The organism is Mesorhizobium sp. LSHC420B00, from assembly GCF_000503055.1.
Taxonomy (GTDB): domain Bacteria; phylum Pseudomonadota; class Alphaproteobacteria; order Rhizobiales; family Rhizobiaceae; genus Mesorhizobium.
The window spans coordinates 56,666-114,336 of record NZ_AYVY01000013.1; the positions used below are offsets into that span (position 1 = coordinate 56,666).

The 57,671-nt window shown below is 62.3% G+C and carries 46 protein-coding genes and 1 pseudogene (1 of these 47 cut by a window edge); 15 read left to right on the forward strand and 32 right to left on the reverse strand.

Annotated features, from left to right (window positions below; translation table 11 throughout):
* Positions 1-42 precede the first annotated feature (42 nt).
* Positions 43-885, reverse strand: a complete 843-nt coding sequence (locus X760_RS58440) for a helix-turn-helix transcriptional regulator (RefSeq protein WP_023719945.1) — start codon at positions 883-885, stop codon at positions 43-45.
* 228 nt (positions 886-1,113) lie between these two features.
* On the opposite strand from X760_RS58440, the gene X760_RS58445 reads away from it, so the two are divergent.
* Positions 1,114-2,124, forward strand: a complete 1,011-nt coding sequence (locus X760_RS58445; RefSeq protein WP_031194273.1) for a fatty acid desaturase — start codon at positions 1,114-1,116, stop codon at positions 2,122-2,124.
* An 83-nt stretch (positions 2,125-2,207) separates the two neighbouring features.
* Positions 2,208-3,008 (forward strand): PhnD/SsuA/transferrin family substrate-binding protein, encoded by an 801-nt coding sequence (locus X760_RS58450; protein WP_023719947.1) that lies wholly within the window; start codon positions 2,208-2,210, stop codon positions 3,006-3,008.
* 107 nt (positions 3,009-3,115) lie between these two features.
* Here the strand turns inward: X760_RS58450 and X760_RS58455 are convergent, their stop codons facing one another.
* The 5 genes and pseudogenes from X760_RS58455 to X760_RS58475 all read right to left on the reverse strand — a co-directional run bounded on the left by X760_RS58455 (position 3,116) and on the right by X760_RS58475 (position 10,899).
* Positions 3,116-4,429: a Xaa-Pro peptidase family protein gene (locus X760_RS58455; RefSeq protein ID WP_023719948.1), complete on the reverse strand. Its 1,314-nt coding sequence runs from the start codon at positions 4,427-4,429 to the stop codon at positions 3,116-3,118.
* 25 nt (positions 4,430-4,454) lie between these two features.
* The gene (locus tag X760_RS58460) at positions 4,455-6,026 is read right to left on the reverse strand and encodes a glycosyltransferase family 39 protein (RefSeq protein WP_156948096.1); all 1,572 of its coding nucleotides are present in this window, start codon (positions 6,024-6,026) and stop codon (positions 4,455-4,457) included.
* Positions 6,027-6,112: 86 nt separating this feature from the next.
* A pseudogene (locus X760_RS58465) lies at positions 6,113-8,709 on the reverse strand (FAD-dependent oxidoreductase).
* On the reverse strand, positions 8,706-9,167 hold the full coding sequence (locus tag X760_RS58470; RefSeq protein WP_051409687.1) for a DUF559 domain-containing protein: 462 nt from the start codon (positions 9,165-9,167) through the stop codon (positions 8,706-8,708). Before X760_RS58470 ends, X760_RS58465 begins: the two are co-directional and overlap by 4 nt.
* Positions 9,168-9,321: 154 nt before the next feature.
* Positions 9,322-10,899, reverse strand: a complete 1,578-nt coding sequence (locus tag X760_RS58475) for a trimethylamine methyltransferase family protein (RefSeq protein WP_023719951.1) — start codon at positions 10,897-10,899, stop codon at positions 9,322-9,324.
* Between the two features lie 1,444 nt (positions 10,900-12,343).
* On the opposite strand from X760_RS58475, the gene X760_RS58485 reads away from it, so the two are divergent.
* Both X760_RS58485 and X760_RS58490 read left to right on the forward strand, forming a co-directional pair.
* Complete coding sequence (locus tag X760_RS58485; RefSeq protein ID WP_023719953.1) at positions 12,344-14,413, forward strand: prolyl oligopeptidase family protein; 2,070 nt, start codon at positions 12,344-12,346, stop codon at positions 14,411-14,413.
* A gap of 240 nt (positions 14,414-14,653) precedes the next feature.
* Complete coding sequence (locus X760_RS58490; protein ID WP_023719955.1) at positions 14,654-16,033, forward strand: aspartate aminotransferase family protein; 1,380 nt, start codon at positions 14,654-14,656, stop codon at positions 16,031-16,033.
* A 111-nt stretch (positions 16,034-16,144) separates the two neighbouring features.
* On the opposite strand, the gene X760_RS58495 is transcribed toward X760_RS58490, so the two are convergent.
* The 4 genes from X760_RS58495 to X760_RS58510 form a co-directional block, all read right to left on the reverse strand.
* Positions 16,145-16,558, reverse strand: a complete 414-nt coding sequence (locus tag X760_RS58495; RefSeq protein WP_156948098.1) for a VOC family protein — start codon at positions 16,556-16,558, stop codon at positions 16,145-16,147.
* A gap of 486 nt (positions 16,559-17,044) precedes the next feature.
* On the reverse strand, positions 17,045-17,929 hold the full coding sequence (gene mmsB / locus X760_RS58500) for a 3-hydroxyisobutyrate dehydrogenase (protein ID WP_023719957.1): 885 nt from the start codon (positions 17,927-17,929) through the stop codon (positions 17,045-17,047).
* A 62-nt stretch (positions 17,930-17,991) separates the two neighbouring features.
* Positions 17,992-18,360: a four helix bundle protein gene (locus tag X760_RS58505; RefSeq protein WP_023719958.1), complete on the reverse strand. Its 369-nt coding sequence runs from the start codon at positions 18,358-18,360 to the stop codon at positions 17,992-17,994.
* Positions 18,361-18,432: 72 nt separating this feature from the next.
* Complete coding sequence (locus X760_RS58510) at positions 18,433-19,599, reverse strand: isobutyryl-CoA dehydrogenase (protein ID WP_023719959.1); 1,167 nt, start codon at positions 19,597-19,599, stop codon at positions 18,433-18,435.
* A gap of 137 nt (positions 19,600-19,736) precedes the next feature.
* On the opposite strand from X760_RS58510, the gene X760_RS58515 reads away from it, so the two are divergent.
* A complete protein-coding gene (locus tag X760_RS58515) occupies positions 19,737-20,351 on the forward strand; it encodes a dimethylsulfonioproprionate lyase family protein (RefSeq protein WP_023719960.1) in 615 nt (204 codons plus the stop codon).
* Between the two features lies 1 nt (position 20,352).
* Positions 20,353-21,771, forward strand: a complete 1,419-nt coding sequence (locus tag X760_RS58520; protein WP_023719961.1) for a cobyric acid synthase — start codon at positions 20,353-20,355, stop codon at positions 21,769-21,771.
* Here X760_RS58520 and X760_RS58525 read toward each other — a convergent pair.
* From X760_RS58525 to X760_RS74905, 3 genes are all read right to left on the reverse strand, one after another.
* The gene (locus X760_RS58525; protein WP_023719962.1) at positions 21,768-22,190 is read right to left on the reverse strand and encodes a VOC family protein; all 423 of its coding nucleotides are present in this window, start codon (positions 22,188-22,190) and stop codon (positions 21,768-21,770) included. The two genes, X760_RS58520 and X760_RS58525, sit on opposite strands and share 4 nt — an antisense overlap.
* Before the next feature lie 73 nt (positions 22,191-22,263).
* A complete protein-coding gene (locus X760_RS58530; protein ID WP_031194284.1) occupies positions 22,264-23,091 on the reverse strand; it encodes an AraC family transcriptional regulator in 828 nt (275 codons plus the stop codon).
* Positions 23,092-23,200: 109 nt separating this feature from the next.
* On the reverse strand, positions 23,201-23,371 hold the full coding sequence (locus tag X760_RS74905) for a hypothetical protein (RefSeq protein ID WP_023676480.1): 171 nt from the start codon (positions 23,369-23,371) through the stop codon (positions 23,201-23,203).
* Positions 23,372-23,883: 512 nt separating this feature from the next.
* Here X760_RS74905 and X760_RS58535 point away from each other — a divergent pair.
* Positions 23,884-24,315: a TerB family tellurite resistance protein gene (locus X760_RS58535; protein ID WP_023719964.1), complete on the forward strand. Its 432-nt coding sequence runs from the start codon at positions 23,884-23,886 to the stop codon at positions 24,313-24,315.
* Positions 24,316-25,137: 822 nt separating this feature from the next.
* Here the strand turns inward: X760_RS58535 and X760_RS58540 are convergent.
* From X760_RS58540 to X760_RS58565, 6 genes are all read right to left on the reverse strand, one after another.
* The gene (locus X760_RS58540) at positions 25,138-25,953 is read right to left on the reverse strand and encodes a CPBP family intramembrane glutamic endopeptidase (RefSeq protein WP_023719966.1); all 816 of its coding nucleotides are present in this window, start codon (positions 25,951-25,953) and stop codon (positions 25,138-25,140) included.
* 52 nt (positions 25,954-26,005) lie between these two features.
* On the reverse strand, positions 26,006-27,628 hold the full coding sequence (locus X760_RS58545; RefSeq protein ID WP_023719967.1) for a dipeptide ABC transporter ATP-binding protein: 1,623 nt from the start codon (positions 27,626-27,628) through the stop codon (positions 26,006-26,008).
* Positions 27,625-28,494 (reverse strand): ABC transporter permease, encoded by an 870-nt coding sequence (locus X760_RS58550; RefSeq protein WP_023719968.1) that lies wholly within the window; start codon positions 28,492-28,494, stop codon positions 27,625-27,627. Before X760_RS58550 ends, X760_RS58545 begins: the two co-directional genes overlap by 4 nt.
* On the reverse strand, positions 28,491-29,438 hold the full coding sequence (locus X760_RS58555; RefSeq protein WP_023719969.1) for an ABC transporter permease: 948 nt from the start codon (positions 29,436-29,438) through the stop codon (positions 28,491-28,493). The genes X760_RS58550 and X760_RS58555 overlap by 4 nt, the downstream gene beginning before the upstream one ends.
* Before the next feature lie 255 nt (positions 29,439-29,693).
* The gene (locus X760_RS58560; RefSeq protein WP_023719970.1) at positions 29,694-31,172 is read right to left on the reverse strand and encodes an ABC transporter substrate-binding protein; all 1,479 of its coding nucleotides are present in this window, start codon (positions 31,170-31,172) and stop codon (positions 29,694-29,696) included.
* 130 nt (positions 31,173-31,302) lie between these two features.
* Positions 31,303-32,592: an acetylornithine deacetylase/succinyl-diaminopimelate desuccinylase family protein gene (locus X760_RS58565; RefSeq protein ID WP_023719971.1), complete on the reverse strand. Its 1,290-nt coding sequence runs from the start codon at positions 32,590-32,592 to the stop codon at positions 31,303-31,305.
* Positions 32,593-32,814: 222 nt separating this feature from the next.
* Between X760_RS58565 and X760_RS58570 the strand changes: the two genes are divergently transcribed.
* A complete protein-coding gene (locus X760_RS58570; protein ID WP_023719972.1) occupies positions 32,815-33,243 on the forward strand; it encodes a L,D-transpeptidase in 429 nt (142 codons plus the stop codon).
* Between the two features lie 147 nt (positions 33,244-33,390).
* Here X760_RS58570 and X760_RS58575 read toward each other — a convergent pair whose 3' ends face one another.
* The 5 genes from X760_RS58575 to X760_RS58595 all read right to left on the reverse strand — a co-directional run bounded on the left by X760_RS58575 (position 33,391) and on the right by X760_RS58595 (position 38,355).
* Entirely contained in the window at positions 33,391-34,383 is a 993-nt protein-coding gene (locus X760_RS58575; protein ID WP_031194290.1) for a lipid A biosynthesis lauroyl acyltransferase, read from the reverse strand.
* 2 nt (positions 34,384-34,385) lie between these two features.
* On the reverse strand, positions 34,386-35,414 hold the full coding sequence (locus tag X760_RS58580) for a zinc-binding dehydrogenase (RefSeq protein ID WP_023719974.1): 1,029 nt from the start codon (positions 35,412-35,414) through the stop codon (positions 34,386-34,388).
* An 84-nt stretch (positions 35,415-35,498) separates the two neighbouring features.
* A complete protein-coding gene (locus X760_RS58585) occupies positions 35,499-36,770 on the reverse strand; it encodes a beta-ketoacyl-ACP synthase (RefSeq protein WP_023719975.1) in 1,272 nt (423 codons plus the stop codon).
* 74 nt (positions 36,771-36,844) lie between these two features.
* On the reverse strand, positions 36,845-38,032 hold the full coding sequence (locus tag X760_RS58590) for a beta-ketoacyl-ACP synthase (protein ID WP_023719976.1): 1,188 nt from the start codon (positions 38,030-38,032) through the stop codon (positions 36,845-36,847).
* Positions 38,033-38,070: 38 nt separating this feature from the next.
* A complete protein-coding gene (locus X760_RS58595) occupies positions 38,071-38,355 on the reverse strand; it encodes an acyl carrier protein (RefSeq protein ID WP_023719977.1) in 285 nt (94 codons plus the stop codon).
* Positions 38,356-39,066: 711 nt separating this feature from the next.
* Between X760_RS58595 and X760_RS58600 the strand changes: the two genes are divergently transcribed.
* Positions 39,067-40,227: an epoxide hydrolase family protein gene (locus X760_RS58600; protein ID WP_036245003.1), complete on the forward strand. Its 1,161-nt coding sequence runs from the start codon at positions 39,067-39,069 to the stop codon at positions 40,225-40,227.
* Between the two features lie 216 nt (positions 40,228-40,443).
* Here the strand turns inward: X760_RS58600 and X760_RS58605 are convergent, their stop codons facing one another.
* Together X760_RS58605 and X760_RS58610 are read right to left on the reverse strand one after the other, a co-directional pair.
* A complete protein-coding gene (locus X760_RS58605) occupies positions 40,444-40,992 on the reverse strand; it encodes a histidine phosphatase family protein (RefSeq protein ID WP_023719979.1) in 549 nt (182 codons plus the stop codon).
* A gap of 105 nt (positions 40,993-41,097) precedes the next feature.
* Positions 41,098-44,109, reverse strand: a complete 3,012-nt coding sequence (locus tag X760_RS58610) for a caspase domain-containing protein (protein ID WP_023719980.1) — start codon at positions 44,107-44,109, stop codon at positions 41,098-41,100.
* A gap of 149 nt (positions 44,110-44,258) precedes the next feature.
* Here X760_RS58610 and X760_RS58615 point away from each other — a divergent pair, with 149 nt between their 5' ends.
* The 5 genes from X760_RS58615 (at position 44,259) to X760_RS58635 (ending at position 50,802) form a co-directional block, all read left to right on the forward strand.
* Positions 44,259-45,209 carry an AEC family transporter gene (locus X760_RS58615; protein ID WP_023719981.1) on the forward strand — a complete coding sequence of 317 codons (951 nt, stop codon included), beginning with the start codon at positions 44,259-44,261 and terminating at the stop codon, positions 45,207-45,209.
* Positions 45,210-45,379: 170 nt separating this feature from the next.
* Positions 45,380-46,837 carry an NAD-dependent succinate-semialdehyde dehydrogenase gene (locus tag X760_RS58620; protein WP_023719982.1) on the forward strand — a complete coding sequence of 486 codons (1,458 nt, stop codon included), beginning with the start codon at positions 45,380-45,382 and terminating at the stop codon, positions 46,835-46,837.
* Between the two features lie 85 nt (positions 46,838-46,922).
* Entirely contained in the window at positions 46,923-47,948 is a 1,026-nt protein-coding gene (locus X760_RS58625) for an aldose epimerase family protein (protein WP_023719983.1), read from the forward strand.
* Between the two features lie 447 nt (positions 47,949-48,395).
* Entirely contained in the window at positions 48,396-50,132 is a 1,737-nt protein-coding gene (locus tag X760_RS58630) for an adenylate/guanylate cyclase domain-containing protein (RefSeq protein WP_023719984.1), read from the forward strand.
* A 187-nt stretch (positions 50,133-50,319) separates the two neighbouring features.
* Positions 50,320-50,802: a GNAT family N-acetyltransferase gene (locus X760_RS58635; RefSeq protein WP_245278622.1), complete on the forward strand. Its 483-nt coding sequence runs from the start codon at positions 50,320-50,322 to the stop codon at positions 50,800-50,802.
* Positions 50,803-51,301: 499 nt separating this feature from the next.
* Here X760_RS58635 and X760_RS58640 read toward each other — a convergent pair whose 3' ends face one another.
* The 5 genes from X760_RS58640 to X760_RS58660 form a co-directional block, all read right to left on the reverse strand.
* Positions 51,302-52,222 carry a 5'-methylthioadenosine phosphorylase gene (locus tag X760_RS58640; RefSeq protein ID WP_023719986.1) on the reverse strand — a complete coding sequence of 307 codons (921 nt, stop codon included), beginning with the start codon at positions 52,220-52,222 and terminating at the stop codon, positions 51,302-51,304.
* A 14-nt stretch (positions 52,223-52,236) separates the two neighbouring features.
* Entirely contained in the window at positions 52,237-53,028 is a 792-nt protein-coding gene (locus X760_RS58645) for an ABC transporter permease (RefSeq protein WP_023719987.1), read from the reverse strand.
* A complete protein-coding gene (locus tag X760_RS58650; RefSeq protein ID WP_023719988.1) occupies positions 53,021-53,908 on the reverse strand; it encodes an ABC transporter permease in 888 nt (295 codons plus the stop codon). The genes X760_RS58645 and X760_RS58650 overlap by 8 nt, the downstream gene beginning before the upstream one ends.
* Entirely contained in the window at positions 53,905-54,942 is a 1,038-nt protein-coding gene (locus X760_RS58655) for an ABC transporter ATP-binding protein (protein WP_023719989.1), read from the reverse strand. The genes X760_RS58650 and X760_RS58655 overlap by 4 nt, the downstream gene beginning before the upstream one ends.
* 131 nt (positions 54,943-55,073) lie before the next feature.
* Positions 55,074-56,114, reverse strand: a complete 1,041-nt coding sequence (locus X760_RS58660) for an ABC transporter substrate-binding protein (protein ID WP_023719990.1) — start codon at positions 56,112-56,114, stop codon at positions 55,074-55,076.
* A 197-nt stretch (positions 56,115-56,311) separates the two neighbouring features.
* Here X760_RS58660 and X760_RS58665 point away from each other — a divergent pair, with 197 nt between their 5' ends.
* Positions 56,312-57,310, forward strand: a complete 999-nt coding sequence (locus tag X760_RS58665; protein ID WP_023719991.1) for a LacI family DNA-binding transcriptional regulator — start codon at positions 56,312-56,314, stop codon at positions 57,308-57,310.
* A 12-nt stretch (positions 57,311-57,322) separates the two neighbouring features.
* Here X760_RS58665 and X760_RS58670 read toward each other — a convergent pair whose 3' ends face one another.
* Positions 57,323-57,671, reverse strand: the 3' portion of a protein-coding gene (locus X760_RS58670) for a TetR/AcrR family transcriptional regulator (RefSeq protein ID WP_023719992.1). Its footprint extends 236 nt past the window's final position; the window shows 349 of its 585 coding nt (coding positions 237-585); its start codon lies beyond the right edge, outside the window; it ends in the stop codon at positions 57,323-57,325.

Below are 57,671 nucleotides of genomic sequence, written 5' to 3' on the forward strand. Positions count from 1 at the left end.
AATTCTTTATGTGCCGTCAATGTCGACACGGAGAGCAACCGGTCAAAATCGCATCTCCGCCAGCTTTCGTGTGAAGCTGGCCGCTTCATGCGCGTTGACGTCCGCGGCACGGATCAGATTGTCGAAATGGCTGGTCAGGATGCGGATCGGCTGCGTGGCGTTCAGCACCAGATACATGTCGCCGACGTAAATGGCTGCGCGATAGGGCCCGAAGATGGTGTACGGGATCGAATAGCGCATCCGCCCGTCATAGAGAAACAGGCGGAAGGTGGGATAGAGGTCGTCGAGTAGCGTCGCCATGTGCAGGAGCTGCTGGTGGCGGTCGGCCTCCGGAAAGCGGTCCCACACGCCCAGCCCGCGCGCGAAGATCTCCAGCGTGTGGCGCGGCATACAGACTTCCATGTCGGTTTCGGGCCGTCGGTTGTAGTCGATGCGGTACTGCGTTTCGCCGGCCTGTGCCTCGCGGCTCTTGTTGGCGATGACGGCTTCATAGTCGACAAGCGCCTCGGTGCGCAGAAGATCGGGAATGCCGGCCGGGACGTAGCGGATTTTAGTTCCCGCCGCCTCGGCATGCCAGCGAGCCAGCAGCGTGCGGTCGAAGCCGTCCGGCGCCTCCTCGATCTCAAGGCTCTCGCGGATTTCACCGGTGACGCCCTCGTCCTGGCTGAGGCCGAGCAGCCAGTCGAGCGAGACTTTGAATTCGGCGGCGATGTTGAGCAGCGTTTCGGCGCGGGGAAGGCGGGTCGAGGCGCCGGAGAGCAGCTGCGACAGCGCCGAACGGTCGATGCCAACCGCGGCGGCGAAGGCCGACTGGTTCAGATCGGACCTTGTCAAGAGCATTTTCAGGCGCTCGCGAAAGATCGTCGACAGGTCGCGCTTGTCCAAATCGCCACCCCACCCGATAGGAGGAAAAATTTGCGCTGAAGCCGCGAACGCGGAGCTTCAGGCGTAAATGAATCCGGTGCGTTGTTTACAATGCATAACATATGCAGCTGAAAATGCGCAATCGCAACAGTTTGTGCGCTTTATCGCGTTGCAGCAATGCAACGCTCCTGACACAATGCTGTCAGGAATCAAACGGGTTCCGGCGACTGGAAGGCAGTGGTCGATAGCATGACGAGCATGGGCAACAGGCGACATGGCGCGGCGACCATCGAATGGCCGACGGTGTTTCTCGCACTTTTCTGCTACGGCGGCTGGCTCGCTACCGGCTTTCTGCTCTGGCCATCCTACCCGCTGTTGGCGCTCGCCCTTCTGGCCCTGATTGCGGCGCTGCAATCCTCGCTGATGCACGAGGCCCTGCACGGCCACCCAACCCGGAACGCGCGGCTCAACGAAGCCGTTGTGTTCCTGCCGATTGGCCTTGTCTGGCCGTTTCGCCGGTTCAAGACCATTCATCTGCGCCACCATGCAGACGAGCGCCTGACCGATCCGCTCGACGATCCCGAAAGCTATTACAAGGCGCTCTGGCAGCACGAAGAGCTGCCGTCGGCTATGAAGTTCCTGCTGAAGGTCAACAACACGATGCTCGGGCGTTTGGTGCTCGGTCCGTGGCTCTCCTGCATCGGCTTCTTCATCGACGACGCCAGGCAGGTTGCCGCGGGCGACAATTCCATCTGCAAGGCATGGCTGCTGCATGCGATCGGCCTCGCCGTAGTGTTGCCTGTCGTGCAGTTCGGCTTCGGCATGCCGTTGTGGCTCTACATACTGGTGCCGGTGTGGCTTGGGCAGTCGCTGATTTCGATCCGCACCTACGCCGAGCATCAATGGTCTGAACATCCGGAAGGCCGCACGATCATCGTCGAGCGCTCGCCGCTGTCCTTCCTGTTCCTCAACAACAATCTGCATTTCGTCCATCACAAGAGCCCGACGGTGGCCTGGTACAGGCTGCCGAAGCTGTTTCGCGACCGCCGCGACGAGTGGCTGCGGATGAACAATGGCTACGCCTATCCGAACTATTTCGCGCTGCTCAAGGCCTATGCCTTCAAGGCGAAGGAACCGATCGTCCATCCCGTGCTGCGGCGCATGCCGGAACCAGGACGCGCGTTCAAGCCGCGCGTCAGGGCACGCAGCCTCAATGGGCTTGGCAGCGCACCGGTACCCGCCGAGCCGCCGAAGGAATGATCCTCGCGGCATTGCAGGCGCTGCCGCGCGGGCAACGCTTTCCTGACCTTGTCAATTTCCCTGCATAACGGTCAAATCCCGGCATGAGCGAATTCATTGCGGCTTTGCCGATGTACGACTGGCCGGAAGCGCGGGACGAGGTCGACGCAGAATGGGCGCGGCTGCGCGATGCTTTCAGACAAAAAGGCATCGATGCGCCGGAGACGATTATCCGCCGCAATGGCGATTTGCCCCCGGTGCCTGGCGGTATTCGCGACGATAAGGGAAAACTCATCGCGCCCGATCCGGCGACATTGCCGCTGGACGAACTGGATTTTCACCGGCTCTGGCTGCACCCGGCGCTGCTCTTTGCGCAAACCTGCTGGGGACCGATGGAACTCGGCCTGTCGCAGCGTGTCCACCTCGTCGGCCAGCCGCGCTACGACGCCTTTGAGGGCGGACAGGGCGAACTCTATTCGAGCGCCATCGTCATGAGGGCGGGCGAGGCACCGCCGGCAAGGTCGCCGGCCGACGGCGGCGCCGTCATTCCGCTCGATCAGCTTCGCGGCAAACGTTTCACCTTCAACAGCCTCGATTCCATGTCGGGCATCATCGCGCCGACACGCGACCTGCAAGCACTGGGCGAGAGTTTGGATATCTTTTCCGCGCTGAGCGAAAGCTGGGGGCACCGCGCTTCGATTGTTGCTGTTGCCGAGGGCAGGGCCGACGTCGCGGCGATCGACTGCGAGAGCTGGGCGCTGGCGCAGCGTTTCGAGCCTGCAGCGCAGAAGATGACGGTCGTCGGCTGGACAAGGCGGCGCAAAGGATTGCCGTTCATCACGGCCAGCAGGACGCCGGAAACGATCGTCGCCATGATGCGCGAGGCGATCGAGGCGCTCACATAAAGCGCGTCGCGTCCGGTCGGCCTCATGCGACGCTTTAAATTCTTGTTTTACGCATGTCGTTATCGCAAAACCGCTGCACACTTTTGCGCGACATGCATTAGGTTCGCTCAGCCCCCAAGCAGCCGATTGTCGAGCGGATAGGTCGAAAGCTTCTCGTTGCCGGTGTCGGTGATCAGGATCTGTTCCTCGATCTTGACGCCTTCGTAGGCGCCAAGCCTGCCGATGTAGCTCTCGACGCACAGCACCATGCCTGACACAAGCACGCCGTCCGGCGTGTCGTCGGTCCAGTCGCCGGCATGCGGCAATGTCGGGTATTCGTCGGCCAGGCCGACGCCGTGATAGAGCACCCCGTAGCGCGCCGGGAAGCAGTCTCCCGGCGGCACCGACGAGCCCTCGACGAGATCGCGGAAGGATATGCCCGGCCGCATCAGTTCGGTGTTGTGGGCGATCTGGTCGGCAGCGATCTGAAACAGGTCACGCTGTTCCTGCGACGGCGGCGCGTCACCGCAAAGCCAGGTGCGCGACAGGTCGGCGCAGAAGCCGTAAGGACCGATCAGGTCGGTGTCGAAGGCGACGAGATCGCCGGCCTCGATCGTCCGCGACGAACACTCCTGGAACCACGGATTGGTGCGCGGACCCGACGACAGGAGCCGGGTTTCGATCCATTCGCCGCCGCGCGCGATGTTGCCGCGATGGAGTTCGGCCCACAATTCGTTCTCGGAAATACCAGGTCTCAGCGCCTGCTCCATCTCGCCCATCGCCGCCTCGCAAGCGACGATCGCCCGGCGCATGGCAAGGATCTCGTCGGGCGATTTGATCAGCCGCGCATTTTCCATCACCGCCTCGCCATTGCCGGTCGAAATGCCGAGACGGGCGAGTTCCTCGATGCCCTCGGGATTGATGTGATCGACCGCGATACGGCGATTGCCGCCGCCATGTTCCAGTACCAGCTCGGCGATGCCGGCTGCCCAGCGGCGGACTTTTTGCCCGGTCAACTCGCCGCTGTAGAGATACGCCCACGACACCGCCGGCCGCACCTCGTCGACGACGCCGGAATGGTCGGAAAGGTGCTCACAGGAAAAATAGTCGAACAGTACCACCGGCCCATCGGTGGCGACGAAACAATGCCTGGTCGGATTGTGCGCGACCCAGAGCTGCATGTTGGTCGCATCGGTCGCGTAGCGGATGTTGACCGGATCGTAGAGCAGGGCTCCCGCATAGTCGCGGCGCTTCAGCTCGGCGCGGATGCGCTCGAGCCGGTATCGGCGCATGGCGGGCAAGTCAGGAGCGTCAATACCCGCCGCCTGCCACTCGGCTTCCGCCAGCGCACCATAGCCCAGCAGATGCTGGTTGAGTTCAGCGGCCTTCAGGCGCGATTTTTTGCGCAGCGCATCGATCGAGTCCTCCGGCTCGAACGGCATGATCTTGCGATGATGACGGGGCCGGTCAGTCGGATTCCTGTCCACCCTCGACTCCTTCGCCAGCGCCTTCCTTGGGCGCCATGGCTCCTTCCATTCTCTTCAGTCGGACGAATGCGCCGGGCCGGGCGGACTTGTCGGTGCCACGCAACAGCGGAACCATGATTTGCCGCGGTTGGCCGTCCGGCTCATAGCCGGCCGCTTTGAGCTGGTCCAAAATGACCGGCCGCGGATCGTCGTGATCAAGCCAGACGAGTACGGCCTGCCCCCGCATCAGCGTTTCGAAATTAGGCACTTCCTGGTCAAGTGCGACCAGTTTTTCGTCGACCAGCCGCAGGTTGCCGACCCATGCACCGTCGGATATTGCAGTTTTCACCGGTCCGTCCGCGGTCAGTTGGCGATAGAGGGCCGGGTAATCCAAGCGGATCATGCGGGAGAGGCCACTGGTCCCGTTTATCTGGACGTACCAAGTGGCGGGCGCGAGCAACACGGCGATGATCGCTCCAGCCGCGATCACCAGGAGCTGCGCATTCCTGCCGCGCGGCGCCAGCCGTTCCATAGTGGCGACGATGGCCAGCGGCAACATGAACAGGACCGGCAGCAGCCAGCGGTCCTTGACAACCGTCACGCCGGTGGCCAGCACAAGTATTGCCAGCATAGCCAAGCCGAGCGCCAAGCTACGCCACAACAGAATTTCCCTGGCCGGACGTTTCGGGTGCCGCTCGGAGAAACGGAACTTCGCCACCCCGAAGGCCAGCGCGGAAACGAGCACCGGCAAGACCGCGAAATTGAAGGTCCCCATGACAAACTTGCCGGCGCCGACAAAGGCCGCCGCGATGCGCCCTTGTTGCGGGTCTATTCCGAACTTCTCGCCTCTCGACAATAAATCGGCGGGATGCATGAGGCTCCAATAGGTGGTTGGTGCCAGCACCAATATCGCGACCGCTATGCTGATTGCGAACTTTGGATCAAGGATGGCGCTGCGCAATTCGCGCAGCGACAGCGCTGCCGCAACAAGGGCCACCACGAGGAAGACATCGTTATACTTGGCAAGAATTGCCGCCGCCGTGGCCAGGCCAAACGCCGCATAGGCAATCATGCTACGCCGCTCGAGAAGATAGGCCATGGTGAGCAGGAGCAGCGAGCAGAAGCCGACGACGGCGACGGAATGCGACAAAGCGCGCTGCGATTCCCAGACGACCTGCGGGATCGTAAACAGGCCGAACATGGCCGCCGCCGCTGTCGCCTTGGTGTAGCCGAACCGCCGCATGGCGGCGAACACGCTGCAGGCGGCGAGGAACAGCACTGAGTATTTGACGAGCTTCAGCGTGAAGATACTGGTGCCGAAAACATGCGCGGCCAGCCAATTGATCCAGGTGTAGAGAGGTGGTTGCGAGCCGCCATATCCAGCCCAGAGATACGGTACATAGATCAGCTGCTCCGCATCGTCGATGCCGACGCCGGTTCCCGCCCAAGAGCTCAACAGGGACAGTATGATGGTCTGCAAGGCAAAATAAGCCGCGACCATGACGATCGCCGCCGGGAAGGGGCCGATCCGTCCCTCGGCCAGCCACTCGGCCCATTTCATGTCGTACTTCAAGGAAGTCTCATCGCCCCTGCCGGCACAGTTGCCGGCTGGGCTAGCATGAAGAGCGTGCTCCGCACAATGCGACCGGCTGGCTGCACCTACGTTCGCATCTTTTCGCCACTCGGATCGAAGGGCGGCTCGACGTTGATGCGCGCCGACCGCCGGTGTCCAAGGATCTCGATCTCGAACAGCCCGGCGCTCTCGTTTTCGGCAAGCACTGCCGGTACGTAGCCTTGCGCCATCGACTTCTCGACATAATGCGCATAGCCGCCGGAGGTGACCCAGCCGACCACGCGCCAGTTGCCGTCGACAATACCGCGCACGGCAGACGCGCCTTCAGCGGCGTTCGAGCCGCGCACTTCCTTGCCGCCCGCGTCGAAGCGCGGCGCGCCATAGCCATGCGGCTTTTCTACCGTGCCGAAATCCTTGTCGCCGACCTTGGCCCAGATCGGCTCGTCGCCCATGACGTCGGCATCCGCAGCATCGACGATAAAGGAAACGCGGCGCAGCTTCGGCCCTGCCGCCTGTTCCTTGGCCGCTGCCTCGCGGCCGATGAAATCGTTCTTCTCCAGCTTGATAAAGCGGTCCATCGAACCTTCGAACGGTCCGTAGATCGGACGTAGCTCGCGGAACCAGGTCGGAAAGTTCTTTTCAAGCCGCATCGAGAGCAGGGCGCGCATGCCGAAATCAACAAGTCCGAACTCTTCGCCGGCCTCCTTGATCGCCTTGTAGACCAGACGCTGATAGGCCGGCGCCATCCAGATCTCATAGCCGAGATCGCCGGTGTAGGTGATGCGGTTGACCATGCAGGGCGCGCCGCCGACCGCCATCTCGCGGAAATCCATGAAGCGGAAGGCCTTGGTCGAGATGTCGACGTCGACCAGTTTCTGCAGCAGGTCGCGCGATTTCGGCCCGGCGATGGAGAGGCCAACCAGCGTCTGGTCGAAGCGGTGGATGCGCACCTCCGACGCCCTTGGACCGTCCTTCGGCAGATGCTTCTCGAACCAGCGCATGTGATATTTTTGCGCGGCCGAAGAACCCCAGATCATGAAGCGTTCTTCGCCCGCCTTGGCGATGGTGAAGTCGCCGATCAGTCTGCCGAACTCGTTCAGCATCGGCGTCAGCACGATGCGGCCGGTCTTCGGCATGCGGTTGGTCATCAGCCGGTTGAGGAAATCCTCGGCCCCAGGTCCGGAGACTTCGTATTTGGCGAAGTTGGCGATCTCGGTGACGCCGACCCTCTCGCGGGTGGCGCACACTTCCTCGCCGATCGCGCCGAAATCATTCGAGCGGTGGAAGGACACGATGTCCTTCGGCTCCGAGCCTTTCGGCGCGAACCAGAGCGGGGTTTCGAGACCCCAGCTGTCGCCCATGACGGCGTTGTTGGCGAGCATGGTGTCGTAAAGCGGGGTCGTCTGCGCCGGTCTTGCCGCCGGCAATTCCTCGTTGGGAAAGCGGATGGAGAAACGGCGCGAATAATTTTCGCGCACCTTTGCGTTGGTATAGCGCAGCGTTGCCCATTCGCCGAAGCGCGCAACGTCCATGCCCCAGACGTCGAAGCCGGGGTCGCCATGGACCATCCAGTTCGACAGCGCCAAGCCGACGCCGCCGCCTTGGCTGAAGCCGGCCATGACGGCGCAGGCGCACCAGAAATTGGTCAGGCCCTGCACAGGGCCAACGAGCGGGTTGCCGTCGAGCGCGAAGGTGAAGGGGCCGTTGATGATCTGCTTGATGCCGGCTTTCTCGATGCCGGGAAAATGCTTGAAGCCGATCTCGAGCGACGGCGCGATGCGGTCGATGTCGGGCTGCAGCAGCTCGTGGCCGAAATCCCATGGCGTGTTGACCGGCGACCACGGCTTGCAGGCTTTTTCATAGGTGCCGAGCAGGATGCCGTNAGGATGCCGTTGCGTTCCTGGCGGGTGTAGATCTCGCCCTTGAAATCCAGCACGCCGATCATCTCGCGCCCAGTCGACTTGTTGAATTCCTCGACTTCCGGCATCGGCTCGGTCAGGAGATACATGTGCTCCATCGCCAGCACCGGCAGCTCGACGCCGACCATGCGACCGATCTCGCGCGCCCACAGGCCGCCGCAGTTGACGACATGCTCGGCTTTGATCGTGCCTTGCTCGGTGACGACGTTCCAGGTGCCGTCGACCTCCTGCGTCAGTTCGACGACGCGGTTGCGCAGCACGATCTCGGCGCCGAGCTTCCGGGCGGCTTTGGCATAGGCGTGGGTGGTGCCGGAAGGGTCGAGGTGGCCCTCGACTGGGTCCCACATAGCGCCGACGAAATTCGTCTCGTCCATCAGCGGGAACATCGCCTTGGCTTCGGACGGCGTGATCAGTTCGGTGTCCATGCCGAGATAGCGGCCCTTGGCATGGGCGAGGCGAAGGAAGTCCATGCGCTCGGGCGTGTCGGCCATCATGACGCCGCCGGTCAGGTGCAGCGAGCAGGATTGGCCGGAAATCTCCTCGATCTCCTTGTAAAGCTGCACCGTATAGGCCTGCAGCTTGGCGACATTGGGATCGCCGTTCAGCGTATGAAAGCCGCCCGCCGCATGCCAGGACGAGCCGGAGGTGAGCTCCGAACGCTCGATCAGCATGATGTCGGTCCAGCCGGCCTTGGCCAGATGATAGAGCACCGAGCAGCCAACGACGCCGCCGCCGATAACAACCGCTTTTGCATGAGATTTCATGAAGATAGTTCCGTTTTTGAAGAGATTGAATCGAGTGAGCGGGGCGCGAAAACAAAGCGGAGATCGAATACAGCGATGTTTTCGGCCAGCCTGCCATCAAGCGCGGCAAGAATGGTTTCACAGACGGAAGTACGATGTTTCAGGACGTCATGGCTCCAAAGACGCAGGATCGAGTAGTCTTGGGCGCGCATGAAATCATCGCGGCGGCGGTCATATGAACTGCCGGCGTGCTGTTGTCCGTCGACTTCAACAACAAGCCATTTTTCGCGGCAGACAAAGTCTGCAAAAAAGGCGCCGATGGAGAACTGACGCGTAAAGCGATAGCCGCCAAGCTTGCGCGCCTTTAGTTCAGGCCAAAGCAGTGCTTCGGCCTGATTGCCTGCTTGCCGCAGGCTACGCGCTCGCTGGGTTGTGCCTGTTTTGCGGCGGCTGCGCGTTTCATGAACGGCTTCCCCCACTCCGTCGCCGCTTCGGGGCGCCACCTCTCCCCCCTCCGGGGGGAAAGGAAGGGCGCCAACTGGAATCGTTTCGCGCCCTTCCTCTACCCCGTCGATCGGGGGAGAGGTGTCGAGCGAAGCTCGACGGAGTGGGGGTCGACTACTCATCAGATGATCAGAAATCGGTCGGGGCGCCGCCTTCGGCCCGGCGCTTGTCGACGAAAGCATTGAGCTCCTCGCGGATCGCCGGGTCCATATAAGGCTCTTCATAGGAGGCCAGCCGCTCCTTCCAGACGCGATTGGCTTTTTCGAGCGCCGTCGGCGACCCGGCCTCCGCCCAACTCTCGAAATTGCGCCAGTCCGAAATGATAGGCGCATAGAAGGCGGTCTTGTAGCGGTCCTGCGTGTGCTGGGTGCCGAAGAAATGGCCGCCGGGGCCGACCGACTGGATGGCGTCGAAACCGAGCGCCTCGTCGGAAAGATCGAGCGGCGTCAGGAACTCGGCGACCATCTGCAACAGGTCTATATCGAGGATGGTCTTTTCGTAGGAGCAGCGCAGGCCGCCTTCGAGCCAGCCGGCGGCATGCATCATCAGATTGCCGCCGCCCTGGATGGCACCCCACAGCGAGAACACGCTTTCATAGGCAGCTTGCGCGTCGATCGTGTTGGCGGCGCAGGTGTTGGAGGTGCGGTAGGGGATGTTGTAGCGGCGGGCGAGCTGCCCGCCGACCAGCTGCGCCTTCATATATTCCGGCGTCCCGAAGGCCGGCGCGCCGGACTTCATGTCGACATTCGAGGTGAAGCCGCCGTAGCCGACAGGAGCGCCCTTGCGCACCATCTGCGCGAAGGCGATGCCGGACAGCGCCTCGGCATTCTGTTGCACCAGCGCGCCGGCAATCGTCACCGGTGCCATGGCGCCGGACAGGGTGAACGGCGTCACGACGACCACCTGACCCTTGCTCGACATCTGGATGATGCCTTCCATCATCGGCACGTCGAGCTTGAGCGGCGAATTGGTGTTGATGATGGTGAATACCGACGGCTCTGCGAGCAGTTGCTCGTGGCTAATGCCACGTGCGATCCTGGTGATCTCGATGCCGTCGACGTTGCGCTCCTTGCCGAGCGAATAGATGTGGAACATTTTGTCGGTCAGCGTGGCGAGGTCACGGATGCATTCGAGGTGTCGCACGGACGGATGGATGTCGATCGGCTCGACCGGATAACCGCCCGTGCAATTCAATATGTTGTGCATCTGCGCAAGCTTGAGAAAGTTGCGGTAGTCCTGCTGGTTGCCCGGCCGGCGGCCGCGGTCGACGTCGGAGCAATTGGGTGCCGACGCCATCATCGAGATGATCAGATTATCGCCACCGAAGCGCACATTATGCGCCGGGTTGCGGGCGTGGATGGTGAATTCCGGCGGGCAGTGCGCAACCAGTTCCAGGATCATGTCGCTGTCGAAGCGCACCCGCTCGCTGCCTTCGCGGACATCGGCGCCATGCGCCTTCATGATGCGCCGGGCTTCGTCATGCAGCACGTCGACGCCGATTTCCCGCAGCACCCGCAGAGAGGCGAGGTGGATGGATTCCAGCTCGTCGTCGGAAACCAGCCGGGTCGGCGTCAGCGGGTTCTTCAACTGGCGAAACGGCGGCTGCTCGAACACCGCCGATCCGCCGGCACGCTTCCCCGCGCGGCCGCCGCGACGGGCGCGGTCGTTTGCCAGTGCCGGTTCGGCGGGCTGAAGGGCGGCGGTCATGATAGTCCTCGTACGCTGCGGCAATGCGGCGGCATAATGGACTGCCGGCCGTCCGGCCATTGCGGAGGCGGCGACCACTAGGACGAGGGAAGCGACATGCCCTGGGGGCAGCCGGCGGGATCGTCAGCCTCTTGATCGCGTTCCGGCTGGCGCAAGCGGTTTTCGGTGCCGGTGCTTACTGCGACGGAACCGAAACGCTAATCCTGCATCATGGACCGGGCGGAACAGAACAGCGGCGAGGCAGTGCAATGGGCGGCGATCACCGGCGTGATCGCGACTGTCTCGGTGTTCGCCATTGCGCAAGGGCTGAGCTACCCGCTGTTGAGCTTCATCCTGCAGCGCCAGGGCGTCTCGCCGGCCATGATCGGCCTGTCGGCGGCAATGACGCCGATCGGCTTCATCGTCTCCTCGCCGTTGGTTCCAGCGCTGGCGCGCCGTTTCGGGGCCGGGCGCACCACGCTTACTTGCGCGGCACTTTCCGCGCTGGTGCTGGCGCTGATCGGCTGGACGCAAAATGTCTATCTGTGGTTTCCGCTGCGCTTTTTGATCGGTGGGGTCACCAACCCGCTCTACGTGCTGAGCGAAGTCTGGGTCATTGCACTGGCGCCGCCAGCACGCCGCGGCCGCGTCATGGGCATCTATTCGACGATCATTTCGGCGGGCTTTGCGGCGGGGCCGCTGTGCCTGCTTGCGGTCGGCACCGTGGGATGGCCGCCGTTTCTGGTCGGCATCGGCGCATTCCTGTTTTGCGGCGCCTGCCTTGCCTCGGTGCTGGCACGGCTGCCGAGGGTCGACGAGAGCGGGCACCGGGTTTCGGTGCTGGGATTCGTGCCGCAGGCGTGGCTGCTGTTGTCGGCGGTCGTGGTGGCCGCCGGTTTCGAACAGGCAGTGCTCGCCTTGCTGCCGGTCTACGGAACGCATTACGGCATCGCCGAAGCGCGCATGTCGGCGCTGCTGTCGGTGATGATCGCCGGCAACATCGCTATGCAGGTGCCGCTCGGCCTGTTGGCGGAACGACTGACGGCGCGGCTGGTGCGGTTCATCTGTGTGGCGGTGACGGTGCTCGGATGCGTGCTGTTGCCGGTTCTCATCGAGACGCCGCTCATATGGCCATGCGTCAGATCGGAAGAGCGTCGTGTAGGGANCGAGCTCGGCGAGCGGTTCACCGGCTCGGCGCTGGTCGCCGGCAACGCCGCCTTTTCGCTGATGTGGGGCGTCGGCGGCATCGCCGTGCCGCCGCTGGCGGGCGGCGCCATGGATGTTGTTGGCGCAGGCGGCCTGCCGCTCACGCTTGGCGCCATTTGCCTGGCGCTGGGGCTTGTAACGGTCATTCGAAGGCGGATGGTGTGAATGCCTGAAGTCGCCGTTCTGACGCAATGACTTGAATATTAGCGGCCCCGTGTCGATCTTGGCGATGCCGACGCCCGACTCAACCGGAGACCTCATGACCAAATTGAACAGCCAGGCCCAACCGGATCCGGCGGCCGAAGATCCCTTCCTCTGGCTGGAGGGCAGGACTGACCAGCGAGCGCTCGACTGGGTTCATCGCCAGAATGAAATCACTGTCGCCGAATTGCAGGGTGACCCGTCCTACCAGGCAACGTTCCAGACCGCGCTCGACCTGATGACGGCCGAGGATAACATCGCCGTCGGGGCCGCTATCAACGGCCATGTCTATAATTTCTGGCAGGACCGCACGAACGTACTCGGCCTCTGGCGGCGCACCACCGTCGCGTCCTACAAGACCGACAAGCCGGATTGGCAGACGATCATTGACTTCGACAGTCTGGCGGCGGAAGAGGGGGTGAAATGGGTGTTCAGCGGCGCCAGCCGGCTTTACCCCGATTTCAGCCGCTGCCTGCTCAGCCTGTCGCCGGATGGCGGCGATGCCAGCGAGATGCGCGAATTCGATATCGAAAGCAGGTCCTTCGTCGAGGGTGGCTTTCGTGCTCCCGCCTCGAAATCGAACTTCAGCTGGCTGGACGAGGACACGGTCATCGTTTCCGCCGCCTTCGAGGAGGACGACAAGACCCAGTCCGGCTATCCGCGCGTGGTCAAGCTCTGGCGGCGCGGCACGCCACTGGAAGCGGCGATGCCGATCTTCGAGGCGCTGAAGCAGGATCTCGCCGCCGGCGGATCCGTCGAATTCGACGGTGACAGGCGCCACGTCTTCTTGGCCCGGACGCTCGACTTCTTCGCCTCGCACAGTTTCCTGCGGCTGCCTTCTGGCGAGAACCGGCGCATCCCGTTGCCGGACGACGTCACCGATACGGCGCTGTTCAAGGGCCAGCTTGTCTTCGGCGTGCGTACCCCGTGGACGGCGCCGGACGGCACGCTGTGCAAGCCCGACGGGCTCTATTCACTCGATTTCGAGCGCTGGATCGAAACCGGTCTGTTCGGATCCATCGATATCGTGCTCGAGCCGGCGCACCGTGTCTCGATCGCCGGCATCGCCCGCACGCAGGCCCGGCTGTTCATCAATTTGATGCACAATGTGCGCGGCAAGGTCATCGCCGGCGAGCGCAGCGACAGCGGCTGGGAGTTCAAGCCCGTTGCATTGCCCGAAAACGGCAATGTCGGCATCAGCCATGCCGAGCATTTCGGCTCCAGCGTCTCCTTCTCCTTCACCGATTTCCTGACGCCGAGCTCGATCATCTGGTCGGACGATAATGCCGCGGCGCTGGCAACGGTGAAGTCGCAGCCGGCGCGCTTCGATGCGTCGTCCCTGGTCTCCGAACAGTTCGAGGCGCGCTCGAAGGACGGCACGATGATCCCGTACTTCGTCGTCAGGCGGCGCGACCAGGACGGGCCGGTGCCGACATTGCTTTACGGCTATGGCGGCTTCGAAGTGCCGCTGCTGCCCGGCTATGCCGGCGTGCGCGGCAGGCTGTGGCTGGAGAAGGGCAATGCCTATGTGCAGGCCAACATCCGCGGCGGCGGCGAGTTCGGCCCGAACTGGCACCAGGCGGCGCTCAAGGCCAATCGCCAGAATGCATTCGACGATTTCGCAGCGGTGGCGCAAGATCTGGTCAAACGCGGCATCGCCACACCGGCCACGCTGGGCATCCAGGGCGGTTCGAACGGGGGCTTGCTGACTGGCGTCTCGCTGACGCAACGCCCGGAATTGTTCGGCGCGGTGATCATCGACGTGCCGCTGCTCGACATGCTGCGTTACACCGAGCTGCCGCCCGGCGCGTCATGGATGGCCGAGTATGGCGATCCGGCGAAGCCGGAAGAGGCAGCCTGGCTCGCCTCCTATTCGCCCTACCAGCATGTAGACACGGATGCAGCCTATCCGCCGGTACTGCTGACGACCTCGACTGCCGACGACCGCGTCCATCCCGGCCATGCCCGCAAGATGGCGGCGCGGCTGCAGGCGGCGGGCCATGGCAAGACGCTGTTCTTCGAAGAGACCGAGGGCGGGCATGGCGGGCGCGGCGATCGGCGGCCGCAGGCCGCACAGGCGGCGATGAAGTACGTCTTCCTGCAGCGGGCCCTGACTGGCACCAATTGACCGACATCGCTTGACCGGTACGGCTTGAACTGAGGGCTGGAGGCAGCCTAAGGTACATGCATGGCTAGGCTGGCGAAATCGGGGTGCGCATTTGGGGTGGCGGTGACGCCGTCGCCGCGCACGCTTCGCGCCGAGCTGTTGCGGCTGTGCGCCCGTATCGGCTATTCGCCGCCCGCTGTCCTCTAACGAATCCGCCCCGGCGCGAAAGCTGCCGGATTGGTTCAAGAGGAAAGACCAGACATGACCTACCAGAATTATTCGCTGAAGCAGCTTCAGCAGATTGATGCCGCGCATCACCTTCATCCGTTCACCGACCACAAGGAGATGCGCGAGACCGGCTCGCGCATTATCACCCACGCCAACGGGCCGTTCATCTACGATTCCGAAGGGATGGAAATCCTCGACGGCATGGCCGGGCTGTGGTGTGTCAATGTCGGCTATGGCCGCGACGAGCTGGCCGACGCCGCCTACGCCCAGATGAAGGAATTGCCCTACTACAACTCCTTCTTCAAATGCTCGACGCCGACGCCGATTCTACTCGCCAAGAAGCTGGCGGAGATCGCGCCGAAGCATATCAACCAGATGTTCTATGGCTCATCCGGTTCGGAGGCCAACGACACGGCGCTGCGTGTTGTTCGCCACTACTGGGTGCTGGAAGGCCGGCCCGAGAAGAACCGCATCATCTCGCGCAAGATGGGCTACCACGGCTCGACCATCGCCGGCGCCTCGCTCGGCGGCATGGATCTCATGCACAAGCAGCTCGGCGGCGCCGTGCCCAACATCGTCCACGTGATGATGCCCTATGCGTACGAGCTCGCACTGCCCGGCGAAAGCGACCATGATTTCGGCCTGCGCGCGGCAAAAGCGGTCGAGGACGCGATCCTCGAAGCTGGCGCCGATAAGGTCGCCGCCTTCATCGGCGAGCCGGTGATGGGGGCAGGCGGGGTGAAGATCCCGCCGATGAGCTACTGGCCGGAGGTGCAGCGCATTTGCCGCAAATACGATGTCCTGCTGATGCTGGACGAGGTTATCACCGGCTATGGCCGCACCGGCGAGTGGTTCGCCGCACAAGCCTTCGATGTCGAGCCCGACACCATCACCACGGCCAAGGCGCTGACCTCCGGCTATCAGCCGCTGTCGGCGCTGCTTGTCGGCGACCGCATCGCGGCGACGCTGGTCGAAAAGGGCGGCGAATTCTATCACGGCTACACCTATGCCGGGCATCCGGTGGCCTGCGCGGTGGCACTGAAGAACCTCGAGATCATCGAGCGCGAGGGCCTGGTCGAGCGCGTCAGGAACGACACCGGGCCTTACTTCGCCAGGGCGCTGCAGGAACGTTTCGGTGGGCATGATCTGGTTGGCGAGGTGCGCTCGTTCGGGCTGATGGGGGCGATCGAGATCGTCAAGGACAAGGTGACCAAGGAGCGCTTCCTGCCGGCCGGCAGCGCGGCGGTGATGGTTCGCGACCACGCCCTTGCCCAAGGCATGATGCTGCGCGCCACCGGCGACACGATGATCCTGTCGCCGCCGCTGATCTGGACGCGCGAGACGATCGACATGGCCTGCGACCGCATCGCCAGGGCGCTCGACCTGGCCGAAGCAGATTTGCGCAAGCGGTAAGATGGAACGATCGCCGGGCGTCCGGTAATCGGGCGCCCGGAGTTTGAATGCCGCTTTATGGCGAAGAGTTCGCCAGGCGAGGCTGTTGGCAGTATCGACGACCACGCGTGATCACTGGCCCGCCTTGACACCGATGACGTGCCCCTTCGCGTCAGTGACCAACATCCCTTTCGATTGGTCCAAGATCACAACAATGTTGCCGAAAGGATCGCGGACACGGGCGCACCGCCCGACCGCGATCTCGAATGGCGGTTGCACAGCCTCACCGCCGGCGGCCAAGAATTCCTCAAACGCGTCGTCCACGTTATCGACCAGGATGTCGGTCTCGGGACCGATATGAAGATGGACAACCAGCTCCGCATCGGTTTCAGGCAGCGCAAAGCCGGCGGCTTCATCGTCCCGCCAAACGAGCGCATGACCGAGACGATCCCCATAGAACGATACGGCTGCATCGAGGTCGCTCACCCGCAATAGATGATTATCGAGCTTGCGGAATAATGGTCTTTTTCGAGGCTCGTGCGCCATTGCGGGACCTCAATATGTGAAGAGATTCGTGCGGCCGTATAGCCTCTAATGAAATAGTCTTCGCGACTATGTCTGCAACTGGGTTGCCTTCAAGCTTTCGAGCCCGCTCGGTGGAAATGGTAGCGAGCCGAAATTCATGTGGGGGTCGTGAGCGGAAATTCAAACTGAGACAGCACCGAAGGGCCGCATCAGCGACGCGGCAATCGGAATATAGCTCCGACGACATGGCGAAAACGCAAAAACCGCGCTCCATCGGAACGCGGCTTTGCCAGATACGCATGGTGCTTCGCCAACAATACACTTGCGAAACTTACGGCGAAACTTACGGGCTCCGGTACGCGAGACCTGATCCGGAGCGCCGGGCGGATGTCCGCCTCGCAATCCGTTTTAAACGCACATCGTTACTGCAGGGTTAGCAAGAGCTTAAGCAAACCTAAATTTGCCGACTTTCCGCTTTGGGCAGATCGAAAACTATGAAATTTGACCTTACGCAGGGTCACCGCGCAGGAAATTGATGATGCCGGAAAAATCCGCGCCGGCATCGCCTTGTGCGTTGAACAGCGCATAAAGCTGGGCTGCCTCGGCGCCGAGCGGCGTTGCCGCACCGACGCTCTGTGCGGCCTCCTGCGACAGTTTCAGGTCCTTCAGCATCAGTGCCGCTGCAAACCCGGGCTTATAGCCATTGTTGGCGGGCGATGTCGGCACAGGGCCGGGCACCGGGCAGTAAGTGGTCAGCGACCAGCACTGGCCGGACGAGGTCGAGGCGACGTCGAACAGCGCCTGGTGCGACAGGCCGAGCTTTTCCGCCAGCACGAAGGCCTCGGCAACGCCGATCATCGAAATGCCCAAAATCATGTTGTTGCAGATCTTCGCCGCCTGCCCGGCGCCGTCGTCGCCGCAATGAACGATGCGGCCGGCCATTGGCTTGAGGATCGGTTCGGCCTTGGCGAAGGCGTCCTTCGAACCGCCGGCCATGAAGGTCAGCGTGCCGGCCGCCGCACCGCCCGTCCCGCCGGAGACCGGCGCGTCGATCGTCAGCAATCCGTGCTTGGCCGCGGTGGCATGGGCCTTTCGCGCCGACTCGACGTCGATGGTCGAGGAATCGATGAACAACGCGCCTTTTTTCGCCTTGGCCGCGATGTCTGCGTAAACCGACAGCACATGCTTGCCGGCCGGCAGCATGGTGATGACCGCATCGGCATCCTTTACCGCCGCAACGGCATTGGCCATGATGACGACGCCGTGCTCCCTGGCGATGACGAGGTTTTCCGGCACCAGGTCGAAGCCGTGCACGGCATACCCGGCCTTGACCAGGTTGGCGGCCATCGGATTTCCCATATTGCCGAGGCCGATGAAGGCGATGGTGGTCATAATGGCACTCCGCGGTTTGGGTAAGGCAGGCAGTAGGCAGTAGGCAGTAGGCAGTAGGCGACCTATTCGGGCGCAAGTTTGCTAATAAGTTGGCGAAGCATTTTTCCGATGCCCTCGGTCGCTAACAGTACGTGATAAGCTTGGTCATGCGTGGCAAGGCCAATGCGTTCAGCGATCTGAAGGTGTGTCTCGAACTCCTTCAACGATCCTTGGGCTATCCTGAGAAATTGCTGATAGGAGCCTCTGTTGTCTCGACCATAACCTTCCGCGATGTTTGCAGGAATAGAGGTTGCTGAGCGGCGAATTTGGCTGGTCAACCCATACAATTCTTCTTTTGGCCATGCCTTGGTCAAGGAGTAGGTGGTGACGGCCAGATCCATCGCCTGCTGCCATACGATAAGATCCTTGTACGAATTGATCTTGCCGGTCATCTTCCTGCCTACTGCCTACTGCCTACTGCCTACTGCCTACTGCCTACTGCCTACTGCCTACTGCCTACTGCCTTACCGTCCGATCAGCGCGCGAGCGATGATGACGCGCATGATCTCGTTGGTGCCTTCGAGGATCTGGTGGACGCGCAGGTCCCGTACCAGCTTCTCGATGCCGTAATCGTGCAGATAGCCATAGCCGCCATGCAGCTGCAGGGCGTCATTGGCGACGTTGAAGCCGGTGTCGGTGACGAAGCGCTTGGCCATCGCCGACCATTTTCCGGCATCCGGCGCCTTGCGGTCGAGCTTCGAGGCGGCGGTGTAGAGGAAGATGCGTGCTGCCTGCAATTCGGTCTCCATGTCGGCGAGCTTGAACTGCAGCGCCTGGAACTGGTTGATCTTCGAGCCGAAGGCCTTGCGCTCGGCGGTGTAGGCGAGAGCCTTGTCGAGTGCCGATTGCGCGCCGCCGAGCGAACAGGCGGCGATGTTCAAGCGGCCGCCGTCGAGCCCGGCCATGGCGATGCCGAAGCCGGCGCCTTCTGCCGACAAAAGGTTTTCCGCCGGCACCTTGCAGTCCTCGAAGACGACCTGGCGGGTCGACTGCATGTGCCAGCCCATCTTGTGTTCGTTGGCGCCGAAGGAAAGGCCGGGCGCATCGTTCGACACGACGAAGGTGGAAATGCCTTTCGGCCCGTCGGCGCCGGTGCGCGCCATGACGACATAGAGGTCGCTGTCGCCGGCACCGGAGATGAACTGCTTGGCGCCGTTCAGCACATAGTCACTGCCGCTTTTGACCGCGCGCGTCTTCAGCGCCGCCGCATCCGAGCCCGAGCCCGGCTCGGTCAGGCAGTAGCTTGCCAGCCATTCCATCGAGGTCAGTTTGGGCAGGAAGCGCCGGCGCTGCTCGTCGCTGCCGAAGCGGTCGATCATCGATGCTGCCATGTTGTGGATCGAGATGAAGGCGGAAAACGCCGGATCGGCACGCGAAAGCGCCTCGAAGATCAGCACGGCGTCGAGCCGGCCGAGCCCCGAGCCGCCGACATCGTCGCGGACATAGATGCCGCCAAGGCCGAGCGGGCCGGTCTCGCGGATCACGTCGGCGGGGAAATATTTGTTGCGATCCCAGTCGAGTGCGTTCGGCGCCACACGATCGGCGGCGAAGGCCTCGGCCATCTCTTGGATGGCGCGCTGGTCCTCGTTGAGTTCGAACTGGCTGGTGCCCGCATCGACAGCGGCGTCCATGGCGTGCTCCCTGATGTTTCCGGCCTGCTGGCCTGTCGTTTTTGGCTTTGCGCGCCGTCCAATCTAGACCAATGATGCCGCCGCGCAACCCGACCGTCTGCGCAGCCGCTGTGTGCGAATGCGCTTTGGAGCAAAGTGTGACGACAAATTTCGACGAACTGCTTGGACGCTTCCATGCCTATCTCCAGACGTTCGATGATGCGCTGGTGCGCGACGCCGTGGCCCGAATCGGCTGGGACATGCCAAGCCGGCCGCTCGAACCGCATGCACTGCCTTGTCTCGTCCTGCTCGACCGTATCGTCGAACTCGCTCCCGCTGCGGCCAAGCCGCTGGTTCGGCTGGTTGCGGAGCGTCGCGGCGATCTGCACTGGGGCCAGACCTACAGCGAGGCGGATTTCGGCAAGACATTCATCGACAACTACGGCTGGCTGGAGGTATTCGGCACGCGCGGTCATTTCGTCAATGAAGAGGTCGCGGCCGGCCTGCTGATCCTTGGGCCCGACATCGTCTACCCCGATCACCACCATGTCGCGGAGGAGATCTACGTCCCGCTTACCGGCGGCACCGAATGGCGCATGGGCGATGGCGGTTTTCGCCTTCGAGCGGCGGGCGAGGTGATCCACCATGCCTCTGACGTCAGCCACGCCATGCGCACCGGCAAGGAGCCACTGATGGCGCTCTATCTCTGGCGCGGCGGGCCACTGGCAGCCAAGTCGACGATCACCGGAACCGTTGCGCAGGGCAGGGACTGATATGGCCAAGGCGATCATGCTGCAGGGCACGGGTTCGGATGTCGGCAAGACGNGGCCGTTCAAGCCGCAGAACATGTCGAACAACGCGGCTGTCGCCGATATTCCAGGCGTTTCAGGTGGCGGTGAGATCGGCCGCGCCCAATGGCTGCAGGCGATCGCCTGCGGCGTGCCGCCCACCATCCACATGAACCCGGTGCTGCTCAAGCCGCAGACCGATGTCGGCGCTCAAGTCGTCGTGCAGGGCAAGGTGTTCGGCGAGGCGCGGGCGCGCGACTACCAGGCGCTGAAGGGCCGGCTTATGGATGCGGTGCTGGACTCTTGGGCAAAGGTCGGCGAGGGCGCCGATCTGGTCATTGTCGAGGGCGCCGGCTCGCCGGCCGAGATCAATCTCAGGAGCCGTGACATTGCCAATATGGGCTTTGCGACGCGCGCCGGCGTGCCGGTGATCCTGGTCGGCGATATCGATCGCGGCGGCGTCATCGCCTCGATCGCCGGCACCCATCTGATCCTGCCGGACGAGGATCGGCGAATGATCGTCGGCTATCTCATCAATAAGTTCCGTGGCGATGTCTCGCTGTTCGATGACGGCATCGAGGCGATCGAAAAGTTCACCGGCTGGCGCTGTTTTGGCGTCGTGCCGTGGCTGAAGGCGGCGGCGCGGCTGCCGTCGGAGGATTCCGTCGTGCTCGATCGGCTGGCGTCCGGCGAGAAGCGCGCGCTGAAGATCGCCGTGCCGATGCTCTCGCGCATCGCCAATTTCGACGACCTCGACCCGCTCAAGGCCGAACCGCAGGTCGAGGTGGTGTTCGTGCCGCCTGGCCAGCGCTGGCCGCAGGATGCGGGTCTGGTGGTCATTCCCGGCTCGAAGTCGACGATCGGCGATCTCGTGAAATTCCGCGAGAACGGCTGGGACCGCGACCTTGCCGCGCACAGGAAACGCGGTGGCCACATCGTCGGCATTTGCGGCGGCTTCCAGATGCTCGGCCATAGCGTGCGCGATCCAGACGGCATCGAGGGCAGCGTTACCGAGACGCAAGGCCTCGGCCTGCTCAACGTCGAAACGGTGATGGAGCCGGAAAAGACAGTGCGCAATGTCAGCGCGCGCTCGGTGCCGTTCGATCTGCCGCTCGAGGGCTATGAAATCCATCTCGGCCGCACCACCGGTCCGGACACGCTGCGGCCATCCGCCGTTATCAACGGCGTCGATGACGGCGCCATCTCCGCCGACGGCAAGGTGTCAGGCACCTACATGCACGGGCTGTTTTCCGCCGACGCCTTCCGGGCGAAATTCCTCGAAAGCCTCGGCGTCAAGGGCGGCGGCATCGACTACCGCGCCGAGGTCGAACGGGCACTGGACGAGATCGCAGCCGAACTGGAAACCCACCTCGACTGCGACGCGATTTTCGGGCTGGCGCGTTAGCTGGCGGCTTCGTCAGCCTTCGGCCAGTAGGTGCCGAACGACCAGACATTGCCTTCCGGATCGCGGCAGATGAATTCGCGGCTGCCATAGTCGCGATCGGTGAGCTCTTCCAGAATCTCGGCGCCGGCGGTTTTTGCCCGAGCGTATGCCGCGTCGGCGTCAGCGACCGCGACATAGATCGACTTGCCGCCGCCCGAGCCGGGCGCGCCGACCATCTTTCCATAGGCATCGTCGCGGGCCGTGCCGAGCATGATGATCGAGGAGCCGAATGCGAGTTCGGCATGGTGCACCACGTCGCCTTCGCCATAGCGGGTGCGGACGCTGAAGCCGAAGGCCTCGCACAACCAGTCGATCATTTTGCCGGCATTTCTGTAGCGCAGCGCCGGGTAAAGCCGCGGTGCTTCGGTGGTGTTCGGCATGGCTGATCTCCTTCGCTGTGTTGGTCGATCAACCCAGTCTGGGCGAAGGCCGGTCGCGCGTCTTGAAGAAATGTTACCTCACGGCGACAGTCGTCGGCGTGACGCCTGCGAGGTCGCGAAACTCGCGCACCAGATGCGCCTGGTCGGCATAGCCGCAGTCGGCGGCGATGTCGGCCCAATCGCTGTTGGCCTTTCTCGACAGGCAAAGCGCGTGGTTGAAGCGGACGATGCGCGAGAGCGTCTTGGGTCCAACGCCGACCGCGTCCGAAAATTTTCCGGCGAGATGCTTGCGGCTCCAGCCAAGCTTTTCGGCCAGCGTCGAGATGCGGGTCCGACCACTCGTCGAGACGATCGTCTCATAGGCCCAGACAATTTCGGCTTGAGTGCCGTCTGTGGTTGCCAACCGGTCGGCGACGAAGGCCTCGGCGATGGCAAAGCGTGAGCTCCAATCCGGCGCATTGCCAAGCCTTTCGCGAAGCGCGACGCCTCCAACGCCGAGCACGTCATCCAGGCCGACCATGCGATCGGTCAGTTCGCTCATCGGCCGGCCGAAGAAGCGACGAGCGCCGAGCGGGGTGAAATTGATCTGCACACAACAGGCGCCGCCGAAGGATTCGATCACCACCGGCCCGGCGTAGAGGCCGGCGGCAAAACTGGCGAAGCGGTCATTGTCGCCGGGGTCCCTGCCGAGCCCGATGGCAAAGGGTTCGGCAAAGCTGATGACCAGCGGCACGGTCAGCGAGGCATATTCGATGACGCGGAAATGGCCTGGCATGGTTTCGCGAAAGCCGCACATGTCGGTGACGGCGCCTTGAAGCCGATGACTGGGCGCGCGCCGCACCATCTCGAACCGATCGAGCCCTGGGCCGTCGTGGCGGCTGCCGTCTTCGCTGGCGGGCATGTGCTTCCCTCGTCCAGGAATTCTAACAGACCATCCTGCAGAATCAAAAGCGCCCGGCTTTTGGCCGGGCGCTCCGAGTTGCCTGAGATTCTGAATTGTCTGGACGTGTTTAAGCGCCGCGCATCAGGCAGCCGGCGGCCAGCACGATGTAGGCGATGACGACAATCCACGCGGCATTCAAAGGGATAAACGCAAGAACGCCAAGCGCGGCGAGAACGCCGATGATGGCGATGACAAGGGATATGATGAAAATAAGCTGGGTAGGCGCACTGAGATTCATGTCCGGTCCCTCCTCAACATGATTCGTACAACGGCATACTATCAGTCGCGCGGTCACACACCAATGCGCGCGCAGCGGGGCTTGCCGGATCGGCCAGCAGTTTTATGGGAGTGGCCAGAACGGTGCCGCGAGTTCGATCACGAAGGGCAATCGCTTCAGACGAATGACAGTTTCCAAATTGTGGCGGAGACCACCAATTGTCGATGTCGCCGCCGCCCCTCATTGCCCTGCCGGGCATTTCTCCCCGTATAGTGACGGGGAGAAAGGGCTGGTCGCAACGTCGGCGCCTTTTCTTGCAGCGTCTGCGATTGGCGAAACCGGTGACGAGAGCGCCCTCTCCCCGTCACTAAACGGGGAGAGGATGCCGGCAGGCAGGTGAGGGGCAGCGCCAACGCCCTAAAGGGGTGAGGAGACGAATTCAAAACCTGAAGCGATTGCCCAGTTCCACCCTTCGCACCCCGTTTGCGCAAAGCCGATTCCGCGCTACCTTCCCGACGAATCGGAAGGGGCTGATGGCGATGGGATTGCTGGACCAGATACGCTCGATCTTCGACGGCGATCCCGGCGTGCGCAAGGTCGCAGACGATCCGGTGCTGTCGGCGGAACTGCTGATGCTGTTCCGCATGATCCTGGCCGACGGATCGGTCAGCGAAAGCGAAATGACAGCCTTCAGGCGTATCTGCCGGGAAGCCTTCGGCATTCCCGAAACCAGCATCGACAGCGTTATCGAATATCTCAACGAGTTCGGCTACGAGACCAACAGCTCGCAGGCCATCGCTCAGTTTCGCGACCTCGACATCGAACGGCGCAAGCTGCTCGCCCGCCATATGGCCGAGATCGCCAAGGCCGATTCGCAACTTGCCGGGAGCGAGATGCAGCTGTTACGCCGCACCCTCGACCTGCTCGAAATCAGCCCTGCCGATGTGGTAAAGCCGCAAGGCTGAGGCATCGGCTGACTACGATTGCTGACGTTCTGAGCGTCATTTTGTCTGAGCCGATGGTTGCATCCTGCTGCCCACTCGCAGCATCGACGCCTATCTCCGTTTCAAGATTACCGGAAGGGACTGTCAGGAGTCTGTGCGCGGGGCCGGTTTCATCATTGGTTGACGAACCCTTCGCCGAAGAGGACAGTGAACAGGATAAAAGTGCACTGTCACTGCTATTCCGCTACTCCGTCATAGATATAGGACGAGGTGCCGAGGTCAGGATCGGGGCCGACAGCCGGTATGCGCCCGCAATCTTTTGTTTTAAGTTAAACTATCCACTATTCTGACACCGTCGGCGCCAATTAGTTAATCACCTTATTCTATAGCATTGTCTACTATGATTATGTTGTCCGCGCCATCATAGACAAAGCTCTCCGGAGAAGGGCCGTGCTCAACTACTCTTGATATGCGAATCTCAGATCTGTCAGAGAATATAATGGAAACCCACTGGGAGTCGGTGACAACGTCAATAATATTGATAGACTCCATGTATGCTCGGATAGAGCATGAAATTTTGGTGTTTACTGCGATGGGAACCTCTCTCAAATGCGATCATGATACTGCCGTTTTGGTACTTAATGGATCGAAATTCTTTTCCAATGAGATTTTCCTTTAGGTAGTCCATATGACGTTTATCCTATCGCGTTCAGTTTGGAATATGTGCGAATTGATGTTCCCTTGAACTCGCCCCCCGGGAGATACCAAAAGTTGGCCCCGGTGTAAGGGTTCGAGATTGTCTGGCAGGACTTGAATTGCCCGGGTTTGTCGCGTTCATCATTCTCAGATTCGTCGTTTCCTTGGTCCGGCAGCTTTGCTCCGCGTTGCGTCAAGCGCTTCACTTCGTGCGGCATTCATGCAAGCCCGAATGCCAGGACAAGGAAGCCCATCGCTCCGAACCCCGGCGTGGATGACGATCCCGGCCCATGTGCTGCGACGCCGCTGGACGATGTAGGGCAGCAGCAACGTGATCGGCACAAGGGTCGACAGGACTTGCCAGGGGAAGGCAGCGTGGAACAGCAACCACATTATCCCGTTGACCAGCCACGCCCACCCCCCGAAGGCAACCTCTTGCCGCGGCAGTGCGACACCCCGCCAGACAAACTCTTCCCCAGCGATGTTCAGTGCAAAAAACGGCAGCCACGCGCCGAGAATCCAGTACCGCCCAGGACCTAGTGGCTCGAAAGCCATGAACGAGGGATGAAGAGTCTTCCCGTCTTGCAGCATCCGGAGCGCGGCGCTGATGCCGCCGGTCAGCACGCTGACAGCCGCCAGCCCTCCAACAGCCCATAGCCAGTCGCCGCCATTCATAGTGCGAAGCCACAGCCGCGCGCCCCACGGCACCAGCCTTCCTTGACGCCGCTCTCGATGCAATAGCAGGGCAGCCGTGAGAATCAGGGGGCCAAAAAGGATGATGCTTGCGGCCAAGAACCACATCACCACAGTCTCAGCCCCGCTAGCGGAGACAAACGCTGGGACGGCTACCCGCGTGACCAGGAACAGCAGCAGAGCACCCGCCCCGAACAGCGCAGCAGAGCCGCCCAGGCCCAGTGGAGGAGGCTCAGGCCCTTCGCGCGTTTCAGAACTGTTGGCTGTCAATAGCCGTTCTCCCGCCCGTGCGCCCAACGAATTAGCCGTGCCACGAAGCTGCTCACCCCTGTTCTTGCAGCCGTTTCGCAATTGCCCGATGCAAATCGGGAGCGGCGGCGACCAACGCCTTGGCGGCTTCGGATTGCGGGTGGTCGAGCACTTCGCTCGTCCTGCCGCGCTCGACGATCTTGCCGTCATGCATGACCATCACTTCGTCGGTGATGGCGCGGGCGACGGTCAGATCATGGGTGATGAACAGATAGGCGATGCCGAGCTTCTGGTTGAGCTCGGCGAACAGATCGAGGATCTGGGCGCGGATCGAGACATCGAGCGCCGAGACCGGCTCGTCGGCGACGACCAGCTTCGGTCGCGTGATGATGGCGCGGGCGATCGACAGGCGCTGACGCTGGCCGCCCGAAAACTCGTGCGGATATTTGTCCATGTCTTTAGGCGACAGGCCGACCTCGTGCAGCGCATGCGCCACCATCTCGCGCCGCGCGGCGGGCGCCGGCTTCTTCTCCAGCACATGCAGCGGCTCGGCCACCAATCTCTCGACCTTCTGGCGTGGGTCGAACGAACCATACGGGTCCTGGAACACGACCTGCATGTCGCGCCGCGCCGGCTTCAGCTCCGCCTCGCTCTTGCCGGTGAGGGTGTCGCCACGGAAGCGGATCGTACCGGCCGTCGGCTTGTCCAGCGCCAGGACCATGCGGGCGAGCGTCGACTTGCCGCAGCCGGAGCGCCCCACGAGCGCCACCGACTGGCCGGGCGCCATCGAGAAGGAGACATCGTCGACGGCGCGGATGGGAGCTGCCGGTTTCAACAGCGATATGCGCCGTCCGGGATAGTCCCGCGTTACGTTCGCTACCTGAAGCAGCGGTTTGGCTGATCCGCTGTCATGCGTGCGGGCTCGCGCCGGCAAATGCATCGAGGCCTGCGCCAGTTGGCGCGTGTAGGGGTGAAGCTGTTCGGATAGCGTGCGCGCGGTATCGCCGGCCTCCATCACCTCGCCATGGCGCAGGATGGTGATGCGGTCCGCCATCTCGGTCACCACTGCGAGGTCGTGCGAGATGAGCAGAAGACCCATGCGGTTTTCCGCTACGAGGTCGCGCAGCAGGTCGAGGATCTGCGCCTGCAGCACCACGTCGAGTGCGGTCGTCGGTTCGTCGGCGATCAGCAGCTTGGGCTTCAGCGCGCAGGCGATGGCGATGACGACGCGCTGGCGCTGGCCTCCGGACAGCTCATGCGGATAACGCGACAGCGGGAACTGCGCCGCCGGCAAGCCGACCCGGTCGAGCATTTTTCGCGCCCGTTGCTCGGCGTCCGCGCGGCTCGCCCTGGTGTGCCAGCGAATACCTTCGGCGACCTGCTCGCCGATGGTCTTGACCGGATTGAGCGCCGTCATCGGCTCCTGGAACACCATGCCGATGTCGTCGCCGCGCAGCGCGCACATCTGGTCCTCGCTCGCCGCCAGAATATCGATGCCGTCGAAGGTAACGCGTCCCGTGGCGCGTGCCGCCCAGGGCAAGAGCTGCATCACGGTGAGCGCCGTCATCGACTTGCCGGAGCCGGATTCGCCGACCAGCCCCATGACTTCGCCGGGCGCGACGGATAGCTCGACGTCCCTGAGGATGGGCGTGCCGCCGATGGTCAGCGACAGCTTCTCGATTTCGAGCAGGCTCATCGCTGCCGCCGCGACTTCGGGTCGAGAATGTCGGCAATGCCGTCGCCAAGCAGGTTCAGGCCAAGCACGGTGATGACGATCGCCATGCCCGGAAAGATCGCCATCCACGGCGCCACCACCATGCGGGTCTGGGCGTCGAACAGCATGCGGCCCCAGCTCGGCATCGGCGGCTGGGTGCCCAGCCCGACGTAGGAAAGCCCGGCTTCGGCCAGTATGCCCAGCGCGAACTGGATGGTGCCTTGCACCAGCAGCAGCGTGGCGATGTTGGGCAGCACATGTTCGATGCTGATCAGCGTCCTGCTTTTGCCGGCGGCGCGGGCGGCGAGGATGAATTCGCGCGGCCAGATCGCCAGGGCGCCGGCCCGGGCGACGCGCGCGAACACCGGGACGTTGAAGATGCCGATGGCGATGATGGCGTTGAACGCGCCCGGCCCGAAGATGGCGGTGATCATGATTGCCGAAAGCAGCGCCGGAAAGGCGAAGACCAGGTCGTTCAGCCGCATCAGCACGTCGTCGGCGATGCCGCCGCGCGCCGCGGCAAAGGCGCCGAGCGGCACGCCGATGCCCATGCCGATGCCGACCGCCACCAGCGCCACGGCGATCGAGTTGCGGGCGCCGACCATGATCATCGACAGGATGTCGCGACCGAAATGGTCGGTGCCGAACCAGTGCGCCAGCGATGGCGCCTGGGTCTTGTCGGAAATGACCAGCCTGGTGACATCGTAAGGCGTCCAGAAGAAGGAGAGGATCGCGACCGCAGCCACCAGCGCGGTGATGACGAAGCCGGCGAGGAACGAACGGTTTCGAAACGCCCTGGCCAGGATGCCGGCAAGGTTCTCGTCGGGGATGTCGATATGCAGCGTCATTGCCGGCCTCTCAGGCGCGGATCGACCACCGCATAGGAGAGATCGACAACGAAATTGACGACGATGACAGCGGCGACCAGCAGCATGACGACGCTCTCGACCACGATCAGGTCACGCTGGTTGATCGCCTGGAACACCAGCCGCCCGAGGCCGGGCAAATAGAAGACGTTTTCGATGATGATGGTGCCGGCAAGCAGGAAGGCGAATTGCAGGCCTAAAATGGTGACCACCGGGATCATGGCGTTGCGCAGCGCATGCCGCCACAAGACAAGGCGATAGGGCAGGCCCTTAGCGCGGGCGGTTCGGATGTAGTCCTCGTTCAGCACTTCGATCAGCGCCGAGCGGGTGACCCGGGCAAGGATAGCCGCCTGCGGCAGAGCGAGGGCGACCGCCGGCAGGAGCAGCGATTTCAGCGCCGGCCAGACGCCGGCGCTCCAGCCGGGAAAACCGCCGCCAGGCACCAGCCGCAGCCAGACGGCGAACAGATAGATCAGCATCAGCGCAAACCAGAAATTGGGCACGGCAACGCCAAGCTGGGCGGCGCCCATCGCGATCGTGTCGCCGGCCCGGCCGCGCCGGCTGGCGGAGAACAGCCCGACCGGGATGGCAATGACGGTGGACAGCGCCAGCGCCATCAGCGCCAGCGGCAGCGAGACGACGAGGCGCTCGCGGACCAGATCGATGACCGGCACCGAATAGGTGTAGGAACGGCCGAAATCGAGGCTCAGCAAGCCGCCGGCCCAATGCAGATAGCGCAGCACGACGGGAGCGTTGAGGCCCATCTGACTGCGCAGCAATTCGATCTGGTCGGCGCTGGCGTTCAGGCCAAGCATCAGCCGTGCCGGGTCGCCGGGAATGATCTCCAGCACGGCAAAGACCACCATCGAGGCCAGAACCAGCGTGACGACGGCGATGGCGAGGCGCTTGAGGAGGTAGGCGGTCATGGACGTTGAGGAACCGCTGTGTTGCCGGACGCAAAAACCGGGCGAAGCTTGCGTTCCCGCCCACCCCCCTCTGTCCTGCCGGACATCTCCCCCTCAAGGGGGGAGATTGGCAGTTTCCACGCTGACACTGTCCTTGCAACGCTAGTGGTTAGCGAAAGCGGCGATGAGGGCTCGATCTCCCCCCTTGAGGGGGAGATGTCCGGCAGGACAGAGGGGGGTGTGACGGAGTGCAACTTTCGCCCTTCTGTCAGCGGCTCAATCCGTCCACTTCACCTTGGTCAGGTCGTTGGCCTGGATGGGGGCGTTTTCCCATAGGCCCTGCAGTTTGGCGTCCCAGACGCCGACCTTCGGCAATTCGTAGAGGAAGCCGACCACGGCGTCATCGGCCAGAACCTTCTGCGCCTCGCCGAGCAGCGTCATGCGCTTGGCCTCGTCGGAGGTAAGGTTCAGCTCGTCGATGATCTTGTCGAAGGCCGGATTGTCGTAGTTGAAGTAATAGTCCTTGCGCGAATAGATATCGATGTCGTTGGGCTCGGTGTGGGAAACGATGGTCAGGTCGTAATCCTTCTTGGTGAAGACCTGATCAAGCCACTGCGCCCATTCGACAGGGATGATCTCGAGGTCGATGCCGATTTCGCGAAGCTCGGAGGCGATGATCTCGCCACCAAGCCGCGCATAGGAGGGCGGCGGCAGCTTCAGCGTCGCCTTGAAGCCATTCTCCAGGCCGGCTTCCTTCAGCAACTCCTTGGCCTTGTCCACATTGTGCGGATAGAGGCCGGTGAGGTCGACATAGGCCTTGCTGGCGGGCGACATGTGCGAGCCGATCGGCACGCCGAGGCCGGCCGAGGCGCCGTCGATGATCGCCTTGCGATCGAGCGCAAAGGAAATCGCCTGCCTGACCTGCAGCTTGTCGAAGGGCGGCTTCTTGTTGTTGATCGACAGGATGGTTTCGCCCTCGGTCGAGCCGATCACCACCTTGAAGCGCGGGTCGTCCTTGACCTGGGCGACACTGTCAGGATCGAAGAACGGAAAGGCCTGGATGTCGCCGGAAAGCAGCGCCGGAACGGCGGCGGCGGCGTCCGGAACGATGCGGAACTCGGCCTTGTCGAGGAACACCGGGGCGCCCCAGTAATTGTCCGACTTGACCAGCGTGATCGATGAGCCCTTGGCCCAGTTCTGGAACTTGAACGGGCCGGTGCCGATCGGTTTTTCCTTGTTGGTGTCGGCTGTCTCAGGCGCGACGATCACCGCGTCGCCCCAGCCCATATTGTAAAGGAACGAGCCTTGCGGGTTCTTCAGCGTGACCGTCACCGTCGCGGGATCGACGACCTCGACCTTGCCGATGGCGGCGAACAGGCCCTTTTGCGCGTTGACGGAATTGTCGGCGCGGGCACGATCGAGCGAGAATTTCACGTCGTCGGCGTTGAAGTCGCTGCCGTCATGGAATTTCACGCCTGTATGCAGCTTGAAAGTGTAGACCTTGCCGTCGTCGGAAATGCTCCAGCCTTCGGCGAGATCGGGCAGCACTTCGCCGTTCGGTCCGATGCGGGTCAGGCCCTCGAAGACATTGGCGTAGAGCACCTCGTCGATCGCAGCCGCGGCACCCGCGGTCGGATCGAGATGCGGGGGTTCGAGCGGAATGCCGATGACCAGGTCAGTTCGCGCGGCCATCGCCGAGGTTCCGGCGGCCAACGCCAGCGCCGCTGCGGCCAGAATGGTTTTCCACAATTTCATCGTGCAACTCCCCATATGCTAAAACACGTGCTGAAACCCGGCGGATAGAAGCGTGAATTCGCCGCCGAGTAAATTGCGTTTCGTACCGTCCGCCGCCGCCGGGAGGAATGTTTTTCCGCCCATGGCCGGATCATTGCGGGCCGGCCCCCCTCAGCAGAACGCCGAGGCCGATGGCCATCACCTTTGCCGAGTCCAACATATCGGCAATGCCGACCCATTCGTCGGGTCGGTGGGCAAGGTCGAGAATGCCCGGCCCATAAGCGATGCAGTCATAGATGTGGCCGATGCGGGCGACGTGTTTCTGGTCGTAGGTGCCGGGCGAGATCACGTAATCCGGCTCGCGGTCGAATATCTCCATGATGCCTTGCGCGACCGCCTTCACCACCGGTGCGTCGCGCTCGGTCATCAGCGGCAGCACTTCCATCAGATCGCGGATTTCGTAATCGAATTTCTTGCGCTCGCGCTTCAGCCGCTCGAGGATATCGATCACTTCGCTTTTGACCGTGCCGAGATCCTCTTCGAGCAGGAAACGGCGGTCGATGGTCAGCCGGCAGGAATCAGGCACGTTGGGCGAGGGCAGGCCGGGCCGGAAATCCTCCGTCTGGCCGCCATGGATCGAGTTGATGTTCATGGTCGAGCGTTTTGCGCCTTCGGGCACGACCGGCATGCGCGTCATTTTGCGGTCGAGCGCCGGAAACAATTCGTCCTCGAAGGCCCGCAGCACGGCGCCCATATGGCGTACCGCATTGTCGCCGAGGAACGGCATCGAGCCGTGCGCGATCTCGCCTTTGGTCTCGATCTCCGCCCACCAGACGCCGCGATGGCCGAGGCAGATGCGGTCCTTGTTGAGCGGCTCGGGAATGATGACGTGGTCGACCTTCGGCCTGGAGAAATAGCCGAGCTTCGCCAGATGCGCGACGCCGCCAAAGCCGCCGGACTCCTCGTCGACCGTCCCCGAAATCTCGATGGCGCCGGGAAAATCGGGAAAGACCTCCATGAAGGCTTCAGCGGCGATGATCGAGGCGGCAAGCCCACCTTTCATGTCGCAGGCACCGCGGCCATAGACCTTGCCATCCCTGACGATGCCGGCGAACGGATCGAGGCTCCAGCCGTCGCCGGGCTCGACCACGTCGATATGCGAATTGAAGTGCACGCAAGCACCCGGCGCGCGGCCATCGAAGCGGGCGACGACGTTGACGCGCGGATAACGGTCAGTGTCGCCGGGCGTGCCGTCGGCACGGATGAATTCGATCTCAAAACCGCGCTTCTTCAGCCGCGCGCCGATAAATTCGGCACACGGCTGATAGGCTTCGCCGGGCGGGTTGATGGTCGGAAAGCGGATCAGATCCGCGGCCAGCGCAACCAGATCATCGGCTCGGTCATCGATCGCCTTGAGGAGCCGTTCGTTCGGTTCGTTCATTCGGCGAATTGAGCAGCGGATGAGGCGGTTTTGCAAGCCCGATGGCGAATTGCGAGGCGATTGCGTGTCGTTACGGCAACTATTGCGGGAAATCGTTCAAATTCGCTGCTTTGGATTGGTGAAATCGTCAGGGAGTAGGTGTTAGCTCGCTGGCTTGCCATCAAAATGCTGGAGAACAGCGTGAGGGCAGGCAGGCAAGGGGCATCAAAGGGGTTTGATCGCATGAAAAACACTGTTCTCATGGCAGCAGCATTGGTAGCGATGCTGTTCGGTTCGTCGTTCGAGGGCCGGGCGGCCAGCCTGGTCGCGAACATTGATATTTCCTCACAGACGATGACGGTAAGATACGGGCTTTCGTATTACCGGTGGAGCGTTTCCACCGCCCGCAAAGGCTACATCACGCCGCGCGGCAGCTATCGTCCGCAGCGGACGGCCAGGATGTGGTATTCGCGCAAATACGATATGTCCCCGATGCCCTATTCGGTGTTCTTCCGCGGCGGCTATGCCATCCACGGCACCGGTGCCGTCCGGCAATTGGGGCGCCCGGCATCGCATGGCTGTGTGCGCCTCCACCCCAGCAACGCCGCGGCCTTCTATTCGATGGTGCGCAAAGCCGGCTTCGGCAACACGCGGATCCTGGTGACGAATTAGGCCTGTCACTGGGCCCGAAAATAAAAAACCCGCCGGAGCGGCAGGTTCGTCGGCGCCAAGTAGCACCATACAGTTAGTAGCATAGCTGCCGGCACAAAGCAAGAACAAAATACGTCAGTAGCGGAAAATGTTTGCTATGATTTCCGCTCAGGCGGCTTTGTCGCGCAATTTCAACGGCCGCCGCTTTCTGCGCTTGCTGATCTCCCAGCGCTTGTGGAACCACATCCACTGGCCAGGGTCTTCGCGCACCCAGCGCTCGACCACATCGTTGAGAAGCTGAGTGGTGGCGGGGACGTCGACATTGCCGCCTGCGGTGCGCGGCAAGGTGAGCTTGTCCTCGATTTCGAGCCGGAAACGATTGTTCGGCAAGCGCACGCAGCGCGCCGGGTAGACATCGCAATCGTAATGCCGGGCCAGCGTGCCTAGTACGCGGTTGCTCTCGCAGGGGCGGCCGAAGAATGTCGTCTCGAGCCCACCCGTGAATTTCTGGTCGACCAGCACGCCGATATTGCCGCCGTTCTCCAGGATAGCCGCAAGCGCGAACGAGGCGCCGGTCGAAGACGGCAGCAGCGATCCCATGCTCGAGCGGCGGGTCGAGAGGATGTAGTCGGCGAGGTAAGGGTTGTTGGGCGGGCGAAACAGCGCCGTGATGTTCATGCCGAAGGTGGCAGCAGCCACCGGCAGCAACTCGAAATTGCCGAGATGCCCGGTGAAGACGATATTCGGCTTGTCCTCGCCGGCGATGCGCACGAAATGCTCCACGCCCTTGACCTCGACACGGCCCGGCTTCGTCGCAGCAGGATCGTAGTCGAACAAAGCATCGAGGAAGATATATTCGGCCGCGAGGCGAGCCATGTTGCCCCACATGTCGGAGGCGATCGCCTCGATCTCTGTATCGCTCTTTTCCGGATAGGCCTTGCGCAGATTGTCGATCGCAACCTTGTGGCGCTGCACCCAAGGGCCGATGTGGCGGGCGGCGCTGTCGGCGAAATTGAGCGCCCTGTCGGGCGGCAGCAGGCGCAGCGCGGAGATGACGATCATCGCGACCCGCGCGACCAGCCAGTAGTTGAACCGTCGAAGCCGCCGGCCATGGCGGAATCCCAGGTCCCGGCTGATCTTCCTGAAAGTCTTGCCGACCATTCTCAGCCGACGCGCAGGATGATCTTGCCGAACACGTCGCGGCCTTCCATGCGCTTCAGTGCGGCATCGATGCCGTCGAAACCGACCTCGGTGTCGATCACCGGCACGACAAGACCCGCCGCCATCTTCTGCATGGCGTCGGCCATGTTTTCCATGCGGCAGCCGAACGAGCCGAGCAGCTTCAGCTGCTGCTGGAACAATTGCATCAAATTGATCTGCGTCGACACGCCGGAGGTCGAGCCGCAGGTGACGAGCCGTCCGCCGCGTTTCAGGCACAGCATCGAAGCGGCAAAGGTGTCGGCGCCGACATGCTCGAACACCACGTCAACGCCCCTCTTCTTCGTCAGCTTCCGCACGACGCCTTCGAAGCGGTCGTCGCGGTAATTGATGACGCGGTCGGCGCCGAGCGCCTTGGCCTTGTCGATCTTTTCGTTCGAGCCGACGGTGGTGATGACCGTGCAGCCCATCTTCTTGGCCAGCTGAATGGCGGCTGAGCCGATGCCGGAGCCGCCGGCATGGACCAGTATCGTCTCGCCGGGCTGCAGCCGGGCATTGTCGAACAGCATATGCTCGACCGTGCCGAAGGTAACCGGCGCCACCGCCGCGCCGATCTCGCTCACGCCGGGCGGCGCGGGGACCAGAAGGCGCGCCGGCAGGTTGATCTTTTCCTGCGCAAAGCCGTCGAGATGGAAGCCGTGCACGCCCGAAACATGCTCGCAGAGATTGTCGCGGCCTTCGCGGCAGGCGCGGCAAAGACCGCAGGTGCGGGCTCCATAGATCGACACCAATTGCCCGGGCACAAGGCTGGAAACGCCGGGGCCGACCGCCTCGACCTCGCCGGAAGCCTCGGCGCCGACGACCAGCGGCAGCTTGCGCTTGGCAAAAGCCATGCCGCGCCAGCCCCAGACGTCGATGTGGTTCAGCGCCACGGCCTTGATGCGCAGCGTCACCTCGCCGAGCGAAGGCGGCGGCGGTGGTGACAGGTCCACCGTTTCAAGCCGGCGATCCTCGATAAGTTGCAATGCGCGCATGCCAGATCCCAGGTTGCGCATGACCCGAGAACCGTTTCGGAAAGGACCATGCGCACGACAACAGTGCTAGAGCGGAACGGTCGCTTAGACCGGTTCCCGCGCCATGACAAGGCAGGTGTTCTGGCCGCCGAAGCCGAAGGAGTTCGACAGGACCGTGCCGACCTCGGCGTTGCGCTTGGTGTTCGGCACCACGTCGAGCACGATCGCCGGGTCGGGATTGTCGTAGTTGATGGTCGGCGGAATGACGCTTTCGCGCATCGTCATCAGCGAAAATGCAGCCTCGACGGCACCGGCTGCCGATAGGGTATGGCCGATCATCGACTTGTTCGACGAGACCGGCATTGACGAGATACGCTCGCCGAACACCGTCGACAGCGACAAATGCTCCATCTTGTCGTTTTCGGGCGTCGAGGTGCCATGGGCGTTGACATAATCGATCCCGTCCTCGCTCAGGCCGGCATCGGCAAGGGCGGCGCGCACCGCCGCGATCGCCGGCGAACCGTCCGGCTTGGAGCGGGTGCGATGGAAGTCGTCGGCCTTTTCGCCGCAGCCGCGCAATATGCCGAGAATGGTGGCGCCGCGGGCAAGTGCTGCCTCCAGCGATTCCAGCACAAGGGCGCCCGAGCCTTCGGCCAGCACGAAGCCGTCGCGATCCTTGGAGAACGGCTTGGATGCCTTTTCGGGGATGTCGTTATGGGTGGAGAGCGCCGACAGAAGCGAGAAGCGGATCAGCGCCTCCGCGGTTGCCGATCCGTCGGCGCCGATCGACAGCGCCCGGTCGCATTCGCCGCGGCGGATCGCCTCGACGCCGAGCTGGATCGCCGTGGCGCCCGAGGCGCAGGCGGTCGACAGCGTGATCGGCAGGCCGCGCGTGCCGAAACGATCGGCAAGCCGGTCGGCGATCGAACCGAACTGGGTGGTCTCGAAAATGTCGAGTTCCCTCAGGCCGCGCGCCACCCGCAGGAGCCTCTCTGCACCGGTATCGTGCGTGTCGGAATTGTAGAGCGAAAAGCGCTCGCTCCAGTCGAGTTCGACCGGCGGCGAAGCGAGGAAAAGCGGTCCGCCGAAATCGCCGGCATCGAGGCCTGCCTCAGACATCGCTTCCTGGGCCGCGGTTTCGGCAAGCTCATAGGTGAGGAGACTGGCGCCCTTGGAACTCGACGGCAGGAAATCGACCATGCCGGAGATGCGGGTGTTGAGATGATCGACCGGGAAGCGGGTGATCGGATGGATGCCGGACTTGCCGGATGTCAGCGCCGCCCAATTATCGGCCTTGCCGACACCGAGCGAGGTCACCACGCCGATGCCGGTGACGGCGACGATCGGCCTGCCCATGTGGTCGTTCAGATTGGCCATTTGTTGTCCAAAAACCTGTTTCTCTTGGAGCATCGGATCGCCCGAAAACCGCGTCACGTTTTCGGTCCGATGCTCTAGGCGGCTTTGATCAGCGCCATGCCCTCGAATTGGTGATAGCCGATCGCCGTTGCAAGGACGGTCTTCGGGACGCCGGCAAACGGTTTTTCGACTGTGGCGTCGAAGACAGGGTAGGCGGCCTCGCGGTCGACAGCCAGGGCCGCCAGCGCGACGGCGAAGGGGAACTGCGCTTCCTTCATGTGGCCGGTGAGCGTCGCAAAGCCGCGTGCGGCGATCGCCGGATTGGCCTCGAGCGCCGATTTCTCGGCGGCGGTCGCGGCATGGGCGCCCGAAGCGCCGGAGATCGCCAGCAACTCGCCGTCCGGCAATGCGGCTTGCTTCAGCAGCATGGCGATCTCTCCATCGAGTTCGCCCCGCCGGCGCCTGGCGCGACCGGACAGGACCGGGCCAAGTTCCGCATAGATCTTCCGGCCACGGCTTGTCGCGTGCTCGCGCTGCTCCAGGACGAGAAACGCGCCGCCGGATCCGGTCACCACGCCGCCGCCCTCGGCACCTTGCCTCTGCCAGACCGGCCGCCACGGACCGCGATGCAGGTAGCCGGCCAGTTCATAGCCGAGCAGCATGTCGGAATGTTCGGTCTGGAAAGCGCCGCCGACCAGTATATGCGTCGACTGACCGGAACGGATGCGCGCGGCCGCGGTCTCGACGGCGGCGACGCCCGCACCTTCCTCGCCCATGAAGGTGCGCGACGACCCCGTCACCTTGTGGACAATCGAGATGTTGCCGGCGAGCAGGTTGGAAAGCTGTGCCAGAAACAGCGTCGGGCGCAATTCCGTGGTCAGCTTCTCGTTGAGCAGCACGTCGCGGTCATTGCGGCTTTCCGATGCCGCGAGAATGGCCGCGTCGACCGCTTCGTCGCGCTCGCCGCCGCCGGCGGCCACCACCATGTCCATGGTCGCGCAGAGTTCGTCATTGCCCTTGATGCCGGCATCATCGAGCGCAAGGCCGGCCGCATAGGTGCCGAGCCTCTGCCAGGTCTCCATCTGCCGCTGGTCGCCACGCTTGGAGATCTGCAGGTTCCAGTCGACCTCCGGCAGCGGGTGGACTGTATAGGGCGAGAAGCGCGAGGCCTCCAGAACCGGCTCAAGGCGCGGCTGGACGAGCTTTTGCCAATGCGCATCCGGACCCTCGCCCAGCGACGAGACTAGGCCGATGCCTGATATGACGACGTCGTGGGGGTTCATGGGCGGCTGTTCGGGTGAAGGCGCGTCAAGCGCTGTGCTTACGTGGCGTTCTTGGCGGCGACGAGCGCGTCGATCTTGGCGCACAGGTTCTTCATGACGAAATAGTCGTCGGTCGACGCCTTGCCGTCATTGACCTCCTGCGTCCACTTTTCCAGCGGCACCTTGATGCCGAATTCCTTGTCGATGGCAAAGACGATGTCGAGGAAGTCGAGGCTGTCGATGCCGAGATCGTCGATGGTGTGGCTTTCGGGCGTGATCGTCTCGATGTCGATCTCGCTGGTGTCGGCGATAATCTTGGCGACTTTGTCGAACGTGGTGGACAAGGGCTTTTCCTTCGATTGCGGGCGGAATCTGTCCGCATGTGTTTTGGGCTGTCTAATCGGTTTTTCCGGGCAGGAAAAGGCCTGATGCGCCGGCGGCAACTGGGATTGCTGTTCTGGCAGAGCAATAGGGGTCGCTGGCAACTCCTCCCGGCGATATGCCGAAACCGTCCCATCTCTGGTCATTGCGTGTACCAATGTACCACGAAGATCTATGACCATAGAACGCGTGCAGACCGGGTGCGCCTGGAAAAACGATTGGTGAAGGTGCTCAAGGCCTTGGCTAAGCATGACGACATGAGCATGGGTGGGCGGCTGGCGCACCGCATCCGCTATGTTCGCGTTACGCCGGATTCGCGTGTCGGATTGTCGAGGTGGCCTGCCGACCGACCACTAACGGAGGCACGGAGGCGTCGATTACCTATGCGTTCACTGCCTGAGCCCGGCAGGAGCATCGTATCTGTCCGAACTGACGGAGGACGCGTTCGCGGACATGATCGAGGGATGGAAGCTCCATGTCGACGCTTGGCTGGTAGCGGTGAAAATCTGACGCCGGGTAACTTGAACGAATTGCCACCAACGGTGGAATGTTACCTTCGTCTCGTAGATGGGAACGAGCAAGTAGCGGACAAAGCGGTCGCTCAGTGAGTTTTCCTTCGTTCTGTGCCTTGATGGGACAATTCTTCGCCGCTGATCGGAGCAACACCCGTGGTCATGCATTCCTTCCACATCCACATCCCGGATGAACAGATCGAGTACCTCCAGCGTCGTATCCAAGCGACAAGATGGCCGTCGTCGATCTTCGCATACGGATGGGAGGACGGTACTGACGTTGATTTCCTCAGAAAGCTTTCACGTTACTGGGAATACGATTTCAGGTGGCGCGATCACGAAAAACGTCTGAACCTGTTGCCTCAGTTTAGGGTCACGATAGACGGGTGCGACATCCATTTCGTTCACCAGAAAGGAAAGGGGTCATCGCCCTTGCCGTTGATCCTCACTCATGGCTGGCCCGGCTCCTTCGCCGAGTTCGAGCATGTCATTCCGCTGCTCACGGAACCTGCCAAATACGGCGGGGATGCCGATGACGCCTTCGATGTCGTCGCACCGTCGCTTCCGGGTTTCGGCTTCTCGTCCCCGCCGCGTCAAGCCGGCGTTAGCTCAAAGCATGTCGCGAAGCTGTGGCGGGGGCTGATGCGCGAACTGGGATATGATCGCTTCGCCGCACAAGGTGGCGACATCGGCGCCGGCGTCTCGACCTGGCTCGCTCAGCTTTACCCGGAGGACCTTATCGGATTGCACCTGAATTACATTCCGGGCAGTTTCCGCCCGACCCTCGGTCGCGGCGACCCACCTGTCACGCCGGAGGAGAAGGCATTCCTCGACAGTGCGGCGAATTTCGTCGCGACGGAGGGGGCCTACGCTTTTCTGCAGGGGACCAAGCCCCAGACGCTAGCCTTTGCACTGACAGATTCCCCAATCGGGCTAGCCGCATGGATTGCCGAGAAGTTCCGCAGTTGGAGCGACTGCGAAGGCGAACTCGAACGCGCCATCCCTCTAGACACGCTGCTTACCGACATCTCGCTCTACTGGTTCGGTAACACGATCGAGGCCTCGCTCCGGATTTACAAAGAGAACCGGCTCTGCCCCCTGATCTTCGGGCCAAGGGAGCGAATAACACCGCCCCTCGGCGTTGCAGTCTTCCCCCGAGAGCTCCCTATGCCACCTCGCTCCTGGGTCGAACGAGTCTTCCGTGTCGAGCGCTGGACCGACATGCCGAAAGGAGGACATTTCGCGGCGATTGAGCAACCCGAACTCCTGGTCGAGGACATCCGGGCCTTTTTTCGGCCGCTGAGGCTCCGGCCGGCAAAGTAGAGGACGAAAACCTCGCCCGTTGTCACGGCTCGGAAGGCCTAATGAGACGTACCATCGCATTCGCTTTCGTTGAAAGCGCTCGTTGGTCCTGACTAAGGGTCAATGTCGACCTTGGACTCGATCAAGACCTCATCGCGGGTCGGAACCGGTATTCCGCTTAAGGTACCAAACGCTAGATTTCACTACTAGCGAACGCTTCAACCGGCTCCGGCGCAGTCAGAAAGTGACGCGGCCGAGTACTCGCAGGCCGTCGCCCTGCGGCTCGACGACCACCGCCTCGCCTTCACGCGGCGAGATCCCGGTCAATTCCTGGATGTTTTCGAGATGCGTGACCATGACCAGATTGTCGGAGCCGGAATAGCCGCGGATCTCGGCACGGATCGCGGCAATTTGGTCGGCCTTTTCCTTTTCGTCGGTCTTCAGCAGGTCAAGCGGTGCGAACGGCTCCGGCTCGCTTTCGAAAGCGATGCGGGCGGTCTCGAGGCAGCGGCAATAGCGGCTGGACAGCACGCGCTCGACCGGTGCGGCGCGGGCGCCAAACAGCGCGCCGATCTTGCGCGCCTGTTGCTTGCCGCGCTCAGAGAGATTGACCTGGGTCGCGCATTTGCCGAGGTCGAAATTGGCCGCATCGGTGGTGCCGGTGACCATGGCATGGCGAAGCAGGACCACATGCCCGCCGTCGCGGAGCAGCGCCCAGCCGGCTTCCGTCGCATGGGCTGTGGCGGAAACGGCAAGCAACAGCAGCGCCAGCACAAATCGAAGCATCAGACATCCTTTCGGGTGACCGGCAGGCAGGTCCCCGGTGACCGGCATATAGGGACGGCAAAGCCGGCTGAAAGACAAGCCGAGTGCAACCTGCGGCCGAGACGCCTATTTCTTCGCTATCTGCTTCTTCACCAGATCGATCTTGCGGTCGGTCAGCGGGATGGGGAGTGTGTAGCCGGCTTCGGTAAAGCCTTGCTTGGCGTTCTCGAAGAATTCGATCGCCTTTTGGTATTCGGCATTGCCGCCACCATAGCTGCCGCGGTTCCAGTGGACGTCGCCGAGATTGTTCTGCTCGAAGGCCCATTGCATCGGCTGGCCTTCGCGGGTGAAGACCTTGAGCGTCGCCTCGAAGGCGGCTTCGGCGTCGTCCAGATATCTGCCGGTCCGTTCGAGATTGCCGAGATTGATCAGGCTCATGCCGATGCCGTTCTGCGCGTTTGCCCAATCGACGGGGGAGGTCTCGAAGGTCAGCACCTGTAGCGCCGCCCGGCGCGCGGCGATAGAAGCGGCCAGTTTGCCGGGATCGGCCTCGCTCATGCTCAGCCATTGCAGCGCCGAGCCGAGGCCGGCCTGCGCCAGCGCCCATTGCCGCGGCGTCGTCTCGCGCTTGTATTCGCGCAGTGCATCGCGATAGGCCTCGATCGCGTCTTCGTAGTGCACCGGCTTGTCGGTCACGCCGCCGAGCAGTTGCAGCGTGTTGCCGAGATTATAGTGGGTCATCGCCCAGTCGAGCGGAAAGCCCTTCTTGGTATAGACGCGCCGTGCCGCCCGGTATGCGGCGGCCGATTGCTCAAGCCTGGCAGCATCGCGGGTGCGCTGGCCGAGCGTCTGGTAGATCGAGCCGAGATTGTTCTCAGCGGAAGCCCAATCCATCGGAAAGCGCTGGCGGGTGAAGATGGTCAGCGCATCGCCGTAGGCGGCAGCCGCCTCTTCGAGCAGGCCGGTGCCGAGATCGAAACGAGCAGCACTGCTCAGCGCGTTGCCGAGATTAAGGCGGCTGGTCGCCCAGGAGACCGGAAAGGTGGCGCGGGTGCGGATCTTGAGCGCAGCGCGAAAGGCATCGGCCGCTTCGTCGATTTTCGCCTTGTCGTTGCGTTGCGTGCCGAGAGACACCAGCGTGTTGCCCAGATTGTTCTGAAGCATCGCCCACTGAACGGGTGCTTTTTCGCGCGTGTACTCTTCAAGCGCCAGCCGGTAGGCAGTCTCGGCCTCGGTCAGGCGCTCGCCATTCGGTTCCCGTTCCGAAAGCGCATAAAGCGCAAGGCCGAGATTGTTTTGCGAGGCGGCCCAGTCCAGCGGGACTTTGTCCCGCGGACGCTTCTCCAGCGTGGCGCGCATCGCCACCACCGCCTCGTTCAGGCGTTTCGGGTCGCTCTCGCGCTCGCCGATCTTAAGCAGCACATTGGCCAGGTTGTTCTGGGCGGCGGCCCAGTTGAGGTCGTCCTTCTCGCGCTCGAACACGACAAGCGAATCGCGAAAGATCTTCGCTGCCTCTTCCAGCCGGTCGGTTTCGCGCTCGCGCTCGCCGATCGTCTGCAGCACCACCGCCATGTTGTTGCGGGTGATCGCCCAGTCGCGGTTCTGCTCGCCATTGGGGATGAAATTCAGGATGACGCGGTAGGCGTCGATGGCGCGCTGCAGCGCTTGCCTGTCGCCGGTGGCATTGCCATGGGCATTCAGCGCTTCCGCCTCCTGGTTCTTGTAGTTCCAGCGCAGTCTGTCGTCCCATTTCTCGACCAGCGAGAAGGCCTTGCCGTAATCGTTGGCGGCCGACAGATAGTCGAAGACCAGCGCCGAAGCGTCGGCGCGCCTGGTATAAATCGCCGCGTCGGCAAGACGTTTTTGCCTGACCAATTCCTCCGCCTGGTCGACGGCGCCGCTGGCCTGCTCGACCCGGCCCACCGCTTGGTCGAGGAAGTTGCGCGCGGTGACGATGGCGCCCTGGCCTATGGCCTTGTCGGCCGAGGCGACGAGGCGGCTTATCTCGGGGTCGTCGGTGCGCAGCGCGTCGCGCTCGGAAATCATCTTCTTCAGGCGCTCGGCCTGGGCGTCGAGCAGCTTTTGCAGGTCGGTGGGGTCTTCCGGCATCTTTTCGGTGCCGAGCGCCTTCAGCACGCCATAAAGCGCGTCGAGCGGCACGCCGTCCTGCAGCGAGGCCAGTTCCACCTGTGCCCGCTTGGGGTCCGGCAACTCGGCAATCGTCAGCAGCAATTGCCGCCGCTCGCCGGTGATCAGCCCGTCGTCGCCGGTCGGTTCCTGCGGTGCTACGCCGAAATAGAGCAGCCGGCGCAGGCTTTCATTGACCCATGGCCGCTGCTTTGCCTTGGTGTCGAGATAGACCTCCTCGGTCACCATGCGCATGACCGAGCCGAACTCCGTGCCCTTCATCGCCGCGAGATGGCGCAGAAGTGCCGCTGCGTAGGGGCTGTTTTCGCCGACGATACCGTCGAGTGCCGGCCGCCCCGGCTCGGCGGCAAAGCCGATCACCGTTCCCAGATTTTCCGTCGCGGTCGCGTCCGCCAGTGCCTTGGCGCCGCGCACCGGCTCCAGTCCGCCGGCGCCGATCGGCGAGGCCGAGGCCGTGGGCGTCCGGCGCAGCACCGCGTCCGCCGGAAACGGGTTGGTGCGGCAGGCATCGAGCAGCATGATCGTTACCGGCACGGTCGTCTTCAATTCGTCCATGACGGCGGAGATCGGCACCAGGGCCTGATCGGCGTCCTTCAATGAAGAAACGTCGGCGTCGACCGGCACCAGATAGTTTTCGCCGCCGGCCTCGATGCCGTGGCCGGAATAGTAGATCAAGGCGACGTCGGCGTCCTCGGCATCCTCGGCGAAACGCTCGAGATCACGCTTCAGCTTTGCCGCGTCGCGGTCGGTGACGCTGCGCGCGTCGAAGCCGAGATCGGTCAGCAACTTGGCGATGTCGCGGGCGTCGTTGGCGGGGTTGGGAAGAGCCGTTATGTGCCGGTATTTCGACTGGCCGACGATCAGCGCCACGCCCTTGAGGCTTGCTGGCTCCGCGGCATGAGTCGAGGTCACCACGAGACAGAGCAGGGCGGCGACGAAAGCCGTCAGCCACGCCTGCTTGAAGAAGTGCTGATTTCCGACAAGGCCCATTCGCCGCGTGTCCCCCGACAACCCTGTATAGCGCTGCCATCCAACCATGAGCAAATTCGGGCAAGATCCGAGCGGCCGGATTGTTGGCTGGTACATTCGCGAGGGAAGGGCGATTGCGCCGCGATCAGGGCTCGCCTATCACGGCAAAAATGTCTCCGCTTACCGAAACCGTCCTCTTCGTCTTCAGTCTCGTCGGGCTCGGCTATCTTGCCGGGTTGACCGGCTATTTGAAGCCGGCGAGCGGCGAGGGCGTATCCGAATTCGCCATCAACGTGGCAATGCCGCTTTTGCTGTTCCAGACCATGATAAAGGCGGATTTCCACGGCGTGGCGCCGTGGTCGCTGTGGGGCGCCTATTTCGCAGCGGTGGCGCTTACCTGGGCTGCCGGCCATCTGGTCATTACGCGCATCTTCGGACGAGACGCACGCGCCGGCGTCGTCGGCGGCGTGTCGTCGTCCTATTCCAATGTCGTCCTGCTCGGTGCTCCCTTCATCATCGGCGTGTTCGGCCCGGCCGGGTTCGAAGTGCTGTCGCTGCTGGTTTCCATTCACCTGCCGGTGATGATGATGGCCTCGATCATCCTGTTCGAAATGTTCGGCCGCGGCGGCAGCGAGCCTGTGCATCCGCTCCGCGTCATCACGAGCTTTCTCAGGAGGGTATTCATCAACCCGCTGATCATCGGCATACTGGCCGGGCTCGCGTGGCGCTTCACCGGTACGCCGCTGCCAGCGCTTGCGACGCGGTTGAGCGACGCGCTGGCCGGCACGGCCGCCCCGGTGGCGCTGTTTGCCATGGGGCTAAGCCTGCGCCATTTCGGTATTTCCGGCAATGTCCGCCCGGCGCTGGCGCTGTCGGCGCTGAAACTGTTCCTGATGCCAGCACTGGTTCTTTGCCTGGTCTGGCTGATCGGCCTGCCGCCATTGACCGCCAAAGTGGCGGTCATGGTTGCGGCGTTGCCGTCCGGCATCAATTCCTATCTCATTGCCGTGCAGTTCAACACCGGCCAGGCGCTGGCATCGAACCAGATGACCATCGCCACCGCCAGTGCGGTCGTGACCACTGCGTTTTGGCTGACAGTGGTCGTCCATATTTTTGGATAGGAGCCCGGCGGGATCGCTCTCGCTTTGGCTGGCCTAAACCCTATATGCCATCTTGTGATTGCTTGCGGGGCTTGCCCTGGGCTAAGAGCAGTGGCTCTAGCGATGCTATCGCGCACGTCCATTCACGAAATCAGCGACCGGCCCGCCAGGTGCCGAACGGAGGCGAGATCATGCTTCAGAAAACCAGCCATTTCATGCGGCAGGCCAATCTCATCAATGGCGAATGGGTGCAGGCCGATTCAGGCCAGACGGTCGACGTCAACAACCCTGCCACCGGCCTCAAGATCGGCACCGTGCCGAAGTCGGGCAAGGCCGAGACCCGCCGCGCCATCGAGGCCGCCGACGCTGCCTTCAAGACATGGCGCAAGACCACCGCGCTCGAACGCTCGAAGCTGTTGCGCAAGCTGCACGACGCGATGATGGACAATCAGGACGTGCTGGCCGAACTGCTGACCATCGAGCAGGGCAAGTCGCTGTTCGAATCGAAGGGCGAGATCGGCTCGGCCGCGTCCTACATATTGTGGTTCGCCGAAGAGGGCCGCCGCACCTATGGCGACGTCGTTCCGTCACCCTGGGCGGACCGCCGCATCCTGGTGACCAAGGAGTCGGTCGGCGTCATCGCCGCCATCACGCCATGGAATTTTCCATCCTCGATGCTGGCCCGCAAGCTCGGCCCGGCGCTTGCCGCCGGCTGCACGGCCGTGGTCAAGCCGGCGTCGCAGACGCCTTATTCCGGGCTTGCCTGGGGCGCGCTTGCCGAAGAAGTCGGCTTCCCCAAAGGCGTGATCAACATCCTGACCGGCGTCGCCGGCGAGATCGGCGACGAGATCTGTGCCAATCCGCTGGTCAAGAAGATCACCTTCACCGGCTCGACCGAGGTCGGCAAGATCCTGATCCAGAAGTCGTCGGTGACCGTCAAGAAAGTGTCGATGGAGCTCGGCGGCAATGCGCCGTTCATCGTTTTCGACGACGCCGATCTCGATCGGGCCGTCGCTGGCGCCATCACCGCCAAATACCGCAATTCCGGCCAGACCTGCGTCTGCACCAACCGCTTCCTGGTGCAGGCCGGCATCTATGACCGGTTCGTCGAAAAGCTGGCTACTGCGAGCAACGGGCTGAAGGTCGGTTCCGGCCTCGAAGACGGTGTCCAGCAGGGACCGCTGATCGATGAGAAGGCGGTGGAGAAGGTCGAGGAGCTGATTGCCGACGCTACTGCCAAAGGCGGCAAGATCGTCGCCGGCGGCAAGCGCCACGCGCTCGGCGGCTCGTTCTTCCAGCCGACGGTGATCGCCAATGCCACGCCGAAGATGCGCTTCATGAAGGAAGAAATCTTTGGCCCGGTGGCGCCGGTGTTCAAGTTCGAGACCGAGGAAGAGGCCGTAGGACTCGCCAACGATACCGAGTTCGGGCTGGCCGCCTATTTCTACACCGGCGATCTCGGCCGCGCCTTCCGGGTCATGGAAGGGTTGAAATACGGCATGGTCGGGGTCAATGAAGGGCTCATCACCACGCCTGAGGCGCCGTTCGGCGGCGTCAAGGAATCGGGCCTCGGCAAGGAAGGCGGCCATCAGGGCATCGAGGATTATCTCGACACCAAATATGTCTGCATCGGCGGACTTGGTCTCTAGAAGCCTCATACGGTAATACCGAAAACGATCCTGGGCCGCTTCGGAAAGGCCAGGCTGGCGTCGATCGAGCAACGAACTTGCGAGCATGGCGATGAAGGACGGCGAGGTTTTCGGCACGACGCAGGCGGGCGAGGAAGTCCGCCGTTTCACCATCCGTGGCGGCGGCCTTACCGCCAACATTATCGGCCTGGGCGCGATCATCCAGGATCTGCACCTGGCCGGGCACGAGGCGCCATTGGTGCTCGGGTATGATCGTTTCCAGTACTATGAGACGGATAAGGCCTTCTTCGGCACTGTCGTCGGGCGCTACGCCAACCGTATCCGCGACGGCCGCTTTACGCTTGCCGGCAAACGCTACCAGACCGAGCGCAATTTCCTCGAAAAGCATACGCTGCATGGCGGTTCGCAAGGTTTTTCGCGACGAGCCTGGGCGGTTTCGCTGCATGGCAGGGATTTTGTCACGCTGACCCTGCATGACCCCGACGGCACGATGGGCTTTCCCGGCGCGCTCGACGTGACCTGCACCTACCGGCTGAAGATCCCCGGCACGCTCAGCATCGAACTGACCGCCACCTGCGAGGAGCCGACGCTCTGCAACCTCACCCAGCATTCCTATTTCAACCTGGATGACGGCGGCGCCGGCGACATTCTCGACCACCGGCTGATGCTGAATGCCGGCGCCTATATTCCTGTCGACGCCGATTTGATTCCGACAGGCACGGTCAAGCCGGTCGACGGCACACCTTTCGACTTTCGCCAGGCGCGGCCGCTGCGCATGGAGACCGAGGGCGAACAGCTCCCCTACGACCAGAATTTCTGCCTTGCCTCGACGCGCGGGCCGCTGAAGCAGGCATCATGGGCGCAAGGCGCGAATTCCGGCGTCGAGATGGAGCTCTGGACCACCGAGCCGGGCGTGCAGCTCTATACCGGCCAGTATCTGGCGCCGTCTTCGCCTGGTTTGGGCGGCCGCCAGTACAAGCCTTTTTCAGGCTTCTGCCTGGAACCGCAAATCTGGCCGGATGCGCCCAACCGGCCGTATTTCCCGCAAGCCACGCTGTGGCCGGGCCAGATCTACCATCACGTGACGGAATACCGGTTTAGGCTGCCTTAGGGCATGACCCCCGGAAACCGGCATGGTTTTGCTGCGCTGACCTCCGGTTCGGAAAGGATCATGCAAATTCAAAGTGTTATAGCGTCCTTTGCGCGTCCAATGACGCGCGGCGCTCTGGAGTCAAAACGCAATCACTCTGAACGACTGACTTCGAACCCTCTCGGACCTTTGACGCCGAGAGCCCTGACGACGCAAGTTGACCCTGAGCTGCCCTTCGTCAGCCCATTTCACTGCGCGATAGCCGACATTCGCGGCACTCGGCACTGACCCCTTGCTGACTTCTCCAAGACGAGCCCCAAGCGCAAGTCGTGGCCCCAGTGGGGACAATCGACAGGCGCGATCACCCTATGTAGCTGCTTGGCGATCGAGCCTCGAAGTCAACCTGATAGACTTTTGAAATGGGCGGCATAAAATTCGCTTTTCTGCTTTCAATGAAAGCAACGCGAAATGGCCGAAGAACGCGCCCAACGCCGCCTTGCCGCCATATTGGCTGCCGACGTGGTGGGCTACAGTCGACTTCTGGACCTGGACGAGCAAGGAACGTTGGCCGCTTTAAGGAGGACGAGGAAGGAAATCCTCGAACCACTCGTCCGCGACCGTCATGGCCGTATTGTGAAAGTGATGGGTGATGGCGTTCTGGTCGAGTTCGGAAGCGCGGTGAACGCCGTGTCATGCGCCGTGGACCTTCAGAAGCGGATGGCGGCCGCAAACGAGGGTGTGACCGCCGACCGGAGAATCTACCTGCATATCGGCATCAATCTGGGCGATGTCGTTGTCGAGGACGGCGATCTGTTCGGCGACGGCGTCATTGTCGCAGTGCGGCTCCAGGCAATGGCCGGGGCAGGAGATGTCTGTGTGTCCGGCAGCGTCTACGACCAAGTCAAGCGGAAGCTCGATTGCGGCTTCGACGAACTTGGTCCGCAAGCGATCAAGAACGTCACCGAACCAGTGTCTGTCTACCGGATCCGGCTGTCGACCGCATCGGACGATGGCGGGCTCGCGGAGAAAGCGCCTCTGCAGCTCCCCGCCAAGCCCTCCATTGCCGTCCTGCCCTTTACGAACATGAGCAATGATCCGGAGCAGGAGGCATTTGTCGATGGCCTCACCGAAGACTTGATCACGGATCTGTCGAGGACAAGCGAGTTGTTCGTCATCGCCAGCAACTCGGCATTTGCATACAAAGGCAGGCACGTGGATGTGCGTCGCATCGCGCGAGAACTGGGAGTTCGCCATCTTCTTGAAGGTAGTGCACGGCGGGCCGCTGGACGGGTGCGTATCAACGCCCAACTGATCGACGCGATCGCGGGTGACCACCTTTGGGCCGAAAGATTCGACCGGAGCCTAGAAGATATCTTCGCCGTTCAGGACGAGGTGACCGGCAAGATTGTCGAGGCTCTGGTTGGCCGCCTGACCACCGCGCCGGCGCGCAACAGACCGAGCAACCTGGAGGCCTATGATCTCTGTGTGCGTGCCCGGGCCCTTGGCCTGCAAACGGCGCTCACCGCGAAAGAGGCCATTTTGCTGCTGAACCGGGCAATCGCGCTCGACCCGGAATACGCGGAGGCGCACCGTTGGCTGGCACTCAACCTCTGGCTGGGCTGGGAGTTCTGGGACGAACCGATGGACCCCAACCGCGCAAGAGCGCTCGCCGAAGCACAGCTGGCGGTCGAACTCGACCCGAACGACGCCGGGAACAGATGGGTATTGGGCGTCATATTGGGACATGAGAGTCGCTGGGTGGAATCGGATGCCGAATTCGATGCTGCCCACGAGCTGGACCCCAACCACGCCGACGCTTGGGCGATGCGGGCCGAGTTGACGACTGAAAAGGGGCGACCTGCCGAAGCCATAGAGCAGGTCCGCAGGGCACTGCGACTCAACCCTCACCCGCCCGGTTGGTATTATTGGATGTTGGGCCAGGCCCAATATGCCATGGGCGACTACGAATCCGCGATCCAAACGCTGCGCAGGCCCGAAACCTATCGCACGACTTCACGACGCCTGCTTGCAGCAAGCCTTGCGCAACTTGGCCGTTTGGAGGAAGCGCGCTGGGAGGCGAAAATGTTCATGATAAGCAATCCGCACTTCACTATCCGGCACTGGTCGGATTCGCAGCCATTCCCAGCCGAAGACGTGCGCCGGCATATCGTGGAAGGTTATCGCATGGCGGGGCTGCCAGAATGACTGTCATTGGTTATACCTTCGGCCTGCTGTCGACAGGCGTCCCAAGGCTGCCGCAGCAGCGAACATTTTGGTCTTCTGACGGAACGAAATTCGCCATATCGTGCGTTTGTTTCGCCTCATGGTGTGCTTGAACATGGCCAGTGAAGACTTTCGGCACCGGATAGCGCGACGCGAGGACCTCGCCTCCATGATTGCGCTCATGGATGCAGCGATCTCCGAACTCCAGAAACCGTTTCTCGACGATGACCAGATCCGATCCAGCCGCGCAATCATGGGGCTGGACACGCAGCTTGTCGATGATGGCACCTATTTCGTCGTGGAGCACGCCGGCGTCCTGGCAGGCTGCGGTGGCTGGAGCCGGCGCACGACCATGTATGGTGGTGATCAGTCACCGGGACGCAACGCGGCACTGCTTGATCCAGCCACGGACGCGGCGCGTATCAGAGCCATGTATACGCATCCGGACTTTGTCCGGCGAGGCGTCGGCCGCCTTATCCTTTCGCTGTGTGAACGTGCCGCTAAGGCTGAGGGCTTCCGCCGTGCCGATCTGGCAGCCACGATGGCAGGAGAGCCGCTCTATCGAGCCTGCGGCTACCAACCCGCCGAGAAATTCGTCGATGACCGTGGCGGCGCTCCGGTTCCGATCCTGATGATGAGCAAGACGCTCTGAGCTACGCTCAAAGGCCACTCGCTCGCGGCCGGCACTCGCTCCGGCCAGTATGGCAGGAGGAGGATGCTGGAGATTGAACCAGGCCATCTCGAACGAAACAGTACTTCGCCTGTACTTCCGCTCCATGGTCGAGTCGCGACCGACGTGGGGGTTTTCGGGAACGTCTCGAGATGGCGCATGTGGTCGGGTGGCGCGTTGAGTTTAACCGGATCAAACGACCATCCGCTTCGGGTCCGCATCAGGTCGTAGCGAGAACGAGCGCAATGCTGAAGCGCCATGATTGTCAGCAAATGGCGCTCTGTGCTCATTCCCGCCGACTAATTCAAACGGCAAGTTCCGCCCATCTGGGCCATTGGCGGCAGCCAGTCTGATTGAGTTTTGACCCTAATCCTCAAACGCCGCCCTCAGCGTTTCGAACGTCGCAAACACGCCCAATGCAGCGCCCTCGGGATTCTTGGTCGGTGGCAGAGCTTCAGCTATCCGGCGCACCAAGGTCGTCTCAGAACCGGCTGGAGCGTTCTTTCGGCTGAGGCGACTTCAAGCCGTGACAGGAGCATTCCGGATCAGCGGGAAGTCGCGCGGCGGTCTCCAGCGCGACCCGCGAGGCTGTCATGGAGAGACTGGGCAGCACGTCCTCCTGCAGCAATTTCTGGCGATTGCGATCCATATAGTCGTTGAAGCCCGCCGTCACGAATGCGCAAGGCACGAAACACGCGCCGATCTCGCGCGACAAGGTCGCCTCAGGGGCGATGGAATGGTTGAGGACATCCGCACCCATGCCCCGATACGCCAAGGCTTCGGCTGGCGTTGTCAGTCGGGGCCCATAACAATGGGCAGCCACCAACTGCTGTTCGATGCCGTAAACGCGGCATTCGGCTGGCCAATGACGGCGGGCCGTTTCGACCAGAACCGCCGCACATCTTGGACACACGATTTGCTTGCCCGAACAGTCAAAGCTCTGGCGGTCAGGAAGCAGTGAAAACGGGGTCTGCGTCAGTTCAATGATGTCGGCGGTCACCACCATGTCGCCCGGCTGGATCGCCTTGTTGACGGCGCCTACAGTCGAGCAGGCGAGAACTTGCCGTACACCCGCCCGCATCAATACCCAGAACGCGCGGCGATGGCAGGAATGGTCGATACGGTCGCGGGGATTGCCGTGCGAATACATGCACAACGCACGTTTTGCTCTCCCTTCGGCTGTGATGGACGCATCGAACTCGAGCAGCTTCCAGTTGTCGGTACGACCGAAAGGCGTTTCAAAACTCATGTCGCGCCGCAACGTGCGCACACCATCGAATTCGACATCTTCCGGGAAGGCAAGCCCCCAGTTTGCCGACCCGGTGATGATGGCCAACCCTACCTGAGGGATGTCCGTCGAATGATCCGTCAGATCGTCGGCTGCATGGTGATTGGTGGGCATGTTTCCAGTCTCGGTCAGGATTTTTGGCGAAGGGTCACAATCAGGACCACGGCCACGACGATGACGGTCCACAATGTCGAGATCGCCGCAATGGTCGGATCGATCTGATCGCGCAGCGACAGGAACATAAGCTTCGGCATCGTGCTGTTGCGACCGCTTGCGATGAAGATCGAAATCACAGACTCGTCGAGCGAAGTCAGGAACGCCATCAATGTCGCCGACAGCAAGCTGATCCGAAGTTGCGGAACGATTATTCCGCCAATGGCTCTGGCCCAGTTTGCACCGAGGCTGCGCGCCGCCTGGACCTGGTTCCAGTCAAAACGGGCGAGAGCCGGCAGCAACACAATGCAGGCGACCGGAACGGCCAGCACCACATGTCCGACCAGCACACCGAATAGCGTTCCGATCAGATGTTGTGCAGCCAAGACAAAGAAGAGACCGATCGCAAGCAGGATACCCGGGGTGATCGAGGGGGTTAGCAGGACGCTCTGGATGATCGCAGCGGTTTTTCCGCCCAGCCGATTCATTGAAATGCAGGCGAGCAGCGCAAACGGCACCGCGATCAACGCCGTCAATGTCCCAAGGATCAAACTCGTTCTGAGCGCAGCCATCCACGTTGCCGAGCCGAAGAAGTTCTCATACCAACGCAACGAGTAGGCGTGCGGCGGAAACTCGAGGAGATTCGACGCCGAAAAGGAAAGCGGCACCACCACGAGCGTTGGCAGCATCAGAAATGCCATGACAAGAGCGGCAAAGCTCCAGAGCAAAATGCGGGCGAGCCTGTTTTGCGGATAGGCTTCAAGCATGGGGGGCTTCCACTGTGTTCTGGGCCACCAGGCGGCGTGCCGCCAGCAACATCACACCGATCAGCGCCATAAGAACGAGGAGCAGAATGCCCAGGACGCTCGCCGACCCCCAGTCCTGAAAGGTCGAGAGTGTACGCTCGATCCGGGTAGAGAGAGGATTTACCTTGCCGCCGCCAAGCACCGCCGGCGTGATGAAAAAACCTATGGCGTAGATGAGGACGATGATCGAACCCGAGAAGATGCCGCCCGCCGATAGCGGCAAAATGACCGTGCGGATGACCTGCCTGAGAGTGGCTCCCATGCTCGCCGCCGCGCGAATGAGATTTGGGTCGATATCGCGCATCGCAGCATAAACCGGCAGCAGAAAGAGCGGCAGCATGTAGTGCACCATGCCGATGAGCGTTCCGGTGAAGTTGTAGACCAGCGGCAATGGCTCCGCCGTCAGGCCTGAACCGGTCAAAGCCGCGTTGATCAGGCCATCGCGCCGCAAGAGCACGAGCCAACCATAGGTACGCACCAGAATGGAGGTCCACAGCGGCAGCATGACGAACGCCATCAGCACGTTGGCCACCCTTGGTCTGACGCTGGCCAGAGCCAGCGCCAGGGGGGTGCCGAGAAGAATGCAGGCCGCCAGCGTACCCAGGGACAGTTCGAGGGTCGTGACGAGCGCCGACCATGTCAGTCCGCTTGAAAGGACCTTCTGGTAATTGCCCACGGTGTACTCACCCGCGGTGGTCAGGAAGGACTGCCGGATGATCCAAAGGATGGGCAGTATCGCCGCCAGCCCAACGATGAACAGCGCCGGGAGCGAAAGTGAAAGAAAAAACCGCCGCTCGCGCCGTGCATCCGCAGCGAGCGCCGGATCCCGGACGACGGTCACGCCGTCGCTCCCGGTATGGCGTGAACCTTCGCTGCTGGTGCATATGCGGTCATCCGCTGACCGGCGGCAAGCTCGGCGCAGCCGCCGGCCAGCGCTGCCGGAATGCAGACAAGAACCTCTTGCCCACCGTCAAGCGCCAGCGTCAAAAGCCAGTTTTCGCCGCGGAACGCTTTGGCGCGCAGTATTCCTTCGAGAGCCACTCCGTTTCCCCCGACGAGCTTCGCATCAAGATGGAAGCTTTCGGCGCGGATCATCAGAGTTTCGCGTGATGGTTCGGCGCCGTCGATTCTGCGTGCTGAGCCTGGCGCCACAATGTTAGCCTCGCCCATGAACTCCGCGACGAAGCGGGTCGATGGACGATCATAAATTCGCTGCGGCGTATCTATCTGCTGGATGCGGCCAGAGTTCATCACCGCAATCCGGTCAGACATAATCAGCGCTTCGCGCTGGTCATGGGTCACATAGATTGTGGTGATCCTTAGATGATCATGCAGGCGCCGGATCTCATACTGCATGGTCTCGCGCAGATTCTTGTCGAGCGCCGACAGCGGCTCGTCCATCAACATCACGCGCGGTTCGAAGACGATAGCCCGCGCCAATGCCACCCGTTGACGTTGGCCGCCGGATAGTGCGGCAACATTGCGCTCCGCCAGGCCATCCAGCTTCACGCGGGCCAAGGTATCAAGCGCCCGCTGACGCGCCTCCGCTCTCGGTATCTTGCGCAGCACCAGCGGATACGCGACGTTCGCCAGGACATTCATGTGGGGAAACAGGGCGTAATTCTGGAATACTATGCCAATGTCTCGTTTGTTGGGCGGCAGGCGGGTGATGTCTCGATCGCCCAAGAGAAGTTTACCGGAATCCGGCCGGACAAAACCGGCCAGAGCCATGAGTAACGTGGTCTTGCCCGATCCCGATGGCCCTAGCAGCGTGAGGAATTCGCCAGCCTGAATGTCGAGCGAAACATCATCCAGTGCGACGTAGGATCCATAAGCCTTGTGCACGCTTTCGATGGTGATCGCGAGCGACTTCATCATGTGCTCCAGCCTTAAGGCGCGTCGCCTTCGACCGGCCTCACGCGACACGCTTTAGGTTCTTGTTTTCATGCATGTTGTTGTCGCAAAACCGCTGCACACTTTTGCGCGATATGCATTAGAGCTGAGAGTCAGCGGGCCATCATTTCATCGAAGGCTCTTTGGGCAGCCTCGCCATTCTTGACCCACCATTCTGAATTCGAAAACACCGACGTGCCAGCATTTTCAGGCGCGGTCGCAAGGGTCTTCAGACGGTCCTCGGGAATAAGGCCACCCTCATATGCCGCAGGATTGACTGGGCCGTAGGCAATGAAATCGGTCAGCTTCGCAACTCGCGCAGGCTGCGTCATCGCTGCGATGAGCTTCATCGCGGCTTCCTTGTTCGGCGCTCCCTTCGGCACCCCAAGGCAGTCCGTGCCGATGACCGAACCCTTGAACGTGTAGTCAGCCGCGCCGCCATCTGCTTTCACGGTTTGAGCCCGTCCGTTCCAGGTAATGACCAAATCCGCCTCACCATCTTTCAGCAACTGCGCGGACTGAGCTCCCGAGGTCCACCACACGGCGACATTTGGTTTGATCGCTTCAAGCCGGTTGATGGCGCGCTCTAGCCCTTCCGGCGTGCTGAGCACGGAATAGACGTCCGCGGGTGCCACGCCATCGGAGAGAAGCGCGATCTCGATCGAGTCTTGCGCATTGGCGCGCAACGCGCGCCGGCCAGAAAATTTGGCAACATCCCAGAATTCCGCCCACGTCTTCGGCGGGTTCTGGCCATAGGTCTTGGTGTTCCACGACATGACGGTGCCGTAGGAGTCGAACGGATAGCAGTAGTCGGACTTCGCACCCTCCGGCACGGATTTCGGATCGATGATCTTGTAGTCGAGTGGCTCAAGCAGCGATTGTGCGGCCGCCTGGGCACCTTCCGGTGAGCCCAGGTGAATGACGTCGGTCGTGACCGCACCCGATGTGACCTGCATCTTCAAGGCGGCTAGGCCGTCGCTTAGGGTCTCCTCGCGGACATCATAGCCGAGCTCTTTTGCAGCAGGCCCCCACATGGCTTCCTTCATGGCGTTGCCATAATCGCCACCTGCGGTCGTGATGGTGACTGTTTGCGCATGGACGGGCAAGGCAGCCGAGATTGCGAATGCTGTTAAGGAAATGCGTAGCCAGGACATAGGTTCTCCTCCCCAACTTTATCCAAATGTCGCTCAAAAGTGCCATTATTTTGTAATCGTAACGTTACGATTGCATCTGAATGCGCTGGAGTCAAGCTGCTTCCTGCGGGAGTTTGGATTGACCGGGATGTCGAATCCGGTAACGTTGGCGGTCAGCAAAATCAGCCGGCGCTTTCGCAAACGAAGTCGGGCGAACAATGGCCAATCTAAAGCAGATCGCGGCGGAACTTTCCCTCTCGGTGACCACGGTATCCCGCGCTCTGAAGGATGGGCCGGAAGTGCAGCCCTCGACCATAGCCCGCGTCAAGGAGGCGGCTAAGCGGGTCGGCTATTTACCAAATCATCATGGTCGCGCGCTCAAAACCGGTCGAACGCAGACGCTGACGGCAGTACTCCCGATGGAGACACGAGATCATCTGTCCGATCTGTTGAAGCTTCCTTTAATCGAAGGCATGACGTTGGCGGCGCGGCAAGCCGGTTATAGTCTGTCCATCTATTCCACCACTCCCGACGACGATCCCGTCGAGAGTGTGGAGCGGCAACTCCAGGCGCGCAGCGCAGACGGCCTGATCATCACACGCCTGGTGTCGGCTGATCCGCGCGTCAAGCTGCTGCTGGATAAACGCATGCCATTCGTCGCGTTTGGAAGAACCGACCTGGATATCGCGTATCCTTATGTCGATGTCGACAATGAACAGATTGCCTACGAGGCGACCCGGCGGCTCATGGATAAGGGCTGTCGACGCATTGCGCTGCAACTTCTCGTTCCGGAGGACCAAGCGAGTGCCATGCGTCTTTCCGGGTATGGAAGGGCAATGGCCGAGGCCGGTATTCCGATCGACCAATCGCTGATCGGTCATGGCATGTTCACCATGGAATCGAGCGCAGGCTGGTTCGATCGCTTGCTGGCGTCATCAGATCCGCCGACGGGCTTGGCGTGCGCCAACGAACTGGGCCTTCTGGGAGCGTTGCACGCCCTCGGCAAGCGGGGTCTTACACCAGGCCGCGACGTCCACATCGTCACCCGTGACAGCACGCGGCTGGCACGTTTCCTGCCGGCAAAGATCGGAGTTCATTCCGTGGATATGGCGGGTGTTGGACGCAAACTTATCGAAGTCCTGGAGAGCCGGATCATCAATCCGCTTGGGCCGGTGGAGACAGTCTTGGTGCAAGGCAGATTCGAGCCGGCCGAATAGTCCGGGCTGCCGTCAGGGGGCCACCTCGTCTTGAACCGGCCGGATCAGCGCCTTTGCGGCAGCTGCTCCCGCTGCAAGGATGCGATCCGACAATTCCGTCCCTTCCAGGGCGCGGGCCAGTTGAAGCGCGCCGATGAGCGTTGCAAACACACCCAACGCAACGCCCTCTGGATCATTGGTCGGCGGCAGAGCGTCGGCTATCTGACGCACCAGGGATTGGGCGCGTTCGGCATAGAGGGCCCGCGTTTCAGGCGGCTGCCGCGCTATTTCCGGCAGTAGCGCGGCCGAAGCGCAGCCCTTTCCAGGATTGTCCCGGTGCTCGGCCGATAGATATGCCCCTATGGCCATTTCCGGACCGCCG

Excerpts from the sequence above, each read along its gene's own strand:
- X760_RS58445 (WP_031194273.1), top strand. The coding sequence starts at position 1,114 with ATGACGAGCATGGGCAACAGGCGACATGGCGCGGCGACCATCGAATGG.
- X760_RS58450 (WP_023719947.1), top strand. The coding sequence starts at position 2,208 with ATGAGCGAATTCATTGCGGCTTTGCCGATGTACGACTGGCCGGAAGCG.
- X760_RS58455 (WP_023719948.1), bottom strand. The coding sequence starts at position 4,429 with ATGCCGTTCGAGCCGGAGGACTCGATCGATGCGCTGCGCAAAAAATCG.
- X760_RS58475 (WP_023719951.1), bottom strand. The coding sequence starts at position 10,899 with ATGACCGCCGCCCTTCAGCCCGCCGAACCGGCACTGGCAAACGACCGC.
- X760_RS58485 (WP_023719953.1), top strand. The coding sequence starts at position 12,344 with ATGACCAAATTGAACAGCCAGGCCCAACCGGATCCGGCGGCCGAAGAT.
- X760_RS58490 (WP_023719955.1), top strand. The coding sequence starts at position 14,654 with ATGACCTACCAGAATTATTCGCTGAAGCAGCTTCAGCAGATTGATGCC.
- X760_RS58495 (WP_156948098.1), bottom strand. The coding sequence starts at position 16,558 with ATGGCGCACGAGCCTCGAAAAAGACCATTATTCCGCAAGCTCGATAAT.
- mmsB (WP_023719957.1), bottom strand. The coding sequence starts at position 17,929 with ATGACCACCATCGCCTTCATCGGCCTCGGCAATATGGGAAATCCGATG.
- X760_RS58505 (WP_023719958.1), bottom strand. The coding sequence starts at position 18,360 with ATGACCGGCAAGATCAATTCGTACAAGGATCTTATCGTATGGCAGCAG.
- X760_RS58510 (WP_023719959.1), bottom strand. The coding sequence starts at position 19,599 with ATGGACGCCGCTGTCGATGCGGGCACCAGCCAGTTCGAACTCAACGAG.
- X760_RS58525 (WP_023719962.1), bottom strand. The coding sequence starts at position 22,190 with ATGCCGAACACCACCGAAGCACCGCGGCTTTACCCGGCGCTGCGCTAC.
- X760_RS58530 (WP_031194284.1), bottom strand. The coding sequence starts at position 23,091 with ATGCCCGCCAGCGAAGACGGCAGCCGCCACGACGGCCCAGGGCTCGAT.
- X760_RS74905 (WP_023676480.1), bottom strand. The coding sequence starts at position 23,371 with ATGAATCTCAGTGCGCCTACCCAGCTTATTTTCATCATATCCCTTGTC.
- X760_RS58535 (WP_023719964.1), top strand. The coding sequence starts at position 23,884 with ATGGCGATGGGATTGCTGGACCAGATACGCTCGATCTTCGACGGCGAT.
- X760_RS58545 (WP_023719967.1), bottom strand. The coding sequence starts at position 27,628 with ATGAGCCTGCTCGAAATCGAGAAGCTGTCGCTGACCATCGGCGGCACG.
- X760_RS58550 (WP_023719968.1), bottom strand. The coding sequence starts at position 28,494 with ATGACGCTGCATATCGACATCCCCGACGAGAACCTTGCCGGCATCCTG.
- X760_RS58555 (WP_023719969.1), bottom strand. The coding sequence starts at position 29,438 with ATGACCGCCTACCTCCTCAAGCGCCTCGCCATCGCCGTCGTCACGCTG.
- X760_RS58560 (WP_023719970.1), bottom strand. The coding sequence starts at position 31,172 with ATGAAATTGTGGAAAACCATTCTGGCCGCAGCGGCGCTGGCGTTGGCC.
- X760_RS58565 (WP_023719971.1), bottom strand. The coding sequence starts at position 32,592 with ATGAACGAACCGAACGAACGGCTCCTCAAGGCGATCGATGACCGAGCC.
- X760_RS58570 (WP_023719972.1), top strand. The coding sequence starts at position 32,815 with ATGAAAAACACTGTTCTCATGGCAGCAGCATTGGTAGCGATGCTGTTC.
- X760_RS58575 (WP_031194290.1), bottom strand. The coding sequence starts at position 34,383 with ATGGTCGGCAAGACTTTCAGGAAGATCAGCCGGGACCTGGGATTCCGC.
- X760_RS58580 (WP_023719974.1), bottom strand. The coding sequence starts at position 35,414 with ATGCGCGCATTGCAACTTATCGAGGATCGCCGGCTTGAAACGGTGGAC.
- X760_RS58585 (WP_023719975.1), bottom strand. The coding sequence starts at position 36,770 with ATGGCCAATCTGAACGACCACATGGGCAGGCCGATCGTCGCCGTCACC.
- X760_RS58590 (WP_023719976.1), bottom strand. The coding sequence starts at position 38,032 with ATGAACCCCCACGACGTCGTCATATCAGGCATCGGCCTAGTCTCGTCG.
- X760_RS58600 (WP_036245003.1), top strand. The coding sequence starts at position 39,067 with ATGCATTCCTTCCACATCCACATCCCGGATGAACAGATCGAGTACCTC.
- X760_RS58605 (WP_023719979.1), bottom strand. The coding sequence starts at position 40,992 with ATGCTTCGATTTGTGCTGGCGCTGCTGTTGCTTGCCGTTTCCGCCACA.
- X760_RS58610 (WP_023719980.1), bottom strand. The coding sequence starts at position 44,109 with ATGGGCCTTGTCGGAAATCAGCACTTCTTCAAGCAGGCGTGGCTGACG.
- X760_RS58615 (WP_023719981.1), top strand. The coding sequence starts at position 44,259 with ATGTCTCCGCTTACCGAAACCGTCCTCTTCGTCTTCAGTCTCGTCGGG.
- X760_RS58620 (WP_023719982.1), top strand. The coding sequence starts at position 45,380 with ATGCTTCAGAAAACCAGCCATTTCATGCGGCAGGCCAATCTCATCAAT.
- X760_RS58625 (WP_023719983.1), top strand. The coding sequence starts at position 46,923 with ATGGCGATGAAGGACGGCGAGGTTTTCGGCACGACGCAGGCGGGCGAG.
- X760_RS58630 (WP_023719984.1), top strand. The coding sequence starts at position 48,396 with ATGGCCGAAGAACGCGCCCAACGCCGCCTTGCCGCCATATTGGCTGCC.
- X760_RS58635 (WP_245278622.1), top strand. The coding sequence starts at position 50,320 with ATGATTGCGCTCATGGATGCAGCGATCTCCGAACTCCAGAAACCGTTT.
- X760_RS58640 (WP_023719986.1), bottom strand. The coding sequence starts at position 52,222 with ATGCCCACCAATCACCATGCAGCCGACGATCTGACGGATCATTCGACG.
- X760_RS58645 (WP_023719987.1), bottom strand. The coding sequence starts at position 53,028 with ATGCTTGAAGCCTATCCGCAAAACAGGCTCGCCCGCATTTTGCTCTGG.
- X760_RS58655 (WP_023719989.1), bottom strand. The coding sequence starts at position 54,942 with ATGAAGTCGCTCGCGATCACCATCGAAAGCGTGCACAAGGCTTATGGA.
- X760_RS58660 (WP_023719990.1), bottom strand. The coding sequence starts at position 56,114 with ATGTCCTGGCTACGCATTTCCTTAACAGCATTCGCAATCTCGGCTGCC.
- X760_RS58665 (WP_023719991.1), top strand. The coding sequence starts at position 56,312 with ATGGCCAATCTAAAGCAGATCGCGGCGGAACTTTCCCTCTCGGTGACC.